The sequence below is a fragment of the Streptomyces sp. NPDC026575 genome (assembly GCF_055567415.1).
In genome coordinates this window covers 1-55903 of record NZ_JBVHQM010000021.1, presented here as the reverse complement: position 1 = coordinate 55903, position 55903 = coordinate 1, and the positions used below count along the sequence as shown (strand labels likewise).

Here is a 55903-nt window from a genome sequence, read left to right as displayed (position 1 = left end):
CGGCGGTAGGAAGCCGTCGTATCCGCGCCGTATGGCCGGCGGCCTCGGCGGCGCAGGCGTCGGCCGGGGCCAGCCAGCCGTCCGCGGTCGGCAGCGGGTGCCGGAAGCCCGCCGGACGCCGTGGATCCCGCCCGGCCGCGGCGCGGCGCAGGGCCGGTGCGGTGAGCGCATCGGCCGCGCCGAGCAGCGAGGAGTCGACGCGGATGCCGTGCCCGGTGCGTTCGCGGGCGAGCAGACCGGCGAGGACGGCCTCAGCGCCCAGGAGCCCACCGAGCACGTCGAGCAGGGTCATCAGGGAGGGCGCGGGCGGCTCCCCGGCGGGCCGGACGGCCTCGCCGACGCCCGTTCTCGCCTGCACCATGAAGTCGGTGCCGATCGGCGCACCGGGCAGCTCCCGGCCGGCGAACCCGCTGGTGTAGGCGTAGACGAGACCGGGGTTGGCGGCGGACAGCGCGTCGGCGTCCAGGCCGAGCTGCTCGGCCTTGCCGGGAGCCCAGTTGTGGAGGAACACATCCGCCTCGGCGGCGATCTCGCCCAGCCTGCGACGGTCGGACGGGGACTTGATGTCGATCTCGACCGCCTTCTTCCCCCGGTTGAGGGCCAGCCACCGCGCGGAGAGACCCGCGCAGGTGGGCGGCATTCCGCGCAGCGGGTCGCCGCCCGGCGGCTCGATACGGACCACCTCCGCGCCGAGCAGACCGAGCAGGTGTGCGGCCAGCGGTGCCTGGATCCGGCGTCCGGCCTCCAGGACGACCATCCCCGCCAACGGTCGTGCGGGCGCAGGTATGCGTACGGGAGCGGGTGGGCGACGCAGTGCCTCCCGGCCGGGCACAAGGGCCCATGGCGCGTCCGCCGCACCGCCCTCCGCACCGCCCTCCGCCACCCGCTCCGCGAGCGTGTGGAGCCGGCAGACGTCCGCTCCCGAGGCGTCCGCCGCGCGGCGGATCTCCTCCCAGCCGTGGGCGAGGGTGACGGTGTGCAGCGCGTCGGGCAGCGGCGCACAGCCCGTCGCATACCGGAACTGGAACGGCCGCCAGCCGGCCCGTATCGCTTCCTGCGGCGCCTCCAGCGCATGCCAGAAACCGGCCCACACGGCAGGCTCCAGGGCCTCCAGCTCGAAGCGCGTGCCGTCGGCGGCGGTGAACGGCGGCCCACCCGGGCCCGTCGGGGCGGCCTCCCCCTCCTCGGCTCCGGCAGCGGCCAGGTACTGGGAGACCGTCAGGAGCGCCGCCCGGTCGGCGGCGGTGGCGACCGAGGTCACCGCGCCGCCGCGGGCCTGGCCGATCAGCGCGGCGAGCAGTCCCTGCACCGTGAGGACACCGGTGGCGGTGGCGGCGTAGTCGACGGCCAGTCCGCGCGGGCCGCCGTCGCGCTGCCCATGGACGGCCATGACGCCGCAGACCGCCTGCGCGGTCGCCTCGTCGCACACCTCCTGCGGAGCACACACGTCGGCCCAGGCAACCCGGGCCCGTACGGGCGCATGCCCCGGCCCGGCCAGGACGAGCCGCGCATGCCCGGCCGGGCCGCTGTCGTCGACCGGGGCGGGACGGGCACCCAGCGCGCGCAGATGGTCAACGGCCGTACCGGCCAGGGCCGGCAGGCCCAAAACACTCAGCTCCAGCCCGTCGAGCGGCAGGACCGTCCCCGTCGTCGTGGTGTGTGCCATGGCTGCTCCCTCTCCGGCGGCGGTGGCCGCCGCGTCGGCACCGGACTCGTCGCGGGAACCCGAAGGCGGCCGGATCCGACCTCTCTCCCGCGAGCCCAGCAGTCGGATGGCGGAACCGCCTGGTTCCCGGAAAGGACGCAGAACGGTGAAGGAGTTTCGGCGACCCGCTCACACGGACGGGACTGAGCACGGCGGCAACGGAACCGAGGTCGTCAGCGGGCCTCAGCCGGCAGGAGTGTCCGCCCCCGAGTACCCGGGGGTGCCGGCCTGCCCGGCGCCCATGGGAGAACTGCGTGAGCGCATAACGAAGTTCGTCACCGGCCGCGTGATCCCGAAGGAACCCGACCTCGACGCGGGCGGCCCGGCGGCGAAGCGGATCCTCGGCGAACTCCAGGAAGAGGCGAAGAGGGAAGGGCTGTGGGCCCTGCCCCTCCCGGTCGAACTGGGCGGCCAAGGACTGCCGCTGACCTTGTACGCCCACCTCGCCGAAGCGGAGGGGGCGAGCGACCACGGCCCCGCCGCACTCGGCTCGGCCACCCTCCTGGACGCCCTCATGCTCCACCGGCACGCCGCGCCCCGCGTCCGCGAGCACTACCTGGAACGGCTGACCACCGGCAGAATCCGTTCCGCCTACGCCATGACGGAGCCGGAAGTGCCGGGCAGCGACCCCCTGTTGACCCAGACCCGTGCGGAGGCCAGGCCGGACGGCTCCTACGCGCTGTCCGGCCGCAAGTGGTTCACCACCGCGGCCGCCGAGGCCGACATCGTGACCGTCCTCGCCCGCACCGACGGTGAACCGGCGGACCGCGGCGGTCTGTCCCTGCTGCTGGTCCCCACGGACACCCCCGGCTTCCGCATCGTCCGGGAGCTGCCCGTCCTGGGCACCGGAGGCCAGTGGGAGATCGAACTGCACGACGTACGGGTCCCCGCCGACCACCTCATCGGCGCACGCGGCAATGCCCTGGCCGTCGCCGCGCAGCGACTCCAGCTCGGCCGCACCCTGCGCTGCCTGCGCTGGCTCGGCCAGGCCGAACGGGCCTTCGCCCTCATGCGCACCCGTGCCCGGGAGCGCATGCTGCGACGCGGGCCGCTGGGCGACCACCAGCTGGTCCAGCAGCACATCTTCGAGGCACTGCTGGCCATCCGCTCCACCCGGCCGCTGGTCCACGAAGCGGCCCGGCTCATCGATGCGGGCCGGGACGCCCACATCGAGGTCGGCCTGGCCAAGGTCGCGGCGGCGCGCATGTTGCAGCACGTCGCGGACGGGGCGATCCAGGTCCACGGCGCCGCGGGCCTCGGCCCGGACACCCCGCTGCCGGGTCTCTTCCGGATGGGCCGGATGGCCCGTCTCCTCGACGGCCCGGACGAGCTCCACATCACCTCCGTGGCGCGGCGGGTGCTGCGGGAGGGATGAGGGGGCCGAGACAGGCGAGGAGGCGTGGCGCCCACGGCGGGGGCAGAAGGTTTACGCCGCGGGCGCCGTACGTCGCGCGCGTCACGCATCGCGGGCATCACGAGTCGTGGCATCACGAGTCGTGGGCGTCAGACGTCGTGGGCCTCAACCAGCCCGGTGAGCAGAGCGAGCCCGAGGGCGAGAAAGAAGTCGCCCCACACCAACTCGTGCCGCACGGCGATGCCACGGTGGAGGTCGTAACAGCCGTTGAGCAGCATGCCGGGCGTCCCGCCGGCACCCTGCGCCGTCAGGTGCCCGGTGACCAGGTGCTCCAGGACCGCGGTGGCCCGCCCCCGCAGCCGTTCCGCCTCGGGCATCGTGGCGGCCGCCGCGAGCTTCAGCAGCGCGACCGCCTCGATCGCCGCCGCGGAGGTGTCCAAGGGGCCTTGAGGTGCCGTCACCTCGGCCGGCGGAACGAATACCTCCGGCGCCGCGGTTCCTTCGCCCGGCCCGAGCAATCTCCGGGCCCTCTCCACGTAGGAACCGCCGTCCGATCCGCCGTCCGATCCGCCGTCCGATCCGCCGTCCGATCCGCCGTCCAGGCACAGGGCCGCATCGGCAAGAGCCAGCAACAACCACGCCCGGCCCCGGCTCCAACCCGGCGCCGGCTGCGGGCAGCCCGCCCAGCGCCCCTCCGCGGTCCATTCCCACGCCGGCCGCAACGGCTCCTCGCCGCAGCACAGCGCAAGATGCCGGTCGAGATGGGACCGGGCGGCGCGACGCCCGCCGCCACCCCCGGTGGTCGCGAGCAGCGGCACCATGCCGGGAACCCCGTCCACCCGTGCCACCAAGCGAGCCCCACCGAAGGCGGCACCCCACGGCACGATCCCCAACTCCGCGTCAAACGCGTCATCACGGCATACGCGAGCCGCCCGACCGCGCAGGGCCACCGCGCCCGAATCCTCACCGCGCCCCGCGCCCAGCGCCGTCCCGTACCAGAAGATCAGCCCCCGGGTCGCCGTATCGGCATCCAGCCAACCGGCGAGCCGCCCGGTGCACTCGACCGCGCCCGCCCGGTCCCGTACCTCCCCGGAGTGCAGAGCCCGCAGCCACCGCAGCCCCGCCCAGAAGCCCCCGGTCCAGGACCCACGCGAGGTCGTCGTCCACCGCCCGGTATCCGGGTCCGCATACAGCGGGAAGCGGTCGCCGACCTCGGCGGCCGTGCCCGCAACACGCTCCAGGATGAGGTCGAGGGCCTCCTGCGCCCACGGCATCGGCACCCGCCCGGTAGCGGCCATGGTCCCGGCATCCGGTGTGGACCGAGAGCCCGGGGCAGACGCCGGCATGTTCCTCGACCGTGATGTCATCCCCGCACCCCGCCGCCTGCGGACCGACGTCGCTCCCGTATCGCCCACGCCGCCGCGACCGCGCACGCCCCCGCGAACTCCACTGCCACCAGCAGCCATCCCCGCCCGTACCCGGACGACTCCACCAGGGCACCGAACAACGGCGGACCGACCGCGAACCCTCCGAAGAAGCCCGCGGAGACCCATGCGGAGTCCTGCCCGGCACGACCGGGCGCCGCCCGCTGGATCACCAGCACCATCGAAACGGCGTTGCCCGCGACCGCGAACCCCCCGATCGCCACCGCCGACACCCACACCAGCACCGGGACGCGCAGCGCCGCGATCAGCAGCAGCCCGGCGATCACCGCGCCTCCCGCCAGAACCGCGGGCAGCACCACCGCCGTCCCGGGGCGCCCGGCGAGCCTCGACCACCCCATCCGCCCGGCGATCCCGGCCAGCCCCAGCACCGCCACCAGCACGCTCGCCGCTGTGGGAGCGATCCCGAGCCGCTGCACCCCGAACAGCGCCAGATACGTGTTCACGGACGCTATCCCGGCCCCGAGCAGCAGGGAGAACACCAGCAGCCACCCGACCACAGGCCCCGCCGACGAGGCGGCCTCCTCGCCCGCCTTCCCCGCCGCACGCCGAGCCGGCCCGGCAGGCGACGCCTCCGCCGGCAACACACGGGCCGCCCACATCGCAGTGGCCACGGCCGCGGCAGCGGCCACCCACACCGCAGCCCGCCATCCGACCCCGCTCGCCAGCGCGGCCAGCGGCAGCCCGGCGGCAAAGGCCCCCACCTGCACGCCCGACTGTTTCGTACCCGTCACCGCACCACGCCGCGCCACCGGCACGGCCGCCAATATCACCTTGTTGGTCGCCGGATTGGCCAGGGCCTGCGGAATCCCACCCACCGCGACCGCGGCCAGCAGCACCCCGTACACCCGGGCCGAAGCGATCAGCGCAAGCGCCACACCGACGAGCAGCAGCAGCGCGATCAGGCAGCGCCGCGGCCCCACCCGGTCCACCAGCCGCCCCGCCACCGGAGACAACACGGCGGCGGCCCCGAACCCCGCCGTCGTGGTCAGCCCCAACATGGCCCGGCTCATGTGCAGCTCCGCCACCAGCCGCGGACCGAGCGCCCCGACCAGGAACAACTGCAGCATGGAAAACGCCATTGCCGAGGTCAGCAACAGGGTCACGACGTTTCCCGCCCCGCGCTCAACTCTCCCCTCACCGGCACTCCCGGCAGCCGAAGGTGCCGAGGACGTCGGGGACGACCGATCTGCGTACACGCGCGCTCTCCCTCCACGCCGGACCACGCACCGCACGGGGCCCGCGGCAGAGAGTCGTACGAACACGCCCGCCGGTTCCCGCGCCCACTCGCCCCTTCCAGGTGCCGCATTCCCACCGTGGTGCGATGCGATCACCGCACCGGCGGAGGTCGTCGGGATGATCGCTCGGCTGCGCGCCGTCGCAGATGCCTGCGGAGGGCACGGGAGAAGTGCGCCTCGTCAGCCGGGACGGCATCGGCCAGGTGCGCCCCCCGACGACAGGGAAAGTTCCCGGCCATCGCTGTGGTGATATTCGGCCACCCCTGTGTCCGGCGCCGGCGCGGCCACTGTCATCATGTCGGCGCCATGCCTATCACCGCCGCGCTGCGCTATGTCCGGGCCGCGGTGTTCGCCGCGGTCTGTGTCGCGCTGTCCGCTACGGGACATGCCGTGATGTCCGGCCCGGTGTTGCCGGGGTGGGCGTATGCGGCGGCTGCGGCGGCCGTGATGGTGGGCGCGGCAGCCGCTGCAGGCCGGCAACGGTCCCTGCCGACCATTGCCGCCGGAATGCTCGCCGGCCAGGGCGGGCTGCATCTCTTTTTCACCTGGGCGCAAGAGACGGCAGCGCCCACTCGCTCCGCGCCCACGGCCGCAGACTGGGCGGACGTCCTGTTCTGCGGGCTCACCGGACCGGCGAACGCAGCGACACCTCTCGGCCGGTCGATGCGGCAGATCGTGCGGGAAGACGGCCTGCACTGGGACCATCTCCCCACCCACCTGCCGGCCGGCCCCATGAGCCCCCACGGCCATGGCGCCGAGGCGATGCACGGTATGCACCATGCCGGAATCGGCATGCTGGCGGCCCACCTCGCGGCAGGCTTGATCTGCGCCTGGTGGCTGCACCGCGGCGAACGCGCGGCCTTTGCACTGCTGAGGGCCCTTGCTGCCGCCGCCGACCGATCAGCGCACCGGCTGGTGACGCTCTTCGTCATCGGTGTAACGGCTCCCGTCGCGCACCGGGCGCCGTGCCCGGCACGACGGCCGGCGGTCGCCGTGCCGCCACAGCTGCCATTCGTCCGGCATACGGTCATCCGCCGCGGCCCACCGCTGTCTTTCTCGTACTGATCATCACCGCGTGTTTTCGCAGCCCCGGTAGGACAGGGCTGTGTCGGCCGTGCCCTGGCGCGGCGCGCGGCTTCACGGACGGTCCCGCAGGCCCGTCCGCTCTCCCGGCGGTCTCGCTCGTGTGCGCACCGCCCGGATTCCCCTTGTGATCACGCGTGGCCGGGGCTGCCCGAGCCCGCGCAACGATGGAAGACACCCCGCAATGACGCATGCCTCGAATCTGTCCGACGACAGACCGAAGACCGAGCCGGACAGCGGCACCGACCGCAAACGGCCCTCCCGCAACCAGCTCTACAAGACGCTGTGGCGCTGGCACTTCTACGTCGGCGTGCTGGTCACCCCGCTGCTCGTGCTGCTTGCCGTCACCGGCGGCATCTACCTGTTCAAACCCGCCTACGAGGACTGGGTCTACAAGGACCTGCGCACCGTCCATGCCGTCGACAACGCCGAGCCGGTGTCGCTGGCACAGCAGGTGGAGGCCGTCCGCAAGGCGAAGCCCGAGGCGACCATCCAGTCGGTGACCCCGCCCAGCGACCGCGGGCACAGCACGATGGTGACCCTCGCCGCCGAGGGCGGCGGCGAGTGGGCCCCGACGGTGTCGGTGTACGTGAATCCGTACGACGGCAAGGTGCTGGGGTCGGTCGACAACGGCAAGACCTTCATGCACACCGTCCGCGAACTCCACGGCAACCTGCTCTCAGGGACGGTCGGCGACCGCCTGATGGAGCTGACCGCGTCCTGGACTGCGATCCTGACCTTCACCGGCCTGTATCTGTGGTGGCGCAGCCGCCCGCGCCGCGGACGGAAGGGACGGCGGGGTCTGCGCCGCTGGCACGCCACGGCCGGCGCGGTTCTCTCCGTTTTCCTGCTGGCACTCATCGCCACCGGCCTGCCCTGGACCGGTGTCTGGGGCGAGCAACTGCAGAAGGTCATCACCGCGAGCAAGCAGCAGGCCCCGAGCGCCTGGGACTACAAGGTCTCCTCGACCGTGCCCTCGACTGCCGATCACCTCACGACCAACCCGGACACCGCCGTGCCCTGGGCGGCGGAGAAGCTCCGCGTGCCGACCTCGCAGTCGGCTGACGGTCACCAGGGGCACACCGGCCACACCGGCCACGACTCGGCAGCAGGCAGCCACGCGGCGCCGGGCAGTCTGTCCATCCAGCGGGCCGTCGCCATCTCCCGACAGGAGCGCGTACCCGGCCCCTTCACCGTCACCCTGCCGCAGGGGCCGAAGGGCGTTTACACGATCTCCGGCAAGTCCGAGGCAGACCCGGCCAAGCAGCGCACCCTCTTCCTCGACCAGTACTCCGGCAAGGTGCTGGCCTCCTACGGCTGGCCCCAGTACGGCCTCCTCTCCAAGCTGGTCGAAGAAGGCATCGCCCTGCACCAGGGCGAACGGTTCGGCCTCCCGAACCTCCTCGTCGCCTTGGGAACATGCCTCGCCGTCATCGGCATGGCCATCAGCGGAGTGGTGATGTGGTGGCGGCGCCGACCGGCCGGACGGGCCCTCGGCGCACCCCGCAGGGCCCATGACACCAAGGTCGCCCGCGCCGTCGCCCTGATCATGCTGGTCCTCGGAGTGGCCATGCCGCTGGCCGGCCTGTCCATGCTGCTCATCCTGCTCCTGGACTGGCTGCTCATCCGGCGGATCGCTCCACTGCGCCGCTTCTTCGGTTGAGCCACGGCCGAACGCCTGCAACCCCGCCGCTGGTCGGAGCGCGCACAAAACGCTCCGACCAGCGGCGGGCCCGTGACGGAGTCAGGATGCCGGGCAAGGACGCGGCGCGGGCGAACCTGCGCACGGCTCGCCGACGACGGCAAGAACGACGAGGACGGCGCAGAGCGGTACTGCAGGCCACCCGCAGGGCTCGGATGGATGGCGGATGAAGTTGGTGTGGCTGGTGTTCGCCTTCGTCGCGCCCTTCCTGGGCAGCCTGCTGTGGTTACTCATCGGCCGGCGCCGCCTCGCTCCGCGCCAGAACACCTGAATACTCTGCGTCAGCGGGCCGCATGGGCGCGCCGCGAGCCCCGGCCCTGCTGAGAGAGGTCAGGGGAACGCGTAGCCGAGCACGGCCTCTCTGGCGTGGCCTTCGCAGTCGGCAGCGCCGGAGACGAAGTGGTCTCCGTTGGAGGGGATGTAGCAGCGGTAGAGGGGGATGGACCCGCTCACCTGGCTGGTGTGGACGTAGCCGACGGGTCCCATGGGGAACTGGCCTTCGCAACCGGGGTCGCGGGTCAGCAATGTGTGGCCCCCCACCTTGCACTCGTAGAGCATGGCCGTCTCGTGCGCGTGGTGGCGCAGCAGCTTCCAGGTCTGTTGCTGGGTGAAGCCGGGTGGCAGCAGCCGGGAGGAGGTGATGTGTCCCCGGTCGGGGTGGTGGCCGCGGCGCAGCAGAGTGTAGGGAAGGTGCTCGAAGCCGCAGGAGAGTTGAGGTGTGGGCAGGTCGTTGCGGTTGGCCATTGCCCAGGTGGACCACGTGGGTTTGGCGGAGCCGTCCTGTCTGCGGAGGCCGAGCTTGAGACCGCCCTCGCCGGGGTCGTCCTGCATCCGGTGGTAGATGTAGCTCTCGATGCCCGGCGTGCCGAGCACATTGCGGAAGGCGTCGCACACGGCTGCGGCCTGCTGTGGCTCGCTGGACCCGTCTCCGGAGTTGATGCCGCTCTCGGTGAGCTGGATCGTCCAGGCGGAGGGCGTGTGCGGGAACTGCTGGCGTAGCCAGCCCACCACTACGCCGATGTTGCCGTGGGTGACCTTGGGGTAGTCGTCGGCGGAGAGGACGGCCTTGAACAGGTCCGGGGCGTAGGGGTGGTAGGCGACCCGCCAGTGGCGCGATCCCGCCCGGGCGGCCAGCCCCTTGAGCACGGTCATGCCGGACAGCGTCGCGTCGTTGCCGGATGGCTGGTCGTAGGCCGTGCCGAAGCGGTGGTCCAGTGAGGTCAGTACCTTGGCGGTGGGTTGCTGGGGGGTGATGCGGTCGTAGGCGGCGTTGTAGTTGGCGGCGATCTGGTCGAGCCATTGCCTGGTGTCGCAGGGCTTGCCTTTGCCGCAGCCGATGTTGAACCAGGTGTTGGTGTTGACCTCGTTGTCGATCACGAAGTCGGCGATCCGGCCGTGTCCGTGCAGGCCGTCGTAACGTTGGGCCAGCATCCCGGCGAACCGTCCGAAGTCGGCCGGATTGTTGGGCACGCAGAACACCTCGTAGCCGGGTGCGGGATCACATGGTCTGCCCTGGCGGGCCCAGGTGGGCGTGCCGTAGACGATGGCGGTGACCACCAGGCCCCGGTCGGTCCACTGCTTGATGGCCGAGTCCACCTCGGGCCGGATCGTGAAGCAGTGACCGTCGAATTCCTGCTCACCGGCGGCGCAGGGCGCTGTTGTGGCGCTGGGCTCCCAGGCCGCCCAGACGAGGTTCATGGACACGCCGCCGGCGTTGTTGCCGGCCATCTCGCCCTTGTCGGACCAGAAGTCCGGCTGGATGCCCTTGATGCGGTAGTCGGACCGCGTCGGGTACGGCAGCGCAGCCGTCTCGGCCCCGGCAGTGGGCTGGAGAGCCTCAGGAAGGACGAGGGCGGAGATGAGCAGCACGAGGGCCGCGAGATACCTGGCTGCTCTGGACACGATTCTCCTCATGCGGGGGGCCGCGACGTACCGTCGCTCTGTGCAGCGGCCGACGGCGGGCTCCCGTCGGTTCAGCGGATGAAGTCGACCTCTGGGTAATGGTGTGAGGGGCTGTCGAGCAGGTGGCTGTGCCGGTGGCGCAGATGCTTGTCGAAGAAGGCCGCGAGGTAGGTGCGTTGGACCTCAATGGAGCGGTTGGGGTCGATCGTGCCGAGTATCTGCTCCAGTTGCGGCGGGGCCAGCCCGAAGGCGCCAGGTGCCTGGGGAAAGAGGACCTGGTTGTCGACGAAGGAGTTGTGCCCGGAGCCGCGCAGTTTCAGGTCGAGCCGCTCGCCGTGCAGGTGCTTCCAGAACCGTGCCCAGCTGCGATCGCTGTTGCGGTTGTGGTGTTCGGAGCTGAACAGCATGAAGGGGCGGTCGAGCGGCTTGTCGACCGACGATCCGAAGAGCTGGCCGTCCAGGTTCGCGCCGGCGTCGATCCTGGAGTCCGCGTGCATGGCCGCGGCCACTGACCCTCCGCCGAGGGAAGCGCCGAACATCCCGATGTGTTTCGTGCTCGCGGCTTGGGTCAGCCCGTGGGGGAGCGGCCTGTGTTCCACATCGGGGTTGTGGCCGCGGGCGATCTTGCCCAGCTGGTCGATGACGAAGTGGGTGTCCGCTGCCCGGATGGCGATCGTGTGCCGCGATTTGGAACCTGGCGGCATCATGTTCACCTCATGCCGCCCGCCGGGGAACACCACATCGCCGGAATCGTGGGTGTGGTCGAGGGTGATGACCAAGTAGCCGCGGCTGGCCAAGTCCTGAACCAGTGCGGTCGACTGGCCCCGGTGCCCGTGCAGCCCGGGTGAGTACAGCAGTACCGGCAGCTTGCCTGCCCTGCGGTCAACCGGGGCGCCGGTGTGCCCGGCAGTGGTGGGCAGGGTCACCCCGCCCGGCAGGACCTGCTGGCTGACCGGCAGCTGTGCGGCGGGATAGTTGCCGGTATGCGTGGCCGGATACCACAGCGAGACCATCAGCTCGCGCTGCTGTCCGGGCATCCACGGATCCCTGCGTGACGCGTCGCGCAGGTGGAGGTCGACCGTTCCGACACGGTAGCGCCCGGTCGGGGCGGGGAGAGTCAGCTGGCCCGGGGCCGGCGGCGCGTCCAAAGCCGCTGCCTGGTGCGGGGATTGCGCCACGTCGTCCAGTGCAGCAGCCGCGGTCATGGGCGTACCGGTGCTCTTCTCGGCGGCGGCAGCCGACCCGACTCCGGCACTCAGGACGACGGCCAGTGCTCCTGTGGTGCCGGCGACCCGTGCGCCCAACCGGCTCTGGCGCCTTCGTGCATGTTTCCCCATGGGCGCTCCTTCTCCTGAGACGAACACCGCCTCAACGGCGATCAGTTGGCGCTCATCGTAATAGGTGATTCACCGCAGCAAAGCCCAAGGTGCTTGTTTATACGGAGAGTTCTTACTACCGCACAGTTGGCTGACCTTTCCACCTGCTATCAGAAACGCCAACCCGCACAGAAGAAGCCAACCGCCAGGTAACTGTCAGTATCAGGGCGGCATACTCAGTGCGACGTCGCAAATTACGCAAACATGTCCAAGTTCCTGTAATTCGTTGGGTCGCCGAGGGATCTTGAGGCATGGGCGACCCTGCACATTTCCCTAAACTCTCCAGTAGCTAAGGGGAGTTGACGGAGTGTCATTTGAACAAGCCGGTGAAGATGCTGTACTAATTCCCCTGCGCATTCCGAGTGTGACGGCCAGGGAGGCATCGCTGGTGTTCGCTGCCGTTCGCAGTGCGCGTGGCGTGAACATGCGCAGCGAAAGTAAGCGGCAACAGAGCGCGCACGCCAAAAGTGCCGACAGGTAGGTCCAGACCGCATTTCGTGAAACGCGCATCGGCTGCCCCATAGGGGCTTCGCCAGGTGACGACTCGGCGTACGCCGGCGTCATCCGCCCGGTGGCCGGGCAATACAATCCCCCACACCTCGAAAGAGTCCATATATGCGTCTTCCTCGCTTCAAAACGCTGTGGAGATCATTAACGGTGGTCGCGTTGATCGCGATCACCGCAGGGTTCCTGCTCAGCGGTGGCAACGCCAAGGCCGGTTCCGTGACCGGCACTGTGACCGGCGGTCAGGGCAGCTACCGCGGCATCAACGAAAGGTCATCGGCCAGCCTTTCCGCCCGCATCGTGGGTCAGGCCACAGTCGGCAGCAAGGTCTCGATGACCTGCCGCGTCCAGGGTGAGGCCGTGGAGAACGACCCTCGCTGGATCTGGTCGGACTCCGGGCACTTCTACATAGCCAACGCGTTCATCAAAGGAAACACCGACAACCTGCCGACCTGCTCGTCCCGGCATCCCGAGCCCAGCGGGCGCGTGGCCCTCAAGATAGACATGCAGAAGCAGGTTCAGGACCAGTGGTGCTGGGACGCCAGCGGTCTGACCATCGCCAAGTACTGGGGTTACAACAACTACAGCCAGCAGGACTTCTGCCGGCTTGCCGCCCAGAACGGCAACCTCAGCTGTGACAACCAGCCCGCCACCCTCGACGACGTGGCCAACGGTCTGTCCGGCATCGGTCTGAGCGACACCGGATACGGCCTCGACCGCAATGCCTCCTTCTCGGAGACGGGCAAGGAGATTGACGGCAAACGCCCTTTCGCCGTCCGTATCGGATGGAATTCCGGCGGCGGCCACATGAACGTCATCTACGGCTACGACCCGTCATCACAAATGATCGCGGTCGGTGACCCCTGGAAGACCACGCAGACCTACACCTGGTGGAACTACAACGACTACGTCAACAACTCAAGGTTCCAATGGACCCACTCCCGCATCGGGATACACAAGTAAGGCGGGCAGCAATGCGCAGCAAGAAGATTTCTCTACAGCAAAGTGCTACTCGTCTCGCCCTTACTCTCGGCGCGGCTACGACCCTGCTCTCCACCGCCCTGTGCGGCCCGGCACAGGCGGCCGATGGCCCGAGCGGCATTCCCGACTACGAGGGCGCACGGCAGGTGCTCAAGACCGCGCATGTGCACAACGCGGTCTCCCGATTCCTCGGCGCGACGGCGAACACAGGCGCCGACGGCGGCTCGGGTGCGGCGGCGCCGATGGCGCCTGGGTCACACAATGACCAGCAGGCATTGAGCTTCAAGGACCCGGTCGCGCTGTACGAGCTCGCACCCGAATTCGTCACCGGGAAAACGAAGCCCGCCGCGGGCAACGTCACACGGCTGTCGTACCTGGCCTCCCGGGCGAACGACGCCAGCGGGCACAAGGCCACGGTCCTGCTCTCCTCCACGGCCAAGAGCGGTGGCGGCAGCGGCGGTTGGCACCTGATGGGCGTGCGCGACGGCGACAGCGATCTCACCTACGGCAAACAGACCACGGACCACGCAAAGGTCTTCACCGAACCGCAGATCCACGCCTGGTACCGCCTGAAGAACAACACCGTCGAACCGCTCAACCGGGAAGCGGCCTCGGGGCTGGGAGGCAAGCGGACGGTGACGCTCGCCGCCTACCAGAAGCTGGTGCACAGCCGCTACGCGGACAAGATGCCGGGTTCCGCCTACGACCGCAAAGGACTGGCGGGCGGCTTCGGTCCGGCGTCCACGCCGTCCTCTCCGTCCACGCCGTCCTCTTCGTCCTCGGCTCCTCTGCAACTCGGCGCCTCGGCAGTGGTGGCGGTCGCGTTTGCCAGCGGCGTCATCGCCGTACGGCGCCGCAACCACAGGCGGCCGCAGGCTCGTTGATGGCCCACGCTGACCTGGGCGTTCCGCTGCGAAGCCCAGCCGAACCCCACTGAGGAGGATTCAGGCGCCGGATTCCCGCCCATGGGGTCCGGCGTCCCTCCCATGAAACACCGCTCCCTGTAGGACACTTCACCGACCGCATGCCGACGGCCATCGGTAGGGCTCAGGCGGGCGGCCGGCCGATCAGCGGGAACTCACCGACGCGCAGGCGCGCCTCCAGCGGGTTCAGCCCGATCGCCTGGACGCGGACAAGAACCTCGGTCGGGCATCGGCCCGGACAGCGCCGTCACCCTCCTGATCACGATGGGAGACAACCCCGAGCGGCTGCGCACCGAGGCGTCCTTCGCCGCGCTGTGCGGAGTCAGCCCCATCGCATACTCCTCGGGCCGCCGGAGCTCGCGCCGGCTCAACCACGGTGGGCGACCGACAGGCGAATGCCGCCCGCGAGGTTTTCAAGCTGGTCAGACCGGTATCGACCGGCCTCCTGTCATAGGGGCGCTCTCAACTTGTTCCTTATCTTCCGAGCTCGTCTGTGGAACTGGAAGCTGGACCTTGATCATCACCATCGATGCTTGACGGGCGAGCGTGAAGTCGCGTCACCGAAGGTTGGGGCAGGCCGCCGCGTGACCCGTGACCTGTGACGATCCATGGCGCGCTGACCTGGCAAGATGCCTGCATGGAAACTGGGTTCCCCTGGGGGTCTACACCAACCGTCGATCTCCGCCTGTGGCGTTCTGACGCCATCGTGCTGTTCGACTGGCTGATGAGCACCGACCTGAACGCCGTACCGATCACGCACCCGGCTCAGAAGCAGGCTCTCGCGGACCTGCTGGCACGTTTGGAAGAGGTGGACGTCATCGAGTCGACCGACGAAGAGATCGCCGCAGCCCAATCCGAGGTGGCCAAGAACATGGGTTGGTAGGGCGTCGGCAACAAACAAGCTGGGACGGAACTCGCTCGAAGTTCGTTGTCACAGGACCCCAAGACCGGCTCCGGCCGCATGCAGTTCGGATCCGCGCGGGACGAGCACGGGGTCGGTCCGCGGACTGGTGGGGCGAGGGTGTGCAGGTCGCCGAGCGGGTGGCGGCGTCCTACGCCTGGGTTCGCGCAAGGTGTGCTCGTCGTCTCTGCTCCCAGCATGGGGTGACACACCCAGAGGAGGCCGTTGCTGCGGAGGTCTCTCAGATCTGCTGCCGTGACGTCGTCCCGGTATCGGAGCCACTCGCTCACGCGGCGCCCCGGTCACCACGCGGCGCCCCGGTCACAAGGAGCGGACACCGGGGGGTTGACCAGCCGAGGCTCGCCCTGGACCCCTCGCGTTGCAGGTCAGCCTTAGAGGGGGCGATCCCGAAGATGAGGCATGCCACCAATCCTGTGAGCCGAGCGCAAGGACTGCGGAGCCGACGGCGACCGTGGCCCGGCAGAGAGCGTGTTTCAGCTGAGGCTTGTCGTCGATCTCAACCTGTGCCAGGGATTCGCACAGTGCGTCTTTCTCGCCCCGGACGTCTTCTCGCTCCACGGCGAGGAAGCACTGCTGTTCTCCCCTCGCTTCGACGAGGCACAGCGTGACCGGGTGGAGCAGGCAGCTGCCGCCTGCCCGGTCCAGGCCATCCTCGTCGACTACTCCGACGAGCCGACGGTGCGGGTCGAGCACCATGTCGGCTGACACTGACGTCGAGGTGCTGCGGCGTCAGGGCCGCATTGTCGTGGTCGGTGCCTCGCTGGCCGGTCTGCGCGCGGCGGAGACCCTGCGCGAGCAGGGCTTCACCGGATCCCTGACCATGATCGGCGACGAGCCGTACGAGCCCTACGACCGTCCGCCGCTGTCGAAGCAGGCACTGCTCGGGAGGGCACGGCCCGAGGACACCGCTCTACCGAGGCGGCGCCACATCGACGCCGAATGGCGGCTGGGCGTCGCCGCCGAGTGTCGCGGGTGCTGGTGATCGGCGCCGGCTTCACCGGCTCCGAGGTCGCCTCCGCCTGCCGGGAGCTGGGGCTTCAGGTCACGGTCGCTGAACGCGGCCCGGCACCGCTGGTGGGCGCGCTCGGCGGAGTGATCGGCGCGGGTCGCGGACCGGCTGCAGCGGAAGCACGGAGTCGACCTGCGCTGCGGCGTCAGCGTCACCGCCTTCGAGGGCGACGACGTGGGACGGCTGAGACGAGCCCATCTCTCCGACGGCTCGGCGATCGACGTGGCCGCCGGTGACGTCGCCCGCAGTCCCCACCCGCTGTTCGACTACCAGTTCCTGGCGCTGGAGCACTGGGGCAACGCGGTCGAACAGGCCGAGATCGCCGCCCACAACATGATCTGCGCGGGTCCGGACCGCCGCCCGCACCTGTGGCTGCCGATGTTCTGGTCCTCCCAGTTCGGCGTCAACATCAAGTCGGTGGGCGTTCCCTCGCTGGGCGACCAGCTGGTCGTCGCCCAGGGGACGCTCGCCGAGGAGCGGTTCGTGACGGTGTACGGCTACCGGGGCCGCGTCATCGCGGCGGCTGCATTCGACGGAGCCAAGTGGATGGGGTTCTACGAGCACCAGATCGCGTCCGGCGCGCCGTTCCCGCCGGAGTACCGCACAGTCGACCGCCGGACCGAGCCGCTGCAGCCGATCGACTCGGCCTTCCCCGACCCGCATCTGCCCACCCACGGGGCCACGGTCACGCTGACGGGTCACTCGCCGAGCGAGCGGCGTGTCTCGTTCGTTCCGGCACATGCCTGATCACCGGCCCTGTACCGCCCGGAGCCTCAGGAGTCACCATGACGTCCGGCAGCATCGTCGCGCAGATCACCGACTACGCCAATCGGGCCGATCCGTACCCGCTCTACGCGGAACTGCGCAAGCAACCGGTCAGGCGGGAGGACTCCAAGACGACCAGGCCAACGAGGACATAGAGGAATGGGCCTACCCCATCGGCCCGCGTCCGCGATCAGATTCGGCTCCTCCGCTGGGTCAACTGTGAGTAGGGCACCGATAGATGTACACCGCGAGAGGAACCCAGCACTGGTGTGATGCGCCGGAAAACCCGGTCTGAGCAGCCGTTGTCGTACCGATCATGGTGTGCACCGGTTCGAGCGAGGCGGCCCGGTCGGGTGATTGCCTCGCGCATCGGTTCGGGAGTGTGGGCGGCCGTCGGGAGCAGACTCAGTGGCGCTGGGTCATGTGGGCGAGGGTCTGGGTGGCGCTGTCGGGGGAGAAGGCGCTGTTGATGCCCTCTGTGGCTCCTTCGGCTGCCTGGATGGAGCGGGGCAGCAGGACGGTTTCGTAGGCGTGGAGGGCGTCGTCGGTGGTGGGGCCTTCGATGAGGGCGTAGGCGAGGTCGGCGCCGTCGAGCATGGCGAGGTTGGCGCCCATGCCGGAGAAGGGGGACATGAGGTGGGCGGCGTCGCCGAGGAGGGTGACGCCGGGGGTGTGGGTCCAGGTGTGGGGGACGGGCAGGGCGAACAGGGGCCGGTTGGTGTAGCCGGTGTCGGTGTCGGTGATGAAGCCCAGCAGGTCGGGGCTCCAGCCGGTGAACTTCTTGAGGAGGGCCTCGCGGACGGCGGCGGTGTCGGTCAGGGCGAGACCGGCTCGCTGGTGCCAGTCCTCTGTGGTGCGCATGCCGATGTAGGTGCGGATGTGTCCGCCGCTGTTGCGCTGGGCGACGAAGCCCTGGTTGTCGTCGAGAGCCATCATGGTGCCGCTGCCGGTCAGTTCGGCGAGGTGGGGGTGTCGGGTGTCGGCGTCGTTGAGGCCGGTCTCGACGAAGGTGACGCCTGTGTAGAGGGGGGTCGCGTCGGACAGGAGGCGGCGGACCTTGGACCAGGCGCCGTCGGCCCCGATGACGAGGTCGACGTCGGTGCTGGTGCCGCCGGTGAAGTGCAGGCGGTGGGTGTCGTTACCGAGAGGTTCGGCGCGGGTGAGCTTGTGTCCCCAGCGCACGGTGTCGGGCTTGAGGGAGTTGAGGAGGAGGTCGCGGAGCTGTCCGCGGTCGATCTCGGGGTTGCCTTCGGTGGTGTCGGTCTCGGGCGGGACCTGGTCGAACAGGATGCGGCCGTCGCGGCTGACCAGGCGCATCTGCTGACCTTCGGGGCGGGCCTGGGCGAGGAATTCGTCCCAGAGGCCGGCCTCGCGAAGGGCGTGCTGGCCGGAGTCGGGGTGCATGTCGAGGGTGCCGCCCTGGTTGCGGACGGTAGGGGAGGCGTCCAGGTCGTAGACGGCTGCGGTGATGCCGCGCTGCTGCAGGATGCGGGCGCAGGTCAGGCCGCCGGGGCCGGCGCCGATGATCGCGATGCGGGGAGTGGGCATGGCTGGTCACACCTTTCAGGCAGGGGAAGCAGCGGAGTGGGGCTGTGCCACTCGGCCGCCACTCCAGAAGAGCACAACGACTCAATAAGTGCAACGAGACAACTTTTGAAGTTGGGCAATCAATGCGGGTAGGGTCTTGGCATGAGCGAGACCACGACCGGCACCGACGCGAAGCCACCGACGGGGCGCCGTGAACGCAAAAAGGCCGCTACGCGCCGGGCCCTGGCCGAGGCCGCCCTGCGCCTCTTCCTTGAGCGCGGATACGAGCAGGTCGGCATCCGCGAGATCGCGGACACCGCCGACGTGTCCACCACCACGCTGTTCAAGCACTTCCCGGTCAAAGAAGCGCTCGTCTTCGATGAGGACGCCGACCAGGAAGCCCGTCTGCTCGCCGCCGTACGCGAGCGCTCCCCAGGCCAGTCCATCCCCGCGGCCCTGCGCGAGCACGCCCTGCGCTACCGCATCGCAGCCGTCGACAGCGACGCCGACTTCACCGCGTTCGTCGACCTGGTGGAGAACACCCCAGCCCTGCGTGACTACGGCCAGCGCATGTGGCTGCGCCACGAAACCGCTCTCGCTTGCGTCATCGCCGAGGAGAGCGGACTTGCGGACGACGACCCGGCCTGCGCCGCCCTGGCCCACTTCGCCCTCGAAGCCCCCCGCGCTGCCCGCGGCAGTGAGGATCCCCGCCGGGCCGTCACGCGGGCCTTCGATCTCCTGGAGAAGGGCTGGGGCGCCGTCGCCTCCAAGGGATGAGCGCCTGCCACCGTTCCCGCCCCAGGGAGCCCGGATTCCTGAGCTCACAAGCCGTCGTCGTGACCGGGCATGGTGCGCATGGGTTCGGCTGTGCAGCTCGGTCGGGTGACCTTATGGCTGTCCGTACGTGAGGACCGGGCCTCCCGCACAGCTCGTGGGCGTCGAAGTCCACGAGCTGTGCGGGAGGCCCTTGCGCCGCACTGTTCCGTGCCGCTGCCCGCTGCATCCAACTCGGCTCCTCTGCCGTGTGATTGCCTCGCTCGCCGGTCCGGGGAACGCCGGGAACCGGCCGCACAGGCTGGCCGAAGTAACCTGGCGGGAGGTCGAGCAGACGACGCCGCCCCAGGTCACCTATGGGCTGACCGAGTTCGGCCGGGAGATCGGCGAGCCGCTGACGGCGCTGTTCGACCGCATCACCCGGCGGCTGCCGCCGTCCATACCGGTCACTGGCGCGCACGCGCTGTCAACAACGATGACGCGCGACAGCTAGGCAGTTCCGAGCGCGTCGCGCAGGAACGAGATGGCTTGATCGACGGCTGCGCGGGTGGCCTTGGACTCACTGAGCGAGTTGAGCATCATGAAGTCGTGCACCGTGCCGTCGTAGCGCACCGTGGTGACCGGAACGCCGGCGCTTCGCAGCTTTGCGGCGTAAGCCTCGCCCTCGTCGCGCAGCACGTCGGCTTCGTCCACGAGCAGCAGGGCGGGCGGCAGGCCGCTGAGCTGCTCGGCCGTGGCGTGATTGGGAGATGCGGTGATCTCCGCGCGCTGCTTCGGGTTCGTGGTGTAAGCGTCCCAGAACCACTCCATCAGCTTGCGGCTGAGGTAGTAGCCATCGGCGAATTCGTCGTAGGAGGCGGTGTCCATGGCGGCGTCGGTGACCGGGTAGTACATCGACTGCTGCACGAAGGTGACGTCACCGCGCTCCTTGGCCATGAGGGTCAGCGCAGCGGTCATGTTGCCGCCGACCGACTCGCCGGCCACCGCCATGCGCCGTGCATCCAGGCCCTTCGACGCTCCCTCGCGCGTGATCCACTGCGCGGTGGCGTAGCCCTGCTCAATGGCCACGGGGTAGTGGGCCTCTGGTGATGGTGTGTACTCCACGAAGGCCACCGCTGTGCGGGCCCCGACCGAAAGCTCCCGCACCAGACGGTCGTGGGTGTCGGCGTTGCCCAGCACCCAGCCGCCACCATGCATGTACAGCACGACGGGCAGCGTGCCGGTAGCACCCTCCGGCTTGACGATGCGCACCCGCACGTCGCCCACGGAAGCCGTTACGGTGATCCACTCCTCGTCGACCGGCAGCTTGTCGACCGGCGCAGCCTGGAGGTCGTCCAGAACCTTGCGCGCTTCGACGGGCTCCAGCTCGTACAGGAACGGGTGGTGCGAAGTCGCGTCGGCAAGCTCCTGCGCCGGCGGCTCCAGGACGATCGAGGCGGATCGAGCAGTCATGACAATGCTCCCTGTCACTACCGAGAAGCCCATGGTGAAGAGGGCCAGGCTCGTGACGCCCGCCTGGGGCCTCGGCGTCACCGCACGTCCGGAACCCGGCCGAACCCCTGGTCAAGCCCTCAATGGGGCGATACGCCCATCGTAGTCGCGGCCCTTGCGATCCTCGACTGCGGACGCCGATGTACGAGGTGCGGAATACCAACCGACGAAGCCGCCGTGATGGCGGCAGAGCCGGACCCAGGCCGTCGCGGTAGTCGATGTCACGTCATGGCCGTGGCCAGCGGCCGAGTGCGGTGGCCTCTTGGCTGTCCTCCTCGGCGCTGAATACGTGCCCACCAGGCCGGTCTCGCCGGGTGCTGGTACGTGCAGCGTCTCGTAGTCCAGGGTGAGTAGCCCGCCCTCCGGGTGTCGCAGCCGCTTGCGCCCTGCCGCGCACATGACCACCTCGCCAGAGCCCCAGATCCGCCGGAACTCGGCGCTGTGCGTGGATAGTTAGCTGAGGAGCGCGGCCAGTTCCGCGTCGTCGGGGTAACGTCCTGCGAAACCCGCAGGTGCCCCACGGCCTCTGCTGCCCGCTCCTCCCAGTCGGGGTGGGCGGTCTGGGAGGCGGGGTCGAGGAAGAGGTATTCGGCGTTGTTCCGGTCGCGGCGGCCCGGGTCGGCCACCCGCCACCGTCGTCCCGGTCACCTCAGCCTCCTGTCCCTCACGCGCGGGATTCAACCTACGACGGAAGTCGGCCTGCTGTCGTTCGCGCCGGTTCGGCGGCAGCGACCGACATGAAATCCCGCATCTTCACGAGGTCGGCCAGCCCGGCTCGGGGGCAGGGTGGCAGCAACGGCCGAGGGTGATGCCGACACCGGCGTGGATGCCGGGAGCGGGGGAGGGGCCGTCCAAGTGGCGGTTCTGTTCAGCCGGTGCCCGATGGTGCGGGTGGCAGGCGCAGGTGTGCGAGGTCGTCGGGGACCGGGCTGGTGTGGGGCCACATGGGGGCGATGTCGGCGTCGGCTGTCGCGGGGGCGTCGGTCAGGCGCATGCGCTCACGCAGCCGGCCGTAGAAGTCGGTCGGTCCCAGCCGCGCGACGCGCAGGCGCTGCGGAGCCGCGTAGACACCGATCCAGTCTCCCGGGTCCAGCACACCGCGCAACTGGCCGTCGACGCTCACCGCGGCCCGGCCGGAGTGGCCCAGGACGCGCAGGGCGACGGGTTCGTGGGGCGCGGCGACCACCGAGCGGTTGAAGGTCATGTGTGGAGCTACCGGGGTGAAGACGATGGCGTCGGCTCCGGGGGAGATGACGGGGCCGCCGGCGGCGAAGCTGTAGGCGGTGGACCCCGTGGGGGTGGCGACCAGGACGGCGTCGGCGGAGTAGGAGGCGAGCAGTCGGCCCGCGAGGTACACGCCGAGGGAGACCTGCCGGTCGCGTGCCAGTTTCTCCAGGACGATGTCATTGAGGGCGGTCACGTTCAGAGCCACCCCCCAGTCCAGGGCGACAGCACACTCGGGGCGAACCGGCGGAGGCGGCAGCGCGGGACCGCGGCCGTAGCGCAGCAGGGTCTCCAGCCCCTCGGGGAGTTTCAGCGGACAGGACGCCCGCATCGTCAGCATCAGACGGGTCTCGATGTCCACTTGGCTGCGATGGATGGTGTCCAGCGCGTACTCGATCTGGTCGGCCGGGACCTCGGTCAGGAAGCCGAGGGTGCCCAGGTCAACTCCCAGGATCAGGGCGTTGTTCTGCGCGGCCAGACGTGCTCCGCGGAGAAAGGTGCCGTCTCCTCCGAGCGTGACAATCAGGTCGGGGCTGCCGGCAGCGTCGACCTCCTCCCGCGCGTCCCGCCGTTGTTCGTCCTGACGCCACACATCGATGGCGACGCAGCCGACATCCCGGCGTTCGCACCATCGTCGGACAACGTCGGCAGCTTCCAGGGCACGGGGACGCCCTCCGTGGACGACGACGCCCACCCGTTGCACGCTCACGTAACGTCCTCTCTCCGGGGGGATGGTCCCGCCCCTGGCGGCAACAGAAATGCCCACCGGCCCGGTTGGCTCGCGTTCATGTCAGGTGGTCCTGATCTGGCCTCCATCGATAACGAATTCGGCACCGGTGATGTTGGCGGCGCGCGGGGGGTGGGCCAGGAAGACCACAAGGTCGGCGACCTCCTGGGGTTCGGTGATGCGTCCGGTGGAGATGCCCATCTGCTGAGGTACGACCTGGTCAAGTGCCTCTTGCGCCGTGGCGCCTGCACGGGCCGCGACGGTGTCGGTGAAGGCGCCGGGGGCCGCCCAGAACGGGGTGCGCACCGGGCCGTTCAGCTGCCGCCCGGGCCGGCATGTCGGCACCGTCGGGGTCGGCGAGATCGACGGCGTGGAAGGTGACGTCGTACCGCTTGCGCAGGGCTGCCGGCAGAGGGTGCCTTCTTTTTCTGAAGATCGCTCTGTGGAGCCGCTCGAACCCCGCAGGGGCGGGGTTCGCACCAGGCGACACCGCCATCACGCGAACCCGAAGGGGGAACCGCGGTCCGGCAACGTGGGCGTGATGTCAGGAAGCGAGCAGGTCGGCGAGTTCCGATCGTGAGCTGATGCCCAGCTTGGGAAATGCGCGGTACAGGTGGTGTCCGACGGTGCGCGGGCTCAGGAACAGTTGCGTGGCGATTTCGCGGTTGGTGGCCCCGGTGGCTGCGAGCCGGACGACTTCGCGTTCCTGCGCGCTCAGGCGGCTCATGGGTGAGTCGGGGGCGTCGGACGGGTCGTGGGTCTCGCCGGCTGCCTGCAGTTCGGTGCGTGCCCGGTGGGCCCATGGCTTTGTGCTCAGTTGGTCGAAGAGCTCCATCGCGGTGCGCAGGTGGTCGCGGGCGTCGAGCTTGCGTCGCGAGCGGCGTAGCCACTCGCCGTAGAGCAGTTCGGTGCGGGCCCGGTCGAAGTCGCTGCCGTCGTCGTGCAGGTTCAAGGCAGCCAGATAATGCTGCTCGGCCTGTGTGTCCGGGCTGGTCAGGGCCGCGCATCGGCGGGCTTGCGCCGCGAAGTGGGGCTGCTGGAGGTCGGCCGCCCATGTCGTGAGCTGTTGCGCGGGTTCATGCGCACGCTCCTGGTGGCCGGCGCGAACGGCGGCCTCGATCAGATCTGGCAACAGGGGGCGCGCCAGGAGGGGGTGACCGGCCGCCTGCCGGGCCGCGGTCAAGTGTTCCAGCGCGGCCTGGGCTCGCCCGAGGCCGAGGTCGAGGAGCCCCAGCGCCCACAGCGCCTCCGCCGTGGCCCGTCCGACATCGCGGGGACGGGTGTAGTCCAGTGCCTGGTCGGCCAGTTCCTGTGCCATCGCCTCCTCCCCCCGAACGGCGGCGAGGAGCGCCAACAGGGCGCGCAGGTGGGCGGCTCGGTGGTCCAGGTCGTAGCCATCGGCCAGCCTGAGTGCTTCGGTTGCGTGTGCGTGCGCGTCGTCGTGTCGGCCGAGCGCCAGTTCCACCTGGGCGCGCAGATGCAGCGTGGTGGGCAGCCATCCGCCGATGCCCTGTTCGCGGCAGTGGGTGACCGCGGTGACGGCCAACTCGTGTGCGGCCGCGTGGTCGGCGACCAGGTGGCAGTAGATCCCGGTCATCAACCGGTCCATGAGTCCGCTGCCGGCGAGCCGACCGGCTCGTACCAGATCGTCCAGTGTCCGACGTGCGCCGGGGATGTTGCCGGCAAGCAGTTGGGCGGGTACGGCCAGCACGGGAAGGAGGGGTGTACGGACGCTGATCTCGGCTATGAGGGCTGGGTCGCCGGCGGCGAAAGCCGCGTGGATCGCGTCGGTCAGCAACGGGGCGATCTTGTCGGGGCGGTCGGCGGCGACCGTGTCAGCGCAGTCGGTCAGGATACGGGCGGCTTGACCGGGGCTGCCGTAGCCCAGTTCGACCACGGAGCGAACGCGGGCGAAGTCCGCTGCCATGCCAGGGTCCTGGAGCGGCAGCGGCACCCGTTCGGTGAGGTCGCGGCACCGTTCGTCCTGGCCGGCCTCGCTCGCCTTTTGCGCGGCGTTGATCAGCCGGCGGGCGCGTTGCTGTGTATCGGCGGTGAGGTGGGCGGCCCGCTCGTACGCGGCGGAGGCGGACGCCATCGCCTGCCTGCTGCCCGCCCACACGGCGACCCGTTCCAACTCCGCGGCGACCTGCTCATCCGGTCCGGTCGTGGCGGCGGCCAGGTGCCAGGCGCGTCGGTGCACGTGCTGTGTGTCGTCCAGTACTGCCGCCAATGCCTGGTGCAGCGCCAGCCGCCGGGCGAGCGGGGTCTGCTGGTAGGCGGTGAACCGGATGAGGGGGTGCCGAAATCGCAGCCTCTGTGCGGAGACGAAGATCAGTCCGGCCCGTTCGGCGGGCTCCAGATCCCTGATCTCTCCGCCGAGGCGGTCCGCGGCCGCGAGCACCGTGGGGAGGTTCCCCGTGTCGTCGGCGGCGGCTACCGCGAGTATGCGCTGGGTGGCCTCGGGGAGGCGGCGGAGCTGCTGGGTGAACGCGTCCTGCAGCTGGCTCGGCGGCGTCAGCTGAGCATCTGGCAGCGCCAGTGGTCCCAGTTGTCCGGCCCGCTGTGCCGGGGTCAGGGCGGCGGCCAGTTCTTGCAGCGCCAGTGGGTTGCCTTGTGCCTGGTCGATGATCCGCTCGGCGACCGGGGGCGCAAGGCCGGGCAGCAGCGTCACGGCCGACTGCCGGTCGATGCCGGTGACGTGTACTCGGGGCAGTGCCCTTGATCCGCTCTCCGGGGAGACGTCGCGGGTGGTGAAGAGCATGGCGATGCCAGCGCCGTCCCCGGACCGGATCGGCCGGCATGAGCGGCTCGATCCGGGGTTTTCCCCATTTTTCAGGCGTAAGCGGTGGTGTTCGGGGATCCTGTCGAGGTATCTCTGAAAATCACTGTAAGGAGACCCCCAGTGCGCCGCCCGACCCGGAAAGCCTTCGCCGCCCTCATCGCCGCAGCCGGCCTCGCCCTCCCCCTCCTCACCCCCACACCCGCCTCGGCTGCCACCGCCACCAGCCGTTTCGCGAACTACCGCTACGGTGACTGCCTGCGCGAGACCTCCGAAACCGGCCTCAAGGGCGACCGCTGCACCACCGGACGCGGCAGCCTCCTGTGGCAGTGGAACGGCCGCCTCAACTCCAGCACCACTCTTAAGAACAACTTCTGGGGCCGCTGCCTCGACAGCAATGACCGGGGCGACGTCTACCCCCTGCGCTGTAACGGCGGCTCATACCAGATGTGGCGCACCGTCCAGCCCGCCGCCCGCAGCGCCATCATGCTCCAAAGCGTCGGCACGGGCCGCTGCCTTTACCAGCAGGACAACGGCTACTACCGCACTGCCCGCTGCGACCGAGGCGCCCAGAACCAGCGCTTCACCATCGGCTGAACGGTTCTCTCGACCGCTTCAAGATGCCGCCGGGCGAGCAGCTCTTCTTTTACGCGAGGCCGGAAGGCGGTCCGTTGGCCGCGGTGGTGATGACCTTGAACGGGGTGTTCTTCCCGTCGTAGATCAGATGGTGTTTACTGCCCGTCTTTGTGCGGTCGACCGGTGACGGGCCGGTCGCCTCGCCCCCTTTTTTCGCGCGGATGTGGGAGGCATCCACGCAGGCCCGGGTCCAGTCCAGGGCGTCGGCTGCGTGCAACTCGGCGAGCAGGATGCCGTGCAGCGTCTCGAAGACGCCGGCCTCATGCCACCCTGACTACCCCCGACACTCCTGAAACGGAGATCGTTTACGGGACGGCTCTTAGGTCATCACCTGCCTGGGGTCACCGCCAATCGGGGGTGAGGGATCGTTTCGCTCCACCCCATCCAGGTGAAATCCCCTTGTGGTCTGGTCGAACAGCTGTGGGTGCTGGAACGAAAAATGGGTCGTGAAGATCCGTTCACTTAAGTGGCTTGGTTAAGTGGCAGCGAGAGATGGAGGCGTGATGGAGCTTGTGGGTGATTTCAGCGGGGGTGCGATCGACTGGGGCCAGAATTATGCCGTCTACGTCAGCCCGGCTGGTGGGAATGGGGGGCTGACGCTTCGCGTGGACGCCAAGCGTGACAAGCTCGTCCAGAAGTCCATGAAGGGGCTCTCAAAGATTCTTATTGGCTCCCAGGAGTCGATGAAACCGTTGACAGCTGCGGAATCCTCGGGTCTGAGTATCCCATCGCTCTGCTTGCCGAAGACTGACAAGCTCTACCTCATGCATGGCGACACCTACCTGCGCTGCACGATGTCAACGCTCACGGTCGATGAGGGCTTCCCGAAGTCGATCGGCTCCTATTGGCCGGGCTTGAAGGCTGCGGGTTTCGGCGGTGGGATCGACTCTGCCTTGCGGTGGAACGAGAAGACGGTGTTCTTCTTCAAGGGCGATCAGTACGTCCGGTACAACCTGGAGACCGACAAGGTCGACGACGGGTACCCGAAGCGGATCGGCGCGTACTGGAAGGGTTTCGATGAGGCTGGGTTTGGTAGCGGCATCGACGCCTTCATTCGGTTGGATGGAGAGTGGGCCTACGCCTTCAAGGGCGACAAGTACATCCGCTTCCACATTGCCATGGATAAGGTCGACCAGTCGCCCCGGAAAATCACCGACCATTGGCAGGCTCTTGCCGAGGCCGGGACGGGACGTGTCCGCTCCATTTGGCAGTGCCCGTCCGTGTCCAACGAGGGGTGAGGCCACACTCCGGCGCCCTGGTCCTAATTACTCCGCTACGAGTGAAAAGCAGAGGCTAAGGGCCGTCCCGTAAACGATCTCCGTTTCAGGAGTGTCGGGGGTAAGGGCTGTCCCGTAATCCCTGGTGGATCAGCGGACGGCGTCAGATGCGGTGCATCGCAAGGCGGAGGGGCGTCCGGATACTGGGCGTATCCGGGCGTTCCGACAACGCGGCGAGGTGCCGTAGCTGTCGTCGTGCGCCCGCCAGGGATTGCGGGACAGCCCTTTAGTCAGGGTGGTCGGCGTAGGGTGACGCGAGGTCGAGCAGGTCGCATGGCCAGGTCTCACCGTCGTCCTCGCGGTTGTCCCACGGTAGTTCGGGGTCGCCCGTGGCAGGACTGAGCACATGGCGGGCGAGCACGCGTCGCTTGGCCTCGACCTCCCGCAGGACGCGAGCAGGGTCATGCAGCGCCACGTGCAGGGCGACCCTGGGAGGGAAGCCGAGGAGTTCTCCTTGGCAGAAGTCGACAGTGTGCCCGTGAGCGGTCCACTATCCGCAGCCGTCGCCGTCGCAGCGTCGGGCCAGCTCGGCCTCCTCATCCAGCCGTGCGTGGAGGAACGTCACCAGGTCTTGACTCATGGGGTCATCCTGGACGATGCGCCGAGCCCGGTCGCCCGATTTCCATGACGGGCAAGGCTCGGCCGACTGGCCGACAGTGGAATGATCTTGCCGTGGCTGGTGTGATCACGGCGTCGGAACCGTCCTGGATAGCCCCGTTCACCGGGCTGAGCCCCCGCACCTTCGGCAAGTTGGTGACTCAACTGCGGAACGCAGGTGCCGACGTCGGCGGCCGAGGCCGACCGTGGAAGCTGTCGCTGGAGAACCGCGTGCTGCTGGTCGCCGCGTACTGGCGGACCAACCTCACCATGCGACAACTAGCCCCGCTGTTCGGGGTGTCAAAGTCGGCCGCTGACCGAGTGATCGACCACCTCGGGCCGAAGTTCGCTCTGCAGCCCCGCCGGCGGTTCGCCAAGGACGCTGTACTGATCGTGGACGGCACCTTGGTGCCCACCCGCGATCACAAAGTCGCCGAGCAGTCGAAGAACTACCGTTACTCCACCAACCACCAGGTAGTCATCGACGCCGACACCCGCCTGGTCGTGGTGGTCGGCCGACCGCTGCCGGGTAACCGCAACGACTGCCTGGCCTGGGCGGAATCCGGTGCCAAAGCCGCCATCGGCGACAGCACGACCATCGCCGACGGCGGCTACCCGGGGACCAGGCTGGTGATGCCGCACCGCCGCCGCAAGGGCGAGGAACTGCCCGCCTGGAAACAGGGGCACAACAAGTCGCACAAGCAAGTCCGGGCACGCGTCGAGCATGCCTTCGCCCGCATGAAGACCTGGAAAATTCTGCGCGACTGCCGCCTACGCGGCGACGGCGTTCACCACGCCATGCTCGGCATCGCCCGCCTGCACAACCTCACCCTCGGCGGCTAGTGAGCCCCCCGCCCGCCCTGGGTCGAGTACGTCCCGACGAACCGGAAGATCATTTGCGGGACAGCCTTACCTCCACATTCCGCAGGTACGAGCTGCCGCCCGATCCGCCGTGGCCGAGTCGATTCGACGCGTTCGCCCCAGGTAGTGCTGGCACACTCCCTCGGCTCCGTCTTGGCGTACGAGGCTCTCCATGCCCACCCGGAACTGACCGTGGACTGCTTCGTTACCTTGGGCTCTCCCCTCGGCATGCCGGGCGGGATCTTCGAGCACCTGGTGCCAGCGTCACTCGCAGATCAGGGTGTCCGGCCGACCGGGGGCCGCTACTGGGTAAATCTCGCCGACACAGGTGACTTAGTGGCGATTCCTCATCGAATCGGCGACCGATTCCCCGTTGACCAGCACGCTGAAACGCCGATCGGCCGTATCGACTTCCCCCCCTTTGGGGCGTATTTGTCCTCCCCGCTCACTGCTGCGGCGATCGCTCCCTTCGTCCGCAACCCGATAGTCCTGGACCACACAGGGAAGAGTTGACTCGCCGGAGCCAGGGACTCGGCCCGAAGCGACCGAGATTTCCGGCACCCGTCGGGATCACGTTCCCGTCGCTTCCATCACGCCGAGGGCGACCTTCTCGGCCAGTGCAGACAAGGTGGTCAGGCGGGGCAGTCGGTGTCAGTCCGCTGATCAGATTCTGTGACACCGGTTTGCGCGGATGCGACCTTTGGAGTTGGCGTGATTGTCGGCTGGCCACGTCGACAGGCTGGCTGCGTGCCACCGCCGAGGGAGCGGAGCAGTCAGCGCGCTGGCCTGACAGCGGCCACCAGGAATTCCCCACGGACGGCCAGTTGCGGATGTAACGGTCGGTGACCGCTGTCAGCTGGACGTCGTCAGCCGTGGGCTTGTGGCAGGCTGTCCGGTTGGCGCTCTCCAGCTCGGGGCAGTGCGTCGTCGGCCTGGGCCGACAAGACGGTGACAACGTCGGCTGTGGCGACAGCCAGAACTCCTTCCACCCCACCACACAGCCGGCCTGCCACCTCGAATCGGTGGCAGGCCGGCCCGGGTGCTACCAGGCGATGACCATCAAGCCGGCACCGCCGTTGGCACCGCTACCGCCGTCGGCTCCGCCGAACCCGGTGTAGCCTTCGACGTTTCCGCCGCTCCCGCCGTCTCCGCCCTTGCCGCCCATGCCGCCCTTTCCGCCGTCCCCGGTACCGACCGGGACGGTGAAAGTGAGCCCGCCGGGCAGGTTGAGCGTGCCGGGGCCCTGCCGGGTTCCTCCGTCACCGGGCAATCCGTAGCCGCCGAGGTAGCCCGCATCTCCGCCGCCACCGGGGATGATGCTGCCGCCCCTGGCGTCGCGGCCGTTCTGTCCGCCCCTGCCCGCGGCGCCTGAACCGCCGTTGCTGAGGGTGCCGCCCTCGCACCAGGGGAATCCCGCGTCGCTGCCCTGACCTCCGGAGCCAGCCTGGCCAGTCTGGCCGCCCTTGGCCCCGTTCTCGGTGCCGCCGCCACCGCCGCCCGTGCCGGAGGCGCCGCCGCCTCCCCGCCCGCCGTCCGCGACTCCGAGGAGGTCACCCCGCTCGTTCGTGATCGCGGTACTGCCACCGTGCTCGCCCTGCGCCCCGGCGCCGCCTCCCGACCCGTCCCAGCCGTTTCCGCCGAGCCAGTAGCCGCCCTTCCCACCTCCACCGCCGCTGCCCCCCGAGCCGCCGGTGGCGGCCGGCGCTACCTGGAGCTGGACGCTGTAGTCGTCGGTCTTGACGGTGCACGAGGAGAACGACCCGGCCCCGCCGCCTCCGCCGCCCCCGCCGCTGGCGCCGCCCGCAGCGCCCGCACCGCTGGAGGAGCCGCCCCCGACTCCGCTGCCGGGCTTGCCTCCTTCGCTGCCGGCGCCGCCTCCGCCGCCGGCGGCGCCGCCGCCTCCGCCGCCCGCACCCCACATGAACACGGTGAACGAGTCCACGCCGTCCGGGACCTGCCACTCGGCGTTCTCGGTGAAGACCTTGAACCCGTGGTCGAGTACCGATCGGTGTGCAGGAGCGGCCACGGCGGCCGTGGCCGTCATGGTGGTAGTGGAGGCGAGGAGGGACAGGGCCACTGCGGTCAGGACACCACCGCGTGCCGACCGGAAGATCTTCTGAATATGTGTCATGAGCGCCATGGTCGAGCCCGGCCGTGTCCAACGATCCGATTCGGGACACCGTTCACCCGAAGTGCCGAAGACACCCAATGCCTTGACCCAGCGGCCAAGCCTCCACAGACGCAGCCAACACCCCGTCGGATCGGTGCCCCTCGCCGAGACTGAACGGGCACCGAGGGAGCGCGCCTCTACAAGCGCCGCACTACCGACGGCTACGCAGTGTGACATTCGCGGCCAAATGACTCCCCGTCAACTGGCCGCGAGTGGGGAATCTGAACCGGCCACTAACACTGGTCCGCAAGATCACTACATTCTGGAATCAGTGCTGCGAGTGATCGCGGGCCGTCGGGACCTGGGTATAGGGGGTGTTGTGCTGCTGTGCCAGGCTCTGGCTCGTGACATCTCGGACCGGGTGTCTTGTCCTACCTTCGCCGACCTCCAGCGTGGGAGCACTGCCACCGGACTGCTCCGGGCGTGTCTCGAGGGTATGCGTGCTGCGAACTGGGCACTGTCTCACCGCTGACCGCCCTGCCGGTCCGGTGGCGCGGACCGGCAGGCTATAGAGCAGGAGGTGCCCCCCTGGCGATCCCAAGTACACCGATGTGGCCGGTGGTTGAGGGCGAGGTCGTCCTCGGTGTCGACACACACCGGGACGCCCATGTGGCGGCCGTGCTTTCCGTGGTGGGGGTGGTCATGGACACCAGGTCTTTCCCCGCTACAGCGGCGGGCTATCGCGAACTTTGGGTGTGGGCCAGTGGGCTGGGTACGGTGCGCAGGGCCGGGGTGGAAGGGTCTGGCAGTTATGGAGCGGCCCTGTCCCGCTGCCTGCTGGCACGCCGGGTTGAGGTGTTCGAGGTGAACCGCCCCGATCGCTCGGTACGCCGGCGGCGGGGCAAGCCGGACGCAGTGGATGCGCAGGAGGCGGCGCGGGCGGTGCTCAGCGGTCGCGCCCACTCCCAGGCCAAGTCCGGGGATGGACCGGTGCAGTGTGCCCGTCTGTTCAAGCTGGCCAAGGACTCCGCGACCAAGGCCCGTACGCAGGCGGTCAATCAGCTCAAGGCGGTTCTGATCACCGCGGAACCCGATCTGCGTGAGCGGCTGGCCGGCCTGAGGACGCCGGCACTCGTCCGCGTTTGCGCGCAGTTCGGCGACGGCGAGGGTGCCGACGGCGAGGGGGATGCCGTGGCGCGGGCCACCCGCATCACCCTGTGTCTGTTGGCTCAGCGGATTGGGCAGCTGGCGGGGCAGATCCGGGACATGGAGCGGCGCCTGGCCGAGCTGGTGGAGCGCCATTTCCCGCAATTGCTCGTTCCGGTCGGCATCGGCCCGGACAGTGCCGGCACCTTGCTGATCACGATGGGCGACAATCCGGAACGCTTGTGCAGTGAGGCGGCGTTCGCGGCGCTGTGCGGGGTCAGCCCCGTCGAGTGCTCCTCCGGCAGCCGGCGTCGCTATCGGCTCAACCGTGGTGGTGACCGGCAGGCCAATGTCGCGCTGTACCGGATCGTGCAGGCCCGGCTGCGCTGGGACGCGCGCACGCAGGCGTACTACCAGCGGCGTGTGGCGGAAGGCAGGACCCGGCGAGAGATCATTCGCTGTCTGAAGCGTTATGTGGCCCGGGAGTTCTACCGCCTCGTTCAGGGGCAGCGCCGGGACAGCGGGCGGCTTCCTGCTGGATGAGGTCGAGTTGGTGGCGGGCGCAGTCGGCAAGGAGGATCCAGTCGCGCAGATGTCGCGGATCGCAGGCTTCGGCCTGGTCGAAGGCTTGTTTGATGACGGTGGCGGCATCGTGCAGGACGGAGCCGTGCAAGCATTTCGCCTGGCTTTCGGGCCTGGCCGGAGTGCGCGCTGACCTACTACTCAGTCCGGTTGCTCAGTCCGGCGGCACGTACAGCCTGATCCGGAGATGGTCGACGGGCTGCTCTTGTCATCCTTCACGCAGGGGTGGAACGGCCTCGGGATCGACACACAGTAAGCCCGCCACGCCCGGGTTCCTGTCGCCAACTCATGCGAATGTCAGGGGTGTTTGGCTACAATGGATGGCGGTTGACGAGACCCTTGAAAGGCAAGGTGCATCGGTGCAGATGGTGGCCGACTTTCACGGTGCGGCGGCGGAGTCTCTATAGGGGCGCCTGGCCGGCGCTCTCCTATGGCGACGCCCGTTGGGCGGCGACGTCGTGATTTGGATCCGGCGGGCTCAGTCCTGCCCTGGTTCCGTGACGGCGCTCTGACGATGCCTGGGAGGGTTTTCCTTGTCCGTAACCACTTCTACCTGCGACCACCGCGTGTACCACGTAGTCGTCGTCGCCTTGATCTCGATGGTTGTTGGCCTTACCGCCGGAGTCAGCTTTGCTGCTCTCGGACAGTCCCCGCTCACCGCTGTTGCTTCCGGCGGGGCTGTCGTGCCGTTCGTGTTCTCTGCCGGCATGACTGCTGTCGCGTACGTGAAGCGGCAGGAACAGTAGGCGACCTCGTGGGGTGGCCTTCAGGTCACCCCACGCCTGTCACTCGGCGAGCCCCGAGTCCTTACTAGTCAGCGATGGCGATGGCGAGGGCGGCCGCAGACTGCTCCTCGGGCTCAGACCCATGCCGTTCAATGCGCACACGGCGTTGGCCGCTCTCGGTGCCGTGCGCGAGGCCGAGTTGGGTGACGAGGAATGGACTGCTCGACTACGCAGTGGTCGGGCCCCAGCGTGTGCCACCTACCAGATGCGCTCATTTGACGAGTTCGGCGTCAGCTGACCCAGATGCCCTTGGGTGAGACCCGGCGGGCGAGGCGCCGGCCGGCGTCGCTGACCGGCGTTGACCAGGACACGTCGGCCACGTGGCATTCGAAGTCGTCGGCGAGCGCTTGAACGAGCGTGGCGCCGACGCCCTGGCGGCGGTAGATGTCCGCGACCCAGATCAGGACGATACGCGGGCGCAGCGTGTCGTCCTCGTCGCCGTACCGCGAACCGTTGATCAAGTCCCAGCTGCGGTGCTCGCTTGTGTCGTGGGCGGCCAGGTAGCCGATGACGTGACCGTTCGCTGTCAGCAGGTAGGCGCGCACGTTGTCCGAGGTCGCTTCGGGCTCGCCAAGGTGGGTCCACGAGTTGAAGTCGTAGTGCTCTTCCTTCTGCGGCATCCGCGCCACCCGGTTGGCCAGTCTGCGCCATGAGATGGGGGACTGCGTCGTCACGATGGCCAGATCGCTGTGCCAGTCGAGGTTCTTGGGCGGCCGGATGCCGAACGTCCACGCTGTGTGGTGGGCGGTGTGCTCGTTCCAGCCGTCCACCAGATCGTGCAGGCGCATTCCGCAAGGGCACTTGTAACGGTCTGGTGTCGTGACCTGACGGAATTCGACGCGGGTCGCCCCGGAACTGAGGCCCTGGTCTTGGCCGCCCACCCAGGGGCGGACGGGCATACCGTCCGGCTCGACATGACCGGACCAGCGGTCCACCCAACCGGGATACCGCTCGGGGAGTTCCTCCCGTAGCTGCTTCTCGACGGGCGACAGCGTCGGGCGGACCCATACGCTGCCGGCGGTGGCCCTGCCGTTGAGGCGCACTCCATGCTGCTTGGCCTTGCGCCGCAGGAACCTCAGGAATACGCGGGGCGGCGGGTCGAAGTCGACGCCACGGACCAGCTCCCGCTCGCCGGGAGCCAGCCAGTCATCGACAGGCAGAGCCATCTCGTCAGCGAGCGCCCGAAACATTCCCTATTCATGGTTGCGCTCGGCGACGCGCAGCGCCTCGATCGGTAGCCTCGACGTGCCGGAAGGGAACGAACAATGTGACCCAGCCTGGGCCGTTGCTCCATGTGAACGAGTCTGTGGCGCCTTCGTACCAGATGCGGTCCATGGCCGCACTGCGCGCCGCATCGACGGCTTCGCTGTAGGAAGCGGGCAGTTCGGGATCGAGCCCCTGCCGCCGTGCGATGTCGGCATACCCGTCGCGGTCGAGGGTGACCGTGGCGTACCAACGGGAGGGTCGGACGCGGATCTTCCGGGAGCGCCAGTCGTATGGATCAGGGTCGAGGCAGACAGTTCGCTCAGTCATGTGCTCCGCTCCGTGGGTTACACAGTTCGGCCATTCGAGGTAGATCGTCACGCACAGGCTGCCTGCCTCTCCTGGCCAGTACCAATAGCGCTCAGCGCCAGCCTGGTTGGTGCCGCATCGCAGGGTGTGTCGAGTAGCCGGTGTTCAGAGCGCCACCGGAGCCACGCACCCCAGCCTCTCTGCGTGCCATTGGATGATGCGTCAGGCGTGGGTATTTCTGTACTCCGGCTCGCCACTGTCGAGGACGCGGAGCAGGGACGCGGTGACGACGCGTGTGCTGCGGCCGATGCGGAGCACGCGGCAGGGGAATTCCCCGCGGCGGATCAGGTCGTAGCCCTTCGCCCTTGAGAACCCGAAGGCCCGGGAAGCGTCCTCGACGCTGCCAGTTCCGGCCCAGGTGGCGCGGATGCGCGAGGGGCTGTACTGGGCGTCCATGTCCGCCATCACGTTGTTCTGGCTGTGCATGTGTGACTCTTCGGTTCCTTTCAATACGGCTGCGGCTGCGGAAATATCCCCGGACTCTGTGACGTTCTACATGGAGACGATGCTGGGCGTCAGGTTCCTGGCGAGCGAGTACGTCATCGACTGCGTCGACGGCGGACGGATCGACTCGCTGGGGCTCAACGAGAATTTCGCACCCGTGATCGTCGAATATAAGCGCGGCACCGACGCAGGGGTGATCAATCAGGGCCTCTACTACATGGCGTGGCTCATGGCCCACGAGGACGTCTTCCGGAACCTGGTCCGCGACCGGCTCAGGGGCACGGCTGCGTCCCAGATCCTGTGGAGCGCACCCCGGCTGATCTGCGTCGCCGGAGACTTCACCCGCTACGACGCGCACGCCGTGCTTGAGCACCGACGCAGTATCGACCTGGTCCGCTACCGGTACTTCGGCAACGACCACGTCGGCCTTGAGACCGTGGCCTCGGTCACTGGGCAGTCGGCCGCCGCCAGGCGAGGCCGTCGGCACGCGGCCGGGCTGCCGACTGGCCGAAGGCAGGACGGCGCGATGGCCGAGTTGGCCACGGCCGTCGACGAGGCTCTGCTTGGTGTCGGGGACGGCATCACCCGGGTCCAGCGCAAGCAGTACCGCGCCTACCAGCGGCTGCGGAACTTCGCCTGCGTCTGCCCGCCCCAGCAGACCAAGCTCCTCGTCTACCTCAAGGCCAACCCCAAGGGCGTCGACCTCGTCCCCGGCTTCACCCGGGATGTGACAGGGCTCGGCCACCACGGCACGGGCGACCTGGAGGTGCAGCTTCGTACGGAGCGGGACCTGGAGCGCGCCCAGGAGCTGTTCCGCCTCAGCTACGCCGCGGCGTAGCGGGCTCTCGCCCGGGGCACTGGCCGGGCAGTGTGTGGAGTTGTGGGTGGTCGTCGTGCTGCTGCCTCTCGACGGGACGGTCAGGGGTGGCGGTGGACTACCAATGGTGCGGAGGATCCCCGGTTTCGCTAACCGGGGATCTCGTGCTATGTATCGCCCTGCCCGTGGTGCCGTTGCGTGTCCCGCTGGGGCCTATGGGGTGCCGTTCCACAGCATGTCCACTTCCTCCGCGCTCGGTTCGTACCCTTCGGGTACGCGGCTGCCGCCCGTTGCTCAGCGGCCTCAGTGGTGTCCCGGAGGGCGATGTTCAGACGGGTCAGCAGCGCGAGCACCGGCTCGTATGACTTGCCGGGTGAGCGCCGCAAGGGAGAGACCGCCTGGGGGCCAACCGACACCAGGGCGGCTGTCGCTGCATCTGGCGCAGTGATGTTGCCCCACCTGATCCCGCTTCGCAGGTGCCGCGGCACGGCACGTGGCTTTCATGCTGGAGCGTCTCCAGAGCATCAGGGGCTGACAGGCGCTGAACGACGAGCGACTGTCACCTCCGCGCACGCGTCGCGGCAAAGCCTCATGGACACACGGTAGTTAAGGAACTCCGCCCGATCGTCCGTTCACGGCGTTGCGGCCCGCTTTCGGTGACTGCTTCCCCCCCCGTCGACCTGAAGGAGGGTCATCCCCTGTGGTCAGCGCGTCGTGCCCAGGCGGAGACTGTTGCTAGACAGGCGTCGCGGAAGGTGGGTTGGTTAACGAGGGCGTCGATTTCTGCCGCTTCGTCGGGGGTGAGCAGGTCCCGTTGGAGGAGCGCGGGGCGGATCTGGTCGAAGGTGGCTTGCCATAGCTGGTGGGAGGGACTGTGGTCCCCGACGGTTCCGACGCTGATGTGCAGTCCGGGCTGCGTGAGACCTGCCTGTAGGAGAGGGGCGGGCTGGGTCCTCGCCCAGTGCAGGTCGGTTCCCACCGTGGTGCTCAGGAGTTCGGCCCCGGCGAGTGCGACCTTGCGGAAGAGCGGATGGGGTGAGGACTGGGCAGGGAAGACGTCGGGGTCTTCCATGACGAGCCAGCCGCCGGATTTGAGCCAGCGCGCGGCCTTGGTCAGGATCTGCTGGCGGGCGGGAAGGTGGACGAACAGGGCCCGGGCGTGGATCAGGTCGAAGGTGCTCGGGGCGAAGTCGTCGTGGGCGACGTCATGGCGCAGGACGTGCAGGTTGTCGGGCAGGTCGCCGGTGAGGTAGCCGGTGTCGATGTCGGTGGCTGTGGTGCGTCCCCGGGGGCAGGTCGTTGCCAGCCAGCGGGCGATGGATCCTGCTCCGGCGCCCAGCTCCAGGCAGTCCCAGGCGGGCTTGGGGTGCAGGCGCTGGATGATCTGCTGGGTCGTGGTGTCCCAGTCGGCCTGGAGGGTGAGGAGCCGGTCGAGCTCGGTCGCGGTGCGGTGTGCGAAAGCGCCCTGCTGGTAGCCCTGCGGCCCCCCGTGCCGGTGCCGCGGGCGGCTGGGAGAAGTGGTGTGCTGGGTCATAGCTGGGCGGTGACCTTCAGGTGGGGCGTGGTCCTGCTGATGAGCCCGTGGGGGGCGGGTGTGTAGCCGTCCGCCCAGCGCAGTTGTGGCAGGTGGCGGAGGAGGACCGAGACGGTTTGGCCGAGAAGGCGGGCCAGGTGGGCACCGAGGCAGAAGTGCCAGCCTGCGCCGAAGCCCAGATGGTCGGCCGAGGCGGCGAATTCCTTGTCGATCCGCTCGGGGCGGTGGATGTCGAAACGGTCGGGGTCGGGGAAGTGTTCGGGGTCGCGGTTGGCGGACGCCAGCACGCAGGCGACGGTGGCGCCGGCGGGCACGGTGCCGCTGGGCAGTTCGATGGCTTCAGCGGTCTGGCGGACGATGATGTGGGTGGGTGGGTCCCGGCGCAGCGACTCGGCCCAGGATGCGTCCAACAGGTCGGGGTCGTCCGCCACGGCGGTTTGCGCGTCGGGATGATCGATGAGGTTGGTGAGGAAGAGAGCGAGGGCTTTCTCGCTCGTGTCTGCGCCGGCGGCCAGCAGAAGGCTGCACGTCCCCTGGATCTCTCGGTCGGTCAGCAGCCGGCCCTCGACCCGGCTGGTGCACAGCGCCGACAAGAGGTCGTCGCCGGGCTCGGCCCGCCGGGCGGCGATGTGCGGTTCCAGGTAGGTGAACAGGGCCTGCGAGGCATCCAGGCCGCGCTGGAGAGTAGCCGGATCCTGCCGGTGGTCGGCCACGAAGGACATGCCCGCGTTGTACCAGGGCCGTAGTCGCCGCGCGTCATCGGCAGGCAGGCCCAGGACGGCCGTCATGACGCGGATGGGCAGCCCCTGGCAGAACGAGGTGACCAGATCGGTGCTGCCCCGCAGGCGGATCTCCTCGGCGGCCCGGCCGGCGAGTTCCTCGGCCTCGTCGAAGGCGGCCTGACGCAGGGCGGTCAGGGCACGGCCGCGGAAGGCCGGGGACATCACAGCCCGGTGCGCGGTGTGTTCCGAGTCGCCCATCTCCAGCAGGATGCGTCCCACCATCGGACCGCTCTGCCACGAGTAGTTGTCCGAGGTGAAGCGCGGGTCGCACAGAGCGGCGCGGACGTCGCGGTAGCGGCTGATCACCCACGCGTCCAAGGGCTCATCGCGCATGAGGGGAAAGTGCTCACGCAGCCGCGCGTACACAGGGAACGGGTCCCTCTCGAACTGCGCCCACACCAGGCTCGGCGGAGTACAGCGAGTGTCGACAGTACTCGTCGGCCGGCCACGCCAGTGGTAGCGGCTGGAAGTCTGGTGCCAGGCCAGGACGTCGGCCATCGCCGCGGCCAGCACTTCGGCGAGCCGCCTCGCCTCGGCCGCCTCCCCGCCTCCCCCGGGGAGCTGCGCCTTCTCTTTCTCGAACGCCACGACCCGGTCACCGATCATGTCCCGGACTCCGTCGACAGCCTGCTGCCAGGAGCAACCCCACTGGCGGTGGGCGACCCTGACGAGGTTCGCGTCCTCGCCCAGCAGCAGGTCCTTCTCCAAGGAGTACAGGTCGTTCACCCAGCCCAGGACGTCGCCGGCGAAGCCGCGCAGCCTGGCGACGCCAGCCCCCAGCGAGCCGGTCCGCGGCGGCTGCAGCTCGTGCACCAACTCGATGAGGTCGAAGAGGATGTCCACGCCGAACAGGTCGGCACGCAAAGGCGGATACCCCTCCAGCGTCAACGCGCGACAGTCTGCCTGCCCGGTCCGGTGGCCGACCATCCGACACTGCGCCGCCAGATGACGACCCACGTGCTCGTCGAAGGCCACCTCCCTCCCTGAGGCGAGCAGGCGGCGTGTCTGCGGCAGCAGATCCTCCGCCAGGACCTTCAGCATCGGATCGCCTTCGGCATCGCCGTCGCCATGCCCGCTTCGGAGCACGCAGAGCGCCCGCTGAACGAACGTCTCCAGGACACCGCCGTCAGCCCAATCCCCGTTGTCGACCCGGTCATCGAGCACCAGCGTCCAGACGAACCACTGCATCAGCATCCGCGCTCGCTCCCGCGACCCTCCCCCGGTCAGCGCAAGCCCGACGTCCAGGATCCCGGACGTCTCCATCCGGTCCCGCCCCCGCGCACCCACCAGCCCGTGCCGATGACTCCACTCGCACACCTCGCGCACCAGGTCAGCGGCATCACAACGGGGTGCCGCACCCGTACTCGGGAACGTGAGGTCCGGAAGCTCGAATACCACGGGATCCGCGACACCACTGCCCGCCATTGAAGTCCTCCGTAACCGGCGCGAGCCCTGCACTCCAGAAGCAACCAGCAGGCAAACTACGACAGGTGGTGATGAGACACGGTGTGTAGCCGGGCGCACTGCCAGGCGTGCGGATGCGCGGCTCAGGCGCGTCTACAGCCCTCACGCCAGCCGACGCGCCACGCCTCCGGAATCCGTGGCACTGGTCGACCATTGCCTGTGGCGCGGCCATGACACCAGCGCCCATCCCGGCGAGGCCGTACCCACCGCGCCGGAACGGGAAAGGCGGATGGGCGCCTCGCGGCTGCCCCGTTACCGCGAGCCGGCCCAGTCCCTCAAAGACCTGGTCAAGGCCGCCGGACGGCGTCGGCTGCGGTGTTGCACCTGGCGCCAGGGCAGCAAGGGGTCGTTGACCAGCCGGTTCATCGTGATGGAGGTCCGCCCTGCCGGCGTCGCGGCGACGAAGGCAGCGCGGGAGCCGGCGGCCGTGCAGGGTGGGACGGCGTTCTGCCTGCCAGTCCCTGATCGCCGAATGGCCGCCACACCAGGATGAGCCCACTGACTATTGGCCGGCCAGCCTGCCCGTCGAAACCGCGCTGCGACACCTCGTCCGCATGGCGAAGATCCGCTGGCGGATCGAACACGACTACCGCGAGCTCAAACACGGCCTGGGCCTGGACCACTTCGAGGGCCGCAGCTGGTGCGGCTGGCACCACCACGTCACCCTCGTTACCGCCGCCCACGCCTTCCTCACCCTCCGCCGCCTGGACCCAAAAGCCCAAGCGCCGGCCTGACCTTCTACCAAGTCCTTCAGACCCTGCAGGACCTGTTGCTGTGCTGGACCGGCGCATGCCCCGCCTGCCACCGAGACTTACCGTCCCCGTCCCGGACAGACGACCACCCACCAGGCACAACCCAACGAAGCACTATGAGGCCGGTGTTGAGCAGGTCGACGTCGTCCGGGAGAAACGAGTCACCAGCGGTCGCAGTCATCGTGATGCCCTTCTGAGTGTGGCGGAACGCCTTGCCGAGATATCCTCGCCTCCGCGAGGGGAGGCGCCACTTGGTGCTGCTGGGGGCATCCTCGGCCCACGGCGCGGGCCGCCACTGCGGGGGGCTTGCCCCGCGCAGCCTCCACGATAGTCGGCGCGTGTGACAGCCGGGTTTTGGGCGGGGACGAGTGGGCCCCTGACAGGCCGGCGGGGCCTGGACACTGAAGGATCGGCCGGCCCCGGCTCACCCGAGCCCGGCGCTCACCGAACCTCCCCACTCACTTGAGGACTTGATCAAGTGCGGCGGGGAGTAGCCGTGGTCGTTTGGCGCAGGTTAGGGGCTCATCGGGTTCGCCCGGGAAGGAGGGCGGCTGGTGGCGATGCTGCCACCGGGGCCGGGGCCGGGGCCGGGGCCGGGGCTTGCGTGGTACGGAGCGCTGGGCCGTCAGGAGTCGTCGGGCGTACGCGTCGCTGGCCGTTCCCCTCGGCCAGTTCGAAGGTGACGTAGTGCAGCAGGGCTGCCGGGGCTTGTGCGGACAGAGTTCAGCAGGGTGCTGACGATTTCGGCTGGAGTTGATGCGGTCGCTGTGCCGTGCCAGAGAAGGTCGCTGACTGGGGTTTCGTAGGCGGCGAGGGGCCACTTGATGTCGCGGCCTTCGGCGTCGTGGTCGAACAGAGCGCGCAGGGTGAGTGATTGGTGGTTGGCGATCGAGGCGTTGTCGTCCCAGGTGTACTTCTCCCACTCGCCCTGGGCCGCGAGGAAGTTGTTCAGGAGGGCTTCGTGGTCGCCGGGGTCGGCGGCGTAGACCGGGACGGTTTCCGCCTTCGGGGTGGCCGGCTCGGACGACGATGTCGGTGTGATGCTGGGCTCTTCCGTGGTCGTGTTGACGCGTGCCTGGGTGGCTTGCCGTTCGGTGTCGGTCGCCGGTGCGGGACCGAGGCGTAGGGCGTCGCCGTGGAGGCGCTCGAACTCGGCGATGGCCTGGGCGGGGCTGTCGTAGATGTCGGAGACGACGCGCAGGTGGTTTTCGCCGTGGAGATGGACGCTGTGGCCGTCGCGGTAGGTGCCGACGGCGACGACGGTCCAGCCGTCGTGGGCGTGCAGGTGTTCTTCGCGCTCGGCATGTCTCGTGAGACATGCCGTCGGGACGGGCCGGCCTGGGGTGGGCAAAGGGAAGGCCCGGTCGCTTGCTGACGCTGAATTCGCATCAGCGCATGGGGTACTTCCCGAAGGTGGAGGACATCCCGAAGGTGGTGGCGGAGTTCGTGCGGCGGGCGGTGGAGCTGCAGGAGGGCAGGCGAGCAGGACCTGGCCGCCGTCGGGCTCGGGCAGGCTGCCTGACGCAGCCCCCGTCCGGGGATGTGTGGCCGCGCACCGTCAGCGCGGACGCGGTGGTGATGTGAGCCATGGGGAGTACGGGCCTGACCATCGAAAAATCGTCGACGACGGCAGCCGGAGCACCTTCACGCTCAGCCTGCACTGCACTGTCCGCCCTCATTGTCGGGGGCTGCCCGGTCTTCGGCCTCGTGGAGTCCGGCAAGGCGCGACAGGGCGGTGAAGCCGTCCTCGGTGCCGGGCCAGTGGGCGCGTACGGCCCCGATGCCGGCCCTCCGGACGACCGAGCGCAGGACGAAGGCGACGATGATCGCGTCGTCCGCGTAGCCGATGACGGGCAGGAAGTCGGGAATCAGGTCGATGGGCAGCGCCAGGTAGACCATCAGCAGCCCAAGGCGAACGCGTACCCCGCGAGGGAGGCTCTTGTCGGCGGCGAGGCGGCGCAGCAGCCGCAGCAGGTCCGGCAGCAGCCGGATCGCCTCGCTGAGCAAAGCTCCCTTGGGGCGTATCAGCAGCAGGGCGATCAGCAGGGCCAGCCAGGCGGCGGCCAGGCCCGCACCGATCGCGATCAGTACATCCCACCACATAGCGGTATTCGCCTTCTTCAGTCGACCGCGTGCAGCCGCGCCGAGGCGGGCAGTACGGTCTCGGGGCTGCGTGCGGTGCCCTCGCCGGCCTGGGCGGCGATCGCCGCGTCCTCGAACGCGGCCAGCGCGGTCCGGCAGCGTTCCACCGCCTGGCGGGCCGCGTCGGCGCCGGGCGCTGCGAAGTAGTCGCGGGAGGCGATCTTCGCGAGCCACTTCTCGAAGCGTTCCAGGTCCGCCTCGGACTCCTCCACCTCCGCGTAGGTGGCGTTGCCGCGGGCGGTCTCCATCTCCAGTTCGGCCAGCAGTGCCGGTGTGCGCTCGACGACCTCGCCGTACTCGGTGTCCCGCTCGGCGTTGAACTGCCCGACCAGCTCGCCGTACTCCGCGTCGTCGGGGATCTCCACGGCCAGCCGGCGGGCCGTGCCGCCGTCGGCGCGTACGGAGGCCAGCAGCCGTTCCACCTGACGGCGCACCGGCTCGCGGTCGGGCAGCAGGCACACCGACTGCTGTACGTAGTGCGCGCCCAGCGAGCGCAGCTTGCGCCACACCCGCACCCGGGTTGCTGCGGGCGCGTCCGCCGTGCTCACCGACACCAGCAGGAACCGCTCACGGCCCGACATCGTCCCTTCCATGTAACGACCGTAACATCTGATCGAAACCTTCAGTACGATCAGCCGCTAGGGTGTGGCCGTCCCCGCTGCCCGGCATCCCGCTCAGCGGGGTGTTCCACCCGCTGCCTGCACCACGGAGGTACCCGCCGGTGATCCGGACCCTGCCCCGGCCGCCCCGCCTGCCCGACGCCCGTGAGGCCGCCACGGCAACGGCCGCGGCCCTCGCACTGGCTGCCGTGCTGGCACTGTTCGTCAAGGTCGCCGACCTCCTCGCCGAGCGGCACGCCGGACTCATCGACCACACCGTCCTCGGCGAGGCCGTCGAACACCGCAGCCTGCCCGTGACCGTCTTCCTGGAAGGCGTCTCCACCGCCGCCGAGATCCCGCTGATGGTCGCGGCCGGCCTGCTGGCCCTGTTCTTCGCCCGCACCCTGCGCAGCTGGCGTCCGCTGGTCGTGGTCGGCGGGGCCGCTGTGCTGTCGGTGGGCCTTGCGACCCTGGTCAAGGACGTCGCCGCCCGCACCCGCCCGCCGATGGCCACCGCCGTCGTCGCGGAGACCGGGTTCTCCTTCCCCTCCCGCCACACCACCGTCGCCACCGCCCTCCTCCTGGCGATGGCCTACTTCCTGGCCCGCCGCACCCGCTCCCGCGCCCTCACGGTCACTTGGTGGGCGGGCGCCCTCGCCCTGTCCGGCCTCGTCGCATCCAGCCGGGTCTACCTGGGCGTCCACTGGGCCACCGACGTCACCGCCGGCTTTGCCCTCGGCGCCGCGGCCGCCCTCACCCTCATCACCGCCGACCTCGGCCACCGCATGTGGACCCGTCGGCACCACCCAGGCGGGGCCAACGGCTCTTAGATCACTTCGAAGTTGGCCATCATGGCCATGTCCTCGTGTTCGAGGTTGTGGCAGTGCAGCATGTAGCGGCCCCGGTATCCGTCGAACCGGGCGAGGACTTCCACGACCTCGTACGGGCGCACGTCGACGGTGTCCTTCCACCCGGCGTCGCAGGGATCCGGCGGCTTGTTCCCTCGGGCGATGACCTGGAACTGGGCCAGGTGCAGGTGGACGGGATGGCGGAAGTCGCTGCTGAACCGCCAGCGTTCCACGCTGCCCAGCCGCGGGGCGGCCCATACCTTCGAGGAGCTGAACGGCTGCCCGTTGATGGTCCACATCTGCCGCTCCTCGCCGTCGCCCGTACGGCGGAAGTCGAAGGAGCGCACCGGCATCGCCCGGGTCGCGGTGAGCTTGTCGAAGGCGGACAGGCGGGCGGGTACCCGGCTGTCGTCCTTCTCCCTGCGCACGATGTGGAAGCGCATCACCTGCCGCATCCGGCCCTCGGCCGCCGTGTTGACCAGGGTGATGCGGGTGCCGACGGGATGTTCGGAGAAGTCGACTACGACGTCGAAGCGTTCGGCGGGCGCCATCGCGAGAGTGCCGAGGCGCTGGGGTGCGGCCAGCAGGCCGCCGTCGCTGCCGATCTGGACGAACGGCGGGTGTGCGCCATCCTCGGTGTCCAGACGCAGTTGGTAGCGGCGGGCGTTGGAGGCGTTGAGCAACCGCAGCCGGTAGCGCGTCGTGGAGACCTCCAGTACGGGCCAGGGTGCGCCGTTGACGAGCTGGACGTCGCCGAGCACTCCGTCCATGTAGGCGTCCTCGACGCCGGGCCGCCCGGTGCAGGTGGGGTCCAGGGCCGGGTAGCGGAAGGAGCCGTCCGCTTCGAAGGACCGGTCGGCGAGCATCAGCGGGATGTCGCGGTCGCCGCCGGGCAGGGGGAGCCGGTCCTCCTCCTCGTCGCGGACGATGAACATGCCGGCCAGACCGCGCCAGACCTGAGGGGCGGAGAAGTCCATCCGGTGGTCGTGGTACCAGAGCGTCGCGGCCCGCTGCGGCAGCGGATAGTCGTAGGTACGCACCGCCGTGGTGGTATCACCCGGCATCGAGTCCCCGTGCGCCGAGTGAGCCCCCGGTGAGGGGGCGGTCGCGTCGTAGCGGTTCTGGCCGGGCGCGCAGCGCGTGGGCAGGACGAGGTCGGTGGGGTATCCGTCGGATTCGGGCGGGGTGACGCCTCCGTGGAGGTGCATCGCGGTCGGTACGGTGAGCATGTTCCATACGCGGACCATCGTGCGGCGCCCGGAGCGGGCGGTGAAGGTCGGGCCAGGGAAGATGCCGTCGTACCCCCAGACCGTGGTCTTGCGGCCGGGCAGGATCTCCACCTGGCCCTCCCGCTGGTCGAGTTCGTAGAAGTCCGCGCCTGCCTCCGTGCGGGCCGGGCGCGCCGTCGGCGGCAACGGCAGCGGCACCCGGAACGGTTCGGGCACGGGGCCCGCCGTGCGCAGGATCCGCCCGGTGGAGGGCTGCGCGAGGCGGGAGTAGCCGGCCGCGCCCAGGGTGATGCCCGCACCCGCGCCGGCGGCGGGCGAGCGGGTGGTCCCCGGCCACTATCAAGTGGAGCGGTTCCTCGCGCAGCACCCCTCCGACGGTCAAGTCCGGCTCGCGAACCGGCAGCCAGGTGGTCACCACATCGATTTCACCGGTCCGCAAGGCTGTGAACGGATCGCACCGGCATGTCCAGCCGCGGGGACACGATGGTCGGCAACGACGTGTGGTTCGGATACGGAGCCACTGTGATGCCGGGGGTTCGGATCGGCGATGGTGCCGTGATCGCGGCCGGTGCGATGGTCACCGCCGATGTGCCGCCGTACACCATCGTGGGCGGGAACCCGGCAAGAACGATCAGGCAGCGCTTCGACGACAGCGACATCGAACGGCTCGTGCGCGTCGCCTGGTGGGACTGGCCCGTCGAGCTGGTGACGGCGAACGCCCGCACCATCATGGCTGGTTCGCCGCAGGACATCGCGCGCATCGCCGCCGCCGAGGGTCTGGAGCAGCAGCAGTGACGACGTGGACCGTCGAGGAGTACGCGGTGTGCGGTCGCGACAGCGGCCCGTACGCGCTCACCACGGGACCGGACGGTGCGTTGTGGTTCACCATGGTGCACAGCGGCCAGATCGGCCGGCTCGTCCCGGGACAGGAGCCGACCAGCCATCAGCTTGCCCCGGACAGCGGTCCGACGGTCATCAGCAACGGGCCGGACGGCGCGCTGTGGTTCACCGAGTACCGGGCCCACCGGATCGGCCGGATCACGACGGCCGGCCAGGTGAGGGAGTTCGTGCTGCCGACCGCGCAGTGCGGTCCCTTCGGTATCGCCGCGGGGCCGGACGGCGCGCTGTGGTTCACCGAGACCGCCGCCGACCGCATCGGCCGTCTCACCGCCGACGGAACGGTTGCAGAGTTCCCGCTGCCGCGCACCGGCGCGCTCCCCTCAGCGATCGCCGCGGCCGGGGACGCGATGTGGTTCACGATGCACCAGGCCAATGCCATCGGCCGCATCGGCATGGACGGCTGCATCACGGTCCACGAGTTGCCCACCGAGGCGGCCGCGCCGGTGGGTATCGCCGCGAGCCATGACGGTGGCGTCTGGTTCACCGAGATCGCGGCAGGCCAGATCGGTCGCCGGGCGCCCGACGGCTGGATCACCGAGTACCCGCTGCCCGACCGCTCGGCCCGGCCGCATGCCGTCACCACCGACGCCGACGGCACCGCGTGGTTCACCGAGTGGGGCGGCAACCGCGTCGGCTCGATCACCTCCGACGGCACGATCACCGTCCACGACCTGCCCACCCCGGTCTCCGAGCCGCACGGGATCACGGTGGGCCCGGACGGCGCCCTGTGGACGGCCCTGGAGACAGGCGCACTGGCCCGCATCGAACCGACCACCACCAGAACCAACGTCACCATTAGGAACACCGAGCAGAGGAACACCTCATGAAATACGCCCTCTTGATCTTCGAGACGCACGCGTCACGCGCCTTGATCCAGGCCGACCGCGACGCCTACCGAAAGGCGTACGAGACGTGGATCGGCGAGCTCGCGGCAGCGGGCAAGCTGGTGGGCGGCGACGCCCTCGACACCGAGCACCAGGGCCCTGTCACCGTGCGCAAGACGGCGGACGGATCCGCGGCGGTGACCGAGGGGCCCGTGCACAGCGGCGAGGAGACCCTCGGCGGCTGGTTCGTGCTGGAGGTGGCCGACCTCGCCGAGGCGATCGACCTGGCCCGCGGCTTCCCCACTCCGGAGGCGCTCGAAATTCGCCCGGTCCTCGAATCGGCCTGAGCAGCAGGTGGCCCTCGCCACCCGCTGCCCGGACATCCCGCGTGCCTGAGCAGCACGACCTGCCGGGTCCCAAGCGCTGCACCCCCTCACAGGAATTGACTTGATACCGACATCGGTGAGCTACCGACCTCTGACCGGCCCCGAGGAGATCGATCTCTTCTGCCGGCTCTCCTACGTCCTCGACCACGAACTGACCGACGACTTCGCCAACGGATGCCGCCGCCCCGAGTGGACCTGGGTGGCCCTGGACGGCGACCGTCTTCTCGCCCGGCTCGCCTGGTGGACAACCCCAGGCGGTGACATGCCGCTGCAGTTCGACTTCTTCGACATCGACGACACGCTGCCCAGGGCCGACCGCGACGAGATCGGCCTGCGGCTGTTCAAGACGGCGACGGCGACCGTCTTCCCGGCGGGCGCGAAGCTGCCGGAGTACGGCCGCTTCGTCCCGCCCAACTGGCATGAGGACCCCACGGCCCGCGAGGTGGTTGAATCCCGCACGCGCGTGTTGGAGAGCACGGGCGCACGGCTCTTGGTCGAGCGACTGCGGCTGCAGTGGACCCCCTCGTCCCTACTCCCGGAACTCAAGGAGCGTCTCGTCTTCCGCGCGGTGGCCGACCGCGAGGACCTCCTCGCCCTGATGACCCCGGTCATGGAGGGCACCCTCGACGCTCACGGTCAGGCTGACCTGGCATCCGGACTGACCCCGCGCGAGGCGGCCGAACGGCACTACGACGGAGAGTTCGCCAGGTTCAAGAGCCCGCACGAGTGGTGGCGCATCGCCGAACTGGCCGACGGTGGCGGTCCGGTGGGCTTCGTGGTGCCGGCCCGCAACAGCTACCACCCGATCATCGCGTACATCGGTGTCCTGCCCGCACACCGCGGCAACGGCTACATCGACGAGCTCCTAAGGGCTGTCCCGTAATCCCTGGCGGGCGCACGACGACAGCTACGGCACCTCGCCGCGTTGTCGGAACGTCCGGATACGCCCAGTATCCGGACGCCCCTCCGCCTTGCGATGCACCGCATCTGACGCCGTGCGCTGATCCACCAGGGATTACGGGACAGCCCTTAGCCGAGGGCACCCGCATCCTGGCCGCCGAGGGGGTCGACCGGATCAGGGCATCGACGGACCTCGGCAATGTCCCCATGGCGCAAGCCTTCGCCCGCGCCGGATACGCCAACTTCGAACGCTCCCTCAACCTGGTCTGGGACTGACCCCCAGCTGCTGCGTCTGCGAATCTCTCCCCCGACAGCCTTCGCCCCGTGTGACTTTCGCGTAAGTGTCAGCTGCAGGAGCTTGATGGTTTGGCTACGGCTGGGAACGGCCGTAAGGCGGGCCATGGGTGGCGTATCGAGATCGGGCTGAGGGCTGCGCAGCCGGGTGATCTCCTCGTGCTGGGCAGAAGCCGGTGCGGTTGACACCCGCTTCCGCGGCCAGTGTCCACGCGCTTCCGCTCAGCTTCTGGGAGGCCCTGGCCGCGGCGGCCGAGCAGACGCGACTGGAGAAGAGCGCGGCCTGGTGTCATTGGCGCTGCTACGAAACCCGCAAAGGCATCATCCGGGCCGACCTCACCCTCCGACCGGCCAGCGAGAGTCGTCGGAAGACGCCATTCTCCGGAGCTGGCATCAGCCGGAACGGCTGCCGTACTAGAGGTTCTGCCCCCGGCGGCCATGTGAGCCTGAGCTGGTAGGGGAGACGGAAGCGCCTCGCTCAGCCTTTGACCAGCAGGTCTTCGGTTGCTTCGAACGCGTGACGCACGCTGCGTTCTTCACGCGTACCTCGAAAATCCTCTTGACGACCTTCAAATCCTTGCGGTAAGCGTCCGCTTGCCGCTGCTCGTAGAGGGACCTCAACGACTCGACCAATCCTATGTAGTTGCCCTGCAGCTGACACTTCCTATTGGCGACGGCCAAGGCTTTTTCTCGCCGGGAAGGGGCCTCGGCTCTCTGCCATATCTGGTCCGTGGCAAGTGAGTTGGGGGACGAGTAGTGTGCACCCGCCTCCTGCTGCAGGCATTTTGACCATGTGGAATTAGCCTTGCGTGCGCGCGGATCCCGACCCAATGCGCTATTTGCTTTATGGCGGAGTTCGAGCAGCATGTTCACTGCGTCCATCTCGGCTCCTGGATACACAGGGTCGAACGGAAGATCGACTCCGGTCGAGAGTATTTCGTCTGCGCGTCCAAGGCATCCGAACTTGGGGATCTTCTTGCCGGCGTGACTTGTTGGTCCGCGCCCTCTCGTGCCGTTCAGTGTCAGCAAGAATTCTTCGCTGGGCCGGGCTTTGGGCTTCGGGTTCTCCTTGACCTTCTCGCTACTCGGTGGTGCGTCATGGAATCCCAGCCTGCGGGCCGTCTCTGCGTCGCGATAAGAGGCGGTCGCCGGCTGGAGGATCAGGGAGCTTACGGGGCCTTCGGTCAACGCTGTGACGGGGCCTTCCGGCTTGAAGCCGTACCCCTGGAGGCATCGACGGGCAAGAATTTCCTTCGCCCGCTCTACGAGTGCGCTCTCCTTCGCGGTGGGCAGATAGCGTCTGAAGGGCGTCACGCTCTCATCGCCCGTGGTCATTTTAGGGACCTTGGCCAGTGGAGGAATGCCTGAATGGTCGGTCCCGCAAGCCGTGAGAGCAGCGGATGCCGCGACCAGTGCGACGGAGAGGAGGCCAGCGGCTCGACGAGTATTCAGCATTGCTTTCCAATTTCCGTTGTGCTGCGTAGTTCATCGAAAGCCGGCTGTGCGGCGACCTCGTAGCGTGATCGCCGCACAGCCGGCTCAGTTCCTACCTATGCTCTGCCGATGCTGCCGTAGCCGCAGCCGGACACCACGCCGTTGCTGCCCACGCAACCCCAGACCGTGATTTCGGCGCCCTCGGGGTAGTTGACGTTCCAGTCCCATTCCACACCGGCGCCACCGGTGTTCCACCGCGTGTGCATGGGGGCAGAACCTGACCCGTCCTGGAACTTTCCTACCGCCGCATATCCGTCCTTCATGGTGTCGCCGACGGACTGAACATCTCCGTAGCTCTGAAAGAAGCCATATGCGCGGTCTGCGCCCCAGCCGTCCCAGGCCTTGCCGGAGTCCTCGCCGGCGGCAGCGGGAGCGGCTGAAGCGGTCACAAGAATTGCCGAGGCGGCAAGTGCGGTCAACGCCGCACGGCCCAACTTGGGCGACATATTTCTTCCTAGGGATTTCATAGGCCATGAATGGCAAGTTTGATGGGCGCATTAGTTGTGCTGTATTGCGCCTGTGCAGACGGCAGCGGTGAGCGCGCCGTTGGCGTCAGGAGATTACATTGAATTCATCCTCACGACAAGATCAATAAGGCGTGCTTTTGCTGATTAAGGACCAATCGGGACACAATTACAGCTCTTGAGTTAGTGATGGCGGTAGGAGCTGACGTCTTGTGAATTCCTGCGGTATGCCCCGTCTGGGCGCGCACTGCGCCCACGCGGTGCGTGCCCAGCTCCCGCGCCCCGGCCCGAGCTGGGGGCGGGCAGCGTCCGCCTCCGGGGTCGGACTCGTCGCCCGTGCCGCGGCCGCCAGTTGTCCCCGCCGAGCCTCAACCCACCGCAGCGGTATGGCCCTCCGTTCACCCGGGCGAGCTATACGACGAGCGCAAGCGCCGCCGTTTGCGGCCGGCGACACGGTTCCTACAGCGGCCGAGGCCGTGGCCGCGGTGCTCGGGCAGTACGCCGGTGCCGTAGTGAAGCCCGTCGCTTTTGCCGTCGCCCGGCACGACGAGCTCCGAGAAGCCGGCGATCGAGCCGTCCGGCTCATCGACGGCGACCACCGTGGTGAGGAGCTCCCCGCGGTCGGCGACGGCCTGGGCTGCGGCCAGAACCCGCTCGACGTCCCAGGCCACGACGCCGTAATCGGTGTCGTCCATCGGCATGTCGTCCATCGCGCGGCGCGAGTCGGCAAAGGTCTTGGCCAGCTCCTCGGGACGGTGCCGTGCCATGACGTGAGACGGTAGCCAGGGTGCGGCCGCTCGACGATCGCGTTGATCTCGTCAACCTTGCCGCTGTCCAACTCGTGCAGCGCAAGCCGGGCATACGTCGGTGTCAGCACCTTGCGGAAGCCGCTTGCGGCAAGGAAGTGATCGCCGGGCGTGTCCGCGCCGGCCTGCGCGATCACCGATCGCCTGCCCACCTCCCGCGCGGCAGCCACCGCCGTCTCGAGGAGTCGTGACCCGACCCGCCTGCGTCGCTCCGCCGTGTGCACATTCAACTGCAGCTCGGCCAGGTGCTCCTGGCCCTCCCGGGTGAACACCCGCAGAAACGCGGACCCGAGGGATCGCCGTCATCACCGCTGGCCGGCCACGCGAGGCGATAGCCAGAAGAGGTCCGGTCGGGCTCGGTGAGGGCGGTGATGCGGATGGGCAAGATGGCTCCGGTGAGGTCAATGGGGGTTGCCTACGGCCATTGTTGATCACGCAACCGGCCACGGGGGTAGGGAGTTCGGCGGAGCGGAAGGGGACTCCGCGCCACTGAGGCCCGCGTCGGGGGGCTCAGTTGCCGCCACGCGACTCACCTCCGCGCCCTCCGTCACGGAACGGCTGACAGGCTCGGTGGCTCAGGCGGTGCTGAGTTCGGGTCGCTGCTTTCGCTGACGACGATACCGACGCCCTCCCGGACTCGGACATCACCTCGTCCACGTCGATCCTCTGAGCTTGTTCGTTAACCTGCCGGAAGGTGCGAATTCGGGAAAACCACCGGTGGTGGCACCGGCATCGGCACGGAGCCCCCGAGACGGCGTCGGTGCCGGCCCGTCTGGACCCACACCCCTGTGGTGTGTCCGCACCGGGTCACCCGGAAGTCTTCTCGGCACGGTGCCGGGGGCTTCGGTGGTCTGGTTGTGCAGGTGGTATCTGCTGGTTGCCTGCCGCCGGGGGTCTGCAGCCCCCCGGCAGTGTGAGCCGTCGGTCAGCTCAGTCGTGCGTCGGCGTAGACCGCCATCGCGTCGCGCTGGTAGACGGCCAGCCCGTCGGTGATCTGGTCGAAGTTCGTACGGAACTGAGGGTTGTCGACGTAGGTCTGGCCCAGTCCCCTGTACGCGGCCGCGCACGGGGTCCAGAGCCGGCACACGCCCTGGTAATGGGCGTCCACCTCGGCCTGCACCGCGGGATCGGCGACGGGTGTGCCGGCCACCATGAACTCCGCCATGCGGATCATCTGCGCCGTCACCTCACGCTGCCACTGCTCCATATCCTCGGCGGTCGTCCCCGCGATGGCTCGCTGGGACTGCTCCCACTGCTCCGGCCACCGCTCGCGCGCCTCCGCCTCGTGGCGGTCGGGCTCGAAGCCCTCGAACAGGTTCTCCGGCCTGTTGATCTTTGCCATGTCGCTGTTGTCCTTGCCTTCCTCCAGTTCGGCGATGGTGCGGCCGACCGTGCGGGCGAGCGTCTCGAGCCGGTCGCGTTCCGCAAGCAGTCGTTGGTGGTGCTCGCGGAGCGCGGCCAGCTGATCCATCTGGCTGTCCAGGACCGCCTGGATCTCGCGCAGCCCCAGGTCCAGCTCTCGCATCAGCAGGATCTGCTGCAGCCGCAGCAGATCGGCCTCCTCGTAGTAGCGGTGCCCGTTGCTCCCGATCCACGCCGGCGGCAGCAGGCCGATCTCGTCGTAATGCCGCAGTGTCCGGGACGTCACCCCGGACATCCGGGCCACATCCGCGATCGACCAGGCCATTGCCCCGCCCCCCATCACCGGGCCGGTCTCTCCGGCCACACCGAAGACGGTAGAAGTTGACGCAGCGGAAACCGCAAGCCGGAACCGGCACCGGATCGCGGAACCACGGCTGCGGCTGTCCGAAGGCTCGACCCGTCGGTCGGCAACTACGCCGAGGCCGAACTTCCGAACCCGGGGGAGGCGACGTTCGCCGCCTACCTGACCGAGGTCTCCAACGCGCTGTGCGAGGGGCGGGGCTTCGGGGCATCGCCTCGCTCGACCGCCCGGCTCCTCGCGGCCAGAGCCCACGGCCTTGCGCCCACCGACCCTGGCGCCCCTGTTGGGGAGCCGCGAGCTCGTCCACTCTGCGTCATTTTCTTTGTTCGGGGCCTGGATCTGTGTCGTGGCGATGCATCCTGGACCACTGCGCAACGGGGAGGGGCACGGGGATTATGCAGATCAGTGCCGAAGAGGCCAGGAAGGCAGGGTTGGCCCAGATGTTCCTGGGACGGCTGTTGTGGGAGCATCCGTCATCGCTCCCACACTCATCGCCGTAGGCAAGGAGTTGCGCACGGAGGAGCGTACGGCCGACTGGACTGACCTTATTGCGCTTTCCGCATCTTTGATCACGGTCGTGGCGGCGCTTTTCGGTGAGAGCAGGGTCTACGCCGTGGTGAACGCGCCCCAGGGAAAGAACAGTCCTGGCTTCTTTCGGCCTGTCGCCACGACGGCGGTGTGGGGGATGCTGTCCCTGCTTCCCCCGGCATACGTGTGTACGCGGGCGGCGAGCGCTGACGGCGAGCCGGTCAGCCAGGGTATTTTCCCCGTCTACGGGGTGGCGGCCCTCCTGGCAACCCTGTGCGTGGACCGCGGCAATCGCCTGCCCCGCCTGTACGCGCGCGCCAAGACCTCCCGGGTGGTGAACTCCCCCGACGAGGTTCAGCCGCATACTTTTTGGCGACTGCTCTACGCGCCGCTACATGCGGGTTTCGAGCCGACGGACAGGTTGGTTCCGGCTCTGAGTCGGGCGAGTGTCCCCGTCGCCGCGCAACTACGCAGGTATGAGTGAAGAGATCAACGTTCACTGAGACAGGAGTTCCCGAGTGACACTCACGGTGCTGGCGAGCGCACGATAGTGATCGCATGGCAGTAGACGACTACATCGTTAGAGAGGCCAGGGGGGCCGTCGCCGCCGCGCGTGGGCAAGGCGACCGGCGGGCTGAAGCCAACGCGCTCCTCACACTCAGCCGTGTCCTGCGCGTGCGCGACGCCCGCTACCACGATGAAGCGGCACGCGTCGCTGAACAGGCCATGCAGATCACCCGTGAACGGCGGGCCCTCGAACGCCTCGAAACGGCTACACAGGCCGCCCGCGCCGCGCAGGCGCACGGCGACCGGGCAGCCGAGGCGCTGGCGTTACTCACAGCTGGCCAGGCCCTCGCCCTCCTGGAACGACCGGTGGAAGCGGAAGCCAACTTCGACCAAGCTGAAAAGCTCACCTACGACCTCATCGCTGCGACGAAGCGGGCTGCCGCCGACCCAGGGCGCCGCACCGAGTCGTTGACAGGGCTGCGCACATTGGTCACGCTCGGGGAGGCGCTGCGTGACGCTGGGCGGGACGACGTTGCAGGACGCATCAGCGAGCATGCCAACCATGTGGACCCCACTGCCATCGACGCCGCTATCCAAACAGCCGTGCAGGCCGCAGAGGGAAACCCCTCCGTGTCCAACCAGGTCTCGGATACCAGCGCCGGTTCGGTGATCCAAGTCGGAGTTCTCCACGGTGACTTGGTGGTCCACTCCGCCCCACGTCGGGTCGGCGCCGCGCTGCACGTCTCGGTCACCACGAAACAGGCGGAGAGCACGGCGTACTCCTACGAGAACGGGGGTGGGCATCCCGATGTCGAGGTGCACCTGTTCGTGGAAGCATTCACCGCACAGGCTGTAATCCTGCGTGAGCTTCGCCCGGTAGTCGTGCGACGAATCAACCAGTTCGGCGGAAGCAGTGCGATGATTTCCGAACGGAGGGATTTCCGAGTGGGACTCGACTTACCGTCCACCCGTTACGACGCAGGACTCGACGGGCAGGTGCTCAACCTGGACCGGGCTTTTGCCGCCGGAACGGCCGACTTCCCGTTCTACGTCACGGCCAGCGATCCGGAGTACTTCGTGATCCGGCCGGAAACGCGCAGGACGACGAACCTGATCGAATGGCGGCTGGAGCTGGACTGGTCGTGCCTGGGACAGCACGGCACCGTCACGATCGACCACGGACACAGGCCCTTCCTGTCAGGCTGAGCGGCATCACCCGCCTGCGTCCGCTCTCGAGCACACGAGCAAGGGCGAAGTGACACAAGGAGCCGGTGTCCCGCGCACGCACGGTGCGCGGGACACCGAGTTCTGTTGGCTCGGTGTTCTGTTGGCTCAGTTCTTGCCGGTGGCCGAGGTCTCGGTCACCGTGCACTCCGCGCCGGCAGTTGGCCGCAGTCGCCGCCGGCGCACTTGCTCAGCCAGTCGGCGAAGTCGGCGTCGTACTTGGTGCCGATGGTGTCGCGGAGCAGGCT

48 protein-coding genes and 11 pseudogenes (1 of these 59 cut by a window edge) are annotated in these 55903 nt (G+C 68.9%); 29 read left to right on the top strand and 30 right to left on the bottom strand.

The window, feature by feature from the left end; genetic code table 11:
* On the bottom strand, positions 1–1666 hold the 5' portion of the coding sequence (locus ACZ4NB_RS27010; protein ID WP_467665519.1) for a CoA transferase. 152 nt of this gene lie to the left of the window's left edge; the window shows 1666 of its 1818 coding nt (coding positions 1–1666); the start codon lies at positions 1664–1666; the stop codon falls past the left edge of the window.
* 280 nt (positions 1667–1946) lie between these two features.
* On the opposite strand from ACZ4NB_RS27010, the gene ACZ4NB_RS27005 reads away from it, so the two are divergent.
* Positions 1947–3080 carry an acyl-CoA dehydrogenase family protein gene (locus ACZ4NB_RS27005; RefSeq protein WP_467665517.1) on the top strand — a complete coding sequence of 378 codons (1134 nt, stop codon included), beginning with the start codon at positions 1947–1949 and terminating at the stop codon, positions 3078–3080.
* 128 nt (positions 3081–3208) lie between these two features.
* On the opposite strand, the gene ACZ4NB_RS27000 is transcribed toward ACZ4NB_RS27005, so the two are convergent.
* Both ACZ4NB_RS27000 and ACZ4NB_RS26995 read right to left on the bottom strand, forming a co-directional pair.
* Positions 3209–4357, bottom strand: a complete 1149-nt coding sequence (locus tag ACZ4NB_RS27000) for a sugar ABC transporter permease (protein ID WP_467665515.1) — start codon at positions 4355–4357, stop codon at positions 3209–3211.
* Between the two features lie 65 nt (positions 4358–4422).
* The gene (locus ACZ4NB_RS26995; protein ID WP_467665513.1) at positions 4423–5571 is read right to left on the bottom strand and encodes an MFS transporter; all 1149 of its coding nucleotides are present in this window, start codon (positions 5569–5571) and stop codon (positions 4423–4425) included.
* A 474-nt stretch (positions 5572–6045) separates the two neighbouring features.
* Between ACZ4NB_RS26995 and ACZ4NB_RS26990 the strand changes: the two genes are divergently transcribed.
* The 3 genes from ACZ4NB_RS26990 to ACZ4NB_RS26980 all read left to right on the top strand — a co-directional run bounded on the left by ACZ4NB_RS26990 (position 6046) and on the right by ACZ4NB_RS26980 (position 8795).
* Positions 6046–6804 (top strand): hypothetical protein, encoded by a 759-nt coding sequence (locus tag ACZ4NB_RS26990; RefSeq protein WP_467665511.1) that lies wholly within the window; start codon positions 6046–6048, stop codon positions 6802–6804.
* 202 nt (positions 6805–7006) lie between these two features.
* Positions 7007–8485, top strand: coding sequence for a PepSY-associated TM helix domain-containing protein (locus tag ACZ4NB_RS26985; protein WP_467665509.1), 1479 nt, complete (start codon positions 7007–7009; stop codon positions 8483–8485).
* Positions 8486–8690: 205 nt separating this feature from the next.
* On the top strand, positions 8691–8795 hold the full coding sequence (locus ACZ4NB_RS26980; RefSeq protein WP_467665507.1) for a PLDc N-terminal domain-containing protein: 105 nt from the start codon (positions 8691–8693) through the stop codon (positions 8793–8795).
* A gap of 59 nt (positions 8796–8854) precedes the next feature.
* On the opposite strand, the gene ACZ4NB_RS26975 is transcribed toward ACZ4NB_RS26980, so the two are convergent.
* Both ACZ4NB_RS26975 and ACZ4NB_RS26970 read right to left on the bottom strand, forming a co-directional pair.
* Positions 8855–10426: a DUF5722 domain-containing protein gene (locus ACZ4NB_RS26975; RefSeq protein ID WP_467665505.1), complete on the bottom strand. Its 1572-nt coding sequence runs from the start codon at positions 10424–10426 to the stop codon at positions 8855–8857.
* Positions 10427–10497: 71 nt separating this feature from the next.
* Complete coding sequence (locus ACZ4NB_RS26970; protein ID WP_467665503.1) at positions 10498–11730, bottom strand: alpha/beta hydrolase family protein; 1233 nt, start codon at positions 11728–11730, stop codon at positions 10498–10500.
* Between the two features lie 729 nt (positions 11731–12459).
* Between ACZ4NB_RS26970 and ACZ4NB_RS26965 the strand changes: the two genes are divergently transcribed.
* A complete protein-coding gene (locus tag ACZ4NB_RS26965) occupies positions 12460–13269 on the top strand; it encodes a papain-like cysteine protease family protein (protein ID WP_467665501.1) in 810 nt (269 codons plus the stop codon).
* An 11-nt stretch (positions 13270–13280) separates the two neighbouring features.
* The gene (locus ACZ4NB_RS26960; RefSeq protein ID WP_467665499.1) at positions 13281–14171 is read left to right on the top strand and encodes a hypothetical protein; all 891 of its coding nucleotides are present in this window, start codon (positions 13281–13283) and stop codon (positions 14169–14171) included.
* A 169-nt stretch (positions 14172–14340) separates the two neighbouring features.
* Here ACZ4NB_RS26960 and ACZ4NB_RS26955 read toward each other — a convergent pair.
* Positions 14341–14448: pseudogene (locus tag ACZ4NB_RS26955) on the bottom strand (NADP-dependent oxidoreductase); the annotation flags it as partial.
* Here ACZ4NB_RS26955 and ACZ4NB_RS26950 point away from each other — a divergent pair.
* The 5 genes and pseudogenes from ACZ4NB_RS26950 to ACZ4NB_RS26930 form a co-directional block, all read left to right on the top strand.
* Positions 14436–14613: pseudogene (locus tag ACZ4NB_RS26950) on the top strand (transposase); the annotation flags it as partial. The pseudogenes ACZ4NB_RS26955 and ACZ4NB_RS26950 overlap by 13 nt on opposite strands.
* A gap of 195 nt (positions 14614–14808) precedes the next feature.
* Positions 14809–15093, top strand: coding sequence for a hypothetical protein (locus tag ACZ4NB_RS26945; RefSeq protein WP_467665497.1), 285 nt, complete (start codon positions 14809–14811; stop codon positions 15091–15093).
* 516 nt (positions 15094–15609) lie between these two features.
* The gene (locus tag ACZ4NB_RS26940; protein ID WP_467665677.1) at positions 15610–15837 is read left to right on the top strand and encodes a ferredoxin; all 228 of its coding nucleotides are present in this window, start codon (positions 15610–15612) and stop codon (positions 15835–15837) included.
* A pseudogene (locus ACZ4NB_RS26935) lies at positions 15827–16888 on the top strand (NAD(P)/FAD-dependent oxidoreductase). The gene ACZ4NB_RS26940 and the pseudogene ACZ4NB_RS26935 overlap by 11 nt, the downstream one beginning before the upstream one ends.
* A 38-nt stretch (positions 16889–16926) precedes the next feature.
* Positions 16927–17061 (top strand): hypothetical protein, encoded by a 135-nt coding sequence (locus tag ACZ4NB_RS26930; protein WP_467665691.1) that lies wholly within the window; start codon positions 16927–16929, stop codon positions 17059–17061.
* A 250-nt stretch (positions 17062–17311) separates the two neighbouring features.
* Here the strand turns inward: ACZ4NB_RS26930 and ACZ4NB_RS26925 are convergent, their stop codons facing one another.
* Complete coding sequence (locus ACZ4NB_RS26925) at positions 17312–18454, bottom strand: FAD-dependent oxidoreductase (RefSeq protein WP_467665495.1); 1143 nt, start codon at positions 18452–18454, stop codon at positions 17312–17314.
* A 141-nt stretch (positions 18455–18595) separates the two neighbouring features.
* On the opposite strand from ACZ4NB_RS26925, the gene ACZ4NB_RS26920 reads away from it, so the two are divergent.
* Together ACZ4NB_RS26920 and ACZ4NB_RS26915 are read left to right on the top strand one after the other, a co-directional pair.
* Positions 18596–19210: a TetR/AcrR family transcriptional regulator gene (locus ACZ4NB_RS26920; protein WP_467665493.1), complete on the top strand. Its 615-nt coding sequence runs from the start codon at positions 18596–18598 to the stop codon at positions 19208–19210.
* A gap of 307 nt (positions 19211–19517) precedes the next feature.
* Positions 19518–19700, top strand: a pseudogene (locus ACZ4NB_RS26915) (winged helix-turn-helix transcriptional regulator); the annotation flags it as partial.
* Here ACZ4NB_RS26915 and ACZ4NB_RS26910 read toward each other — a convergent pair.
* From ACZ4NB_RS26910 to ACZ4NB_RS26885, 6 genes and pseudogenes are all read right to left on the bottom strand, one after another.
* Entirely contained in the window at positions 19697–20659 is a 963-nt protein-coding gene (locus tag ACZ4NB_RS26910) for an alpha/beta hydrolase (protein ID WP_467665491.1), read from the bottom strand. The pseudogene ACZ4NB_RS26915 and the gene ACZ4NB_RS26910 sit on opposite strands and share 4 nt — an antisense overlap.
* 111 nt (positions 20660–20770) lie before the next feature.
* Positions 20771–21097, bottom strand: coding sequence for a hypothetical protein (locus ACZ4NB_RS26905; protein ID WP_467665489.1), 327 nt, complete (start codon positions 21095–21097; stop codon positions 20771–20773).
* Positions 21098–21228: 131 nt separating this feature from the next.
* A pseudogene (locus ACZ4NB_RS26900) lies at positions 21229–21324 on the bottom strand (XRE family transcriptional regulator); the annotation flags it as partial.
* A 242-nt stretch (positions 21325–21566) separates the two neighbouring features.
* The gene (locus ACZ4NB_RS26895; RefSeq protein ID WP_467665487.1) at positions 21567–22631 is read right to left on the bottom strand and encodes an NAD(+)/NADH kinase; all 1065 of its coding nucleotides are present in this window, start codon (positions 22629–22631) and stop codon (positions 21567–21569) included.
* An 81-nt stretch (positions 22632–22712) separates the two neighbouring features.
* Complete coding sequence (locus tag ACZ4NB_RS26890; RefSeq protein WP_467665486.1) at positions 22713–22955, bottom strand: SDR family oxidoreductase; 243 nt, start codon at positions 22953–22955, stop codon at positions 22713–22715.
* 238 nt (positions 22956–23193) lie between these two features.
* Complete coding sequence (locus ACZ4NB_RS26885) at positions 23194–25410, bottom strand: helix-turn-helix transcriptional regulator (protein WP_467665484.1); 2217 nt, start codon at positions 25408–25410, stop codon at positions 23194–23196.
* Positions 25411–25551: 141 nt separating this feature from the next.
* Between ACZ4NB_RS26885 and ACZ4NB_RS26880 the strand changes: the two genes are divergently transcribed.
* Complete coding sequence (locus ACZ4NB_RS26880) at positions 25552–26025, top strand: RICIN domain-containing protein (protein ID WP_467665482.1); 474 nt, start codon at positions 25552–25554, stop codon at positions 26023–26025.
* Positions 26026–26074: 49 nt separating this feature from the next.
* Here the strand turns inward: ACZ4NB_RS26880 and ACZ4NB_RS26875 are convergent, their stop codons facing one another.
* Positions 26075–26281, bottom strand: coding sequence for a hypothetical protein (locus ACZ4NB_RS26875; RefSeq protein WP_467665480.1), 207 nt, complete (start codon positions 26279–26281; stop codon positions 26075–26077).
* Positions 26282–26567: 286 nt separating this feature from the next.
* Between ACZ4NB_RS26875 and ACZ4NB_RS26870 the strand changes: the two genes are divergently transcribed.
* Entirely contained in the window at positions 26568–27302 is a 735-nt protein-coding gene (locus ACZ4NB_RS26870) for a hemopexin repeat-containing protein (protein WP_467665675.1), read from the top strand.
* 265 nt (positions 27303–27567) lie between these two features.
* Here the strand turns inward: ACZ4NB_RS26870 and ACZ4NB_RS26865 are convergent, their stop codons facing one another.
* A complete protein-coding gene (locus ACZ4NB_RS26865; RefSeq protein ID WP_467665478.1) occupies positions 27568–27756 on the bottom strand; it encodes a DUF6221 family protein in 189 nt (62 codons plus the stop codon).
* A 257-nt stretch (positions 27757–28013) separates the two neighbouring features.
* Here ACZ4NB_RS26865 and ACZ4NB_RS26860 point away from each other — a divergent pair, with 257 nt between their 5' ends.
* On the top strand, positions 28014–28781 hold the full coding sequence (locus ACZ4NB_RS26860; RefSeq protein ID WP_467665476.1) for a transposase: 768 nt from the start codon (positions 28014–28016) through the stop codon (positions 28779–28781).
* 1060 nt (positions 28782–29841) lie between these two features.
* On the opposite strand, the gene ACZ4NB_RS26855 is transcribed toward ACZ4NB_RS26860, so the two are convergent.
* A complete protein-coding gene (locus ACZ4NB_RS26855) occupies positions 29842–30930 on the bottom strand; it encodes a hypothetical protein (protein ID WP_467665474.1) in 1089 nt (362 codons plus the stop codon).
* Between the two features lie 588 nt (positions 30931–31518).
* On the opposite strand from ACZ4NB_RS26855, the gene ACZ4NB_RS26850 reads away from it, so the two are divergent.
* Positions 31519–32598: an IS110 family RNA-guided transposase gene (locus ACZ4NB_RS26850; RefSeq protein ID WP_467665472.1), complete on the top strand. Its 1080-nt coding sequence runs from the start codon at positions 31519–31521 to the stop codon at positions 32596–32598.
* Here the strand turns inward: ACZ4NB_RS26850 and ACZ4NB_RS26845 are convergent.
* The 4 genes and pseudogenes from ACZ4NB_RS26845 to ACZ4NB_RS26830 all read right to left on the bottom strand — a co-directional run.
* Positions 32576–32766, bottom strand: a pseudogene (locus ACZ4NB_RS26845) (ISKra4 family transposase); the annotation flags it as partial. The gene ACZ4NB_RS26850 and the pseudogene ACZ4NB_RS26845 sit on opposite strands and share 23 nt — an antisense overlap.
* Before the next feature lie 886 nt (positions 32767–33652).
* A complete protein-coding gene (locus ACZ4NB_RS26840) occupies positions 33653–34612 on the bottom strand; it encodes a GNAT family N-acetyltransferase (protein ID WP_467665470.1) in 960 nt (319 codons plus the stop codon).
* Between the two features lie 7 nt (positions 34613–34619).
* Complete coding sequence (locus ACZ4NB_RS26835) at positions 34620–35006, bottom strand: hypothetical protein (protein ID WP_467665468.1); 387 nt, start codon at positions 35004–35006, stop codon at positions 34620–34622.
* Between the two features lie 150 nt (positions 35007–35156).
* The gene (locus ACZ4NB_RS26830) at positions 35157–35420 is read right to left on the bottom strand and encodes a hypothetical protein (protein WP_467665466.1); all 264 of its coding nucleotides are present in this window, start codon (positions 35418–35420) and stop codon (positions 35157–35159) included.
* Between ACZ4NB_RS26830 and ACZ4NB_RS26825 the strand changes: the two genes are divergently transcribed.
* Positions 35389–36276: a DUF5655 domain-containing protein gene (locus tag ACZ4NB_RS26825; protein WP_467665464.1), complete on the top strand. Its 888-nt coding sequence runs from the start codon at positions 35389–35391 to the stop codon at positions 36274–36276. The genes ACZ4NB_RS26830 and ACZ4NB_RS26825 overlap by 32 nt on opposite strands.
* 670 nt (positions 36277–36946) lie before the next feature.
* On the opposite strand, the gene ACZ4NB_RS26820 is transcribed toward ACZ4NB_RS26825, so the two are convergent.
* Together ACZ4NB_RS26820 and ACZ4NB_RS26815 are read right to left on the bottom strand one after the other, a co-directional pair.
* Positions 36947–37789: a class I SAM-dependent methyltransferase gene (locus tag ACZ4NB_RS26820; protein WP_467665462.1), complete on the bottom strand. Its 843-nt coding sequence runs from the start codon at positions 37787–37789 to the stop codon at positions 36947–36949.
* A complete protein-coding gene (locus ACZ4NB_RS26815) occupies positions 37786–39765 on the bottom strand; it encodes a cytochrome P450 (protein ID WP_467665460.1) in 1980 nt (659 codons plus the stop codon). The genes ACZ4NB_RS26820 and ACZ4NB_RS26815 overlap by 4 nt, the downstream gene beginning before the upstream one ends.
* 442 nt (positions 39766–40207) lie before the next feature.
* Here ACZ4NB_RS26815 and ACZ4NB_RS26810 point away from each other — a divergent pair.
* Positions 40208–40769 (top strand): annotated as a pseudogene (locus tag ACZ4NB_RS26810) (IS701 family transposase); the annotation flags it as partial.
* A gap of 643 nt (positions 40770–41412) precedes the next feature.
* Here ACZ4NB_RS26810 and ACZ4NB_RS26805 read toward each other — a convergent pair.
* Positions 41413–42138, bottom strand: a complete 726-nt coding sequence (locus ACZ4NB_RS26805) for a DUF317 domain-containing protein (RefSeq protein ID WP_467665458.1) — start codon at positions 42136–42138, stop codon at positions 41413–41415.
* Positions 42139–42182: 44 nt separating this feature from the next.
* Between ACZ4NB_RS26805 and ACZ4NB_RS26800 the strand changes: the two genes are divergently transcribed.
* Positions 42183–42371, top strand: coding sequence for a hypothetical protein (locus ACZ4NB_RS26800; RefSeq protein ID WP_467665456.1), 189 nt, complete (start codon positions 42183–42185; stop codon positions 42369–42371).
* 66 nt (positions 42372–42437) lie between these two features.
* Here the strand turns inward: ACZ4NB_RS26800 and ACZ4NB_RS26795 are convergent, their stop codons facing one another.
* Positions 42438–42890, bottom strand: a complete 453-nt coding sequence (locus ACZ4NB_RS26795) for a YkvA family protein (protein ID WP_467665454.1) — start codon at positions 42888–42890, stop codon at positions 42438–42440.
* 17 nt (positions 42891–42907) lie between these two features.
* Positions 42908–43522, bottom strand: coding sequence for a Chromate resistance protein ChrB (locus ACZ4NB_RS26790; protein WP_467665452.1), 615 nt, complete (start codon positions 43520–43522; stop codon positions 42908–42910).
* A 128-nt stretch (positions 43523–43650) separates the two neighbouring features.
* Between ACZ4NB_RS26790 and ACZ4NB_RS26785 the strand changes: the two genes are divergently transcribed.
* Positions 43651–44358: a phosphatase PAP2 family protein gene (locus tag ACZ4NB_RS26785; RefSeq protein ID WP_467665450.1), complete on the top strand. Its 708-nt coding sequence runs from the start codon at positions 43651–43653 to the stop codon at positions 44356–44358.
* Here ACZ4NB_RS26785 and ACZ4NB_RS26780 read toward each other — a convergent pair.
* The gene (locus ACZ4NB_RS26780) at positions 44355–45821 is read right to left on the bottom strand and encodes a multicopper oxidase family protein (RefSeq protein WP_467665448.1); all 1467 of its coding nucleotides are present in this window, start codon (positions 45819–45821) and stop codon (positions 44355–44357) included. The two genes, ACZ4NB_RS26785 and ACZ4NB_RS26780, sit on opposite strands and share 4 nt — an antisense overlap.
* Positions 45822–46076: 255 nt before the next feature.
* Here ACZ4NB_RS26780 and ACZ4NB_RS26775 point away from each other — a divergent pair.
* The 6 genes and pseudogenes from ACZ4NB_RS26775 to ACZ4NB_RS26750 form a co-directional block, all read left to right on the top strand.
* Positions 46077–46400: pseudogene (locus tag ACZ4NB_RS26775) on the top strand (CatB-related O-acetyltransferase); the annotation flags it as partial.
* Entirely contained in the window at positions 46397–47332 is a 936-nt protein-coding gene (locus tag ACZ4NB_RS26770; RefSeq protein WP_467665446.1) for a Vgb family protein, read from the top strand. The pseudogene ACZ4NB_RS26775 and the gene ACZ4NB_RS26770, both read left to right, overlap by 4 nt.
* Positions 47329–47676 carry a YciI family protein gene (locus tag ACZ4NB_RS26765; protein WP_467665444.1) on the top strand — a complete coding sequence of 116 codons (348 nt, stop codon included), beginning with the start codon at positions 47329–47331 and terminating at the stop codon, positions 47674–47676. Before ACZ4NB_RS26770 ends, ACZ4NB_RS26765 begins: the two co-directional genes overlap by 4 nt.
* 115 nt (positions 47677–47791) lie before the next feature.
* The gene (locus ACZ4NB_RS26760) at positions 47792–48598 is read left to right on the top strand and encodes a GNAT family N-acetyltransferase (RefSeq protein WP_467665442.1); all 807 of its coding nucleotides are present in this window, start codon (positions 47792–47794) and stop codon (positions 48596–48598) included.
* 146 nt (positions 48599–48744) lie between these two features.
* Positions 48745–48891, top strand: a pseudogene (locus ACZ4NB_RS26755) (GNAT family N-acetyltransferase); the annotation flags it as partial.
* 230 nt (positions 48892–49121) lie between these two features.
* Positions 49122–49310 (top strand): annotated as a pseudogene (locus ACZ4NB_RS26750) (hypothetical protein); the annotation flags it as partial.
* 13 nt (positions 49311–49323) lie between these two features.
* On the opposite strand, the gene ACZ4NB_RS26745 reads toward ACZ4NB_RS26750, so the two are convergent.
* The 4 genes and pseudogenes from ACZ4NB_RS26745 to ACZ4NB_RS26730 form a co-directional block, all read right to left on the bottom strand.
* On the bottom strand, positions 49324–50244 hold the full coding sequence (locus ACZ4NB_RS26745; protein WP_467665689.1) for a hypothetical protein: 921 nt from the start codon (positions 50242–50244) through the stop codon (positions 49324–49326).
* Positions 50245–50459: 215 nt separating this feature from the next.
* Complete coding sequence (locus tag ACZ4NB_RS26740; protein WP_467665440.1) at positions 50460–50849, bottom strand: hypothetical protein; 390 nt, start codon at positions 50847–50849, stop codon at positions 50460–50462.
* Between the two features lie 482 nt (positions 50850–51331).
* Positions 51332–52058: pseudogene (locus tag ACZ4NB_RS26735) on the bottom strand (GNAT family N-acetyltransferase); the annotation flags it as partial.
* A 540-nt stretch (positions 52059–52598) separates the two neighbouring features.
* The gene (locus ACZ4NB_RS26730) at positions 52599–53360 is read right to left on the bottom strand and encodes a MerR family transcriptional regulator (RefSeq protein ID WP_467665673.1); all 762 of its coding nucleotides are present in this window, start codon (positions 53358–53360) and stop codon (positions 52599–52601) included.
* A 496-nt stretch (positions 53361–53856) separates the two neighbouring features.
* On the opposite strand from ACZ4NB_RS26730, the gene ACZ4NB_RS26725 reads away from it, so the two are divergent.
* A complete protein-coding gene (locus tag ACZ4NB_RS26725) occupies positions 53857–54408 on the top strand; it encodes a hypothetical protein (protein ID WP_467665438.1) in 552 nt (183 codons plus the stop codon).
* Between the two features lie 74 nt (positions 54409–54482).
* Positions 54483–55637: a hypothetical protein gene (locus ACZ4NB_RS26720; protein ID WP_467665436.1), complete on the top strand. Its 1155-nt coding sequence runs from the start codon at positions 54483–54485 to the stop codon at positions 55635–55637.
* Positions 55638–55903: the final 266 nt, after the last annotated feature.

Bases quoted from the DNA above. Each gene is read 5' to 3' on its own strand.
- ACZ4NB_RS27005 (WP_467665517.1), top strand. From the start codon at position 1,947: ATGGGAGAACTGCGTGAGCGCATAACGAAGTTCGTCACCGGCCGCGTG.
- ACZ4NB_RS27000 (WP_467665515.1), bottom strand. From the start codon at position 4,357: ATGGCCGCTACCGGGCGGGTGCCGATGCCGTGGGCGCAGGAGGCCCTC.
- ACZ4NB_RS26995 (WP_467665513.1), bottom strand. From the start codon at position 5,571: ATGCTGCAGTTGTTCCTGGTCGGGGCGCTCGGTCCGCGGCTGGTGGCG.
- ACZ4NB_RS26990 (WP_467665511.1), top strand. From the start codon at position 6,046: ATGCCTATCACCGCCGCGCTGCGCTATGTCCGGGCCGCGGTGTTCGCC.
- ACZ4NB_RS26985 (WP_467665509.1), top strand. From the start codon at position 7,007: ATGACGCATGCCTCGAATCTGTCCGACGACAGACCGAAGACCGAGCCG.
- ACZ4NB_RS26980 (WP_467665507.1), top strand. From the start codon at position 8,691: ATGAAGTTGGTGTGGCTGGTGTTCGCCTTCGTCGCGCCCTTCCTGGGC.
- ACZ4NB_RS26960 (WP_467665499.1), top strand. From the start codon at position 13,281: ATGCGCAGCAAGAAGATTTCTCTACAGCAAAGTGCTACTCGTCTCGCC.
- ACZ4NB_RS26930 (WP_467665691.1), top strand. From the start codon at position 16,927: ATGACGTCCGGCAGCATCGTCGCGCAGATCACCGACTACGCCAATCGG.
- ACZ4NB_RS26925 (WP_467665495.1), bottom strand. From the start codon at position 18,454: ATGCCCACTCCCCGCATCGCGATCATCGGCGCCGGCCCCGGCGGCCTG.
- ACZ4NB_RS26920 (WP_467665493.1), top strand. From the start codon at position 18,596: ATGAGCGAGACCACGACCGGCACCGACGCGAAGCCACCGACGGGGCGC.
- ACZ4NB_RS26910 (WP_467665491.1), bottom strand. From the start codon at position 20,659: ATGACTGCTCGATCCGCCTCGATCGTCCTGGAGCCGCCGGCGCAGGAG.
- ACZ4NB_RS26905 (WP_467665489.1), bottom strand. From the start codon at position 21,097: ATGTGCGCGGCAGGGCGCAAGCGGCTGCGACACCCGGAGGGCGGGCTA.
- ACZ4NB_RS26885 (WP_467665484.1), bottom strand. From the start codon at position 25,410: ATGCTCTTCACCACCCGCGACGTCTCCCCGGAGAGCGGATCAAGGGCA.
- ACZ4NB_RS26870 (WP_467665675.1), top strand. From the start codon at position 26,568: ATGGAGCTTGTGGGTGATTTCAGCGGGGGTGCGATCGACTGGGGCCAG.
- ACZ4NB_RS26855 (WP_467665474.1), bottom strand. From the start codon at position 30,930: ATGACACATATTCAGAAGATCTTCCGGTCGGCACGCGGTGGTGTCCTG.
- ACZ4NB_RS26850 (WP_467665472.1), top strand. From the start codon at position 31,519: ATGTGGCCGGTGGTTGAGGGCGAGGTCGTCCTCGGTGTCGACACACAC.
- ACZ4NB_RS26840 (WP_467665470.1), bottom strand. From the start codon at position 34,612: ATGTTTCGGGCGCTCGCTGACGAGATGGCTCTGCCTGTCGATGACTGG.
- ACZ4NB_RS26825 (WP_467665464.1), top strand. From the start codon at position 35,389: ATGTCCGCCATCACGTTGTTCTGGCTGTGCATGTGTGACTCTTCGGTT.
- ACZ4NB_RS26830 (WP_467665466.1), bottom strand. From the start codon at position 35,420: ATGCACAGCCAGAACAACGTGATGGCGGACATGGACGCCCAGTACAGC.
- ACZ4NB_RS26820 (WP_467665462.1), bottom strand. From the start codon at position 37,789: ATGACCCAGCACACCACTTCTCCCAGCCGCCCGCGGCACCGGCACGGG.
- ACZ4NB_RS26815 (WP_467665460.1), bottom strand. From the start codon at position 39,765: ATGCTGATGCAGTGGTTCGTCTGGACGCTGGTGCTCGATGACCGGGTC.
- ACZ4NB_RS26800 (WP_467665456.1), top strand. From the start codon at position 42,183: ATGGGGTACTTCCCGAAGGTGGAGGACATCCCGAAGGTGGTGGCGGAG.
- ACZ4NB_RS26795 (WP_467665454.1), bottom strand. From the start codon at position 42,890: ATGTGGTGGGATGTACTGATCGCGATCGGTGCGGGCCTGGCCGCCGCC.
- ACZ4NB_RS26790 (WP_467665452.1), bottom strand. From the start codon at position 43,522: ATGGAAGGGACGATGTCGGGCCGTGAGCGGTTCCTGCTGGTGTCGGTG.
- ACZ4NB_RS26765 (WP_467665444.1), top strand. From the start codon at position 47,329: ATGAAATACGCCCTCTTGATCTTCGAGACGCACGCGTCACGCGCCTTG.
- ACZ4NB_RS26745 (WP_467665689.1), bottom strand. From the start codon at position 50,244: ATGACCACGGGCGATGAGAGCGTGACGCCCTTCAGACGCTATCTGCCC.
- ACZ4NB_RS26740 (WP_467665440.1), bottom strand. From the start codon at position 50,849: ATGTCGCCCAAGTTGGGCCGTGCGGCGTTGACCGCACTTGCCGCCTCG.
- ACZ4NB_RS26730 (WP_467665673.1), bottom strand. From the start codon at position 53,360: ATGGCCTGGTCGATCGCGGATGTGGCCCGGATGTCCGGGGTGACGTCC.
- ACZ4NB_RS26720 (WP_467665436.1), top strand. From the start codon at position 54,483: ATGGCAGTAGACGACTACATCGTTAGAGAGGCCAGGGGGGCCGTCGCC.